39 protein-coding genes and 2 pseudogenes (1 of these 41 cut by a window edge) are annotated in these 57,671 nt (G+C 33.4%); 24 read left to right on the top strand and 17 right to left on the bottom strand.

Going from position 1 to position 57,671, the window contains the following annotated elements; genetic code table 11:
• Positions 1-262: 262 nt before the first annotated feature.
• The 6 genes and pseudogenes from SAMSHR1132_RS14485 to SAMSHR1132_RS13145 form a co-directional block, all read right to left on the bottom strand.
• Positions 263-335 (bottom strand): annotated as a pseudogene (locus SAMSHR1132_RS14485) (hypothetical protein); the annotation flags it as partial.
• On the bottom strand, positions 322-1,266 hold the full coding sequence (locus SAMSHR1132_RS13165) for a hypothetical protein (protein WP_014373921.1): 945 nt from the start codon (positions 1,264-1,266) through the stop codon (positions 322-324). The pseudogene SAMSHR1132_RS14485 and the gene SAMSHR1132_RS13165, both read right to left, overlap by 14 nt.
• A 313-nt stretch (positions 1,267-1,579) precedes the next feature.
• A pseudogene (locus SAMSHR1132_RS14335) lies at positions 1,580-1,670 on the bottom strand (hypothetical protein); the annotation flags it as partial.
• The gene (locus tag SAMSHR1132_RS14170; protein ID WP_001233486.1) at positions 1,657-2,601 is read right to left on the bottom strand and encodes a hypothetical protein; all 945 of its coding nucleotides are present in this window, start codon (positions 2,599-2,601) and stop codon (positions 1,657-1,659) included. The pseudogene SAMSHR1132_RS14335 and the gene SAMSHR1132_RS14170, both read right to left, overlap by 14 nt.
• Before the next feature lie 104 nt (positions 2,602-2,705).
• Positions 2,706-3,635, bottom strand: a complete 930-nt coding sequence (locus SAMSHR1132_RS13150) for a hypothetical protein (RefSeq protein WP_001228864.1) — start codon at positions 3,633-3,635, stop codon at positions 2,706-2,708.
• A 72-nt stretch (positions 3,636-3,707) separates the two neighbouring features.
• Positions 3,708-4,679 carry a hypothetical protein gene (locus SAMSHR1132_RS13145; protein ID WP_001228866.1) on the bottom strand — a complete coding sequence of 324 codons (972 nt, stop codon included), beginning with the start codon at positions 4,677-4,679 and terminating at the stop codon, positions 3,708-3,710.
• 311 nt (positions 4,680-4,990) lie between these two features.
• Between SAMSHR1132_RS13145 and SAMSHR1132_RS13140 the strand changes: the two genes are divergently transcribed.
• The 11 genes from SAMSHR1132_RS13140 (at position 4,991) to SAMSHR1132_RS13090 (ending at position 26,583) form a co-directional block, all read left to right on the top strand.
• Complete coding sequence (locus SAMSHR1132_RS13140) at positions 4,991-5,689, top strand: flavin reductase family protein (protein WP_001109885.1); 699 nt, start codon at positions 4,991-4,993, stop codon at positions 5,687-5,689.
• A gap of 542 nt (positions 5,690-6,231) precedes the next feature.
• Positions 6,232-13,074, top strand: coding sequence for a lectin-like domain-containing protein (locus SAMSHR1132_RS13135; RefSeq protein ID WP_000044557.1), 6,843 nt, complete (start codon positions 6,232-6,234; stop codon positions 13,072-13,074).
• A gap of 128 nt (positions 13,075-13,202) precedes the next feature.
• On the top strand, positions 13,203-14,414 hold the full coding sequence (gene secY2 / locus SAMSHR1132_RS13130) for an accessory Sec system protein translocase subunit SecY2 (protein ID WP_000593780.1): 1,212 nt from the start codon (positions 13,203-13,205) through the stop codon (positions 14,412-14,414).
• A 10-nt stretch (positions 14,415-14,424) separates the two neighbouring features.
• The gene (gene asp1, locus SAMSHR1132_RS13125; protein WP_000873194.1) at positions 14,425-15,978 is read left to right on the top strand and encodes an accessory Sec system protein Asp1; all 1,554 of its coding nucleotides are present in this window, start codon (positions 14,425-14,427) and stop codon (positions 15,976-15,978) included.
• Positions 15,968-17,527: an accessory Sec system protein Asp2 gene (gene asp2, locus SAMSHR1132_RS13120; RefSeq protein WP_001137453.1), complete on the top strand. Its 1,560-nt coding sequence runs from the start codon at positions 15,968-15,970 to the stop codon at positions 17,525-17,527. Before asp1 ends, asp2 begins: the two co-directional genes overlap by 11 nt.
• On the top strand, positions 17,514-18,473 hold the full coding sequence (gene asp3 / locus SAMSHR1132_RS13115) for an accessory Sec system protein Asp3 (protein WP_000916754.1): 960 nt from the start codon (positions 17,514-17,516) through the stop codon (positions 18,471-18,473). The genes asp2 and asp3 overlap by 14 nt, the downstream gene beginning before the upstream one ends.
• Entirely contained in the window at positions 18,463-20,853 is a 2,391-nt protein-coding gene (secA2, locus tag SAMSHR1132_RS13110) for an accessory Sec system translocase SecA2 (protein ID WP_000680931.1), read from the top strand. The genes asp3 and secA2 overlap by 11 nt, the downstream gene beginning before the upstream one ends.
• Before the next feature lie 17 nt (positions 20,854-20,870).
• On the top strand, positions 20,871-22,379 hold the full coding sequence (gene gtfA / locus SAMSHR1132_RS13105) for an accessory Sec system glycosyltransferase GtfA (RefSeq protein ID WP_000158402.1): 1,509 nt from the start codon (positions 20,871-20,873) through the stop codon (positions 22,377-22,379).
• Positions 22,372-23,727 carry an accessory Sec system glycosylation chaperone GtfB gene (gene gtfB, locus SAMSHR1132_RS13100; protein WP_000593142.1) on the top strand — a complete coding sequence of 452 codons (1,356 nt, stop codon included), beginning with the start codon at positions 22,372-22,374 and terminating at the stop codon, positions 23,725-23,727. Before gtfA ends, gtfB begins: the two co-directional genes overlap by 8 nt.
• A 217-nt stretch (positions 23,728-23,944) precedes the next feature.
• Complete coding sequence (locus tag SAMSHR1132_RS13095; RefSeq protein WP_001151914.1) at positions 23,945-25,852, top strand: GA module-containing protein; 1,908 nt, start codon at positions 23,945-23,947, stop codon at positions 25,850-25,852.
• 167 nt (positions 25,853-26,019) lie between these two features.
• The gene (locus SAMSHR1132_RS13090; protein WP_000088196.1) at positions 26,020-26,583 is read left to right on the top strand and encodes an isochorismatase family cysteine hydrolase; all 564 of its coding nucleotides are present in this window, start codon (positions 26,020-26,022) and stop codon (positions 26,581-26,583) included.
• A gap of 217 nt (positions 26,584-26,800) precedes the next feature.
• On the opposite strand, the gene SAMSHR1132_RS13085 is transcribed toward SAMSHR1132_RS13090, so the two are convergent.
• Positions 26,801-28,675 carry an amidase domain-containing protein gene (locus tag SAMSHR1132_RS13085; RefSeq protein ID WP_001125607.1) on the bottom strand — a complete coding sequence of 625 codons (1,875 nt, stop codon included), beginning with the start codon at positions 28,673-28,675 and terminating at the stop codon, positions 26,801-26,803.
• A 210-nt stretch (positions 28,676-28,885) separates the two neighbouring features.
• Between SAMSHR1132_RS13085 and SAMSHR1132_RS13080 the strand changes: the two genes are divergently transcribed.
• The gene (locus SAMSHR1132_RS13080; RefSeq protein ID WP_000786123.1) at positions 28,886-31,855 is read left to right on the top strand and encodes a YhgE/Pip domain-containing protein; all 2,970 of its coding nucleotides are present in this window, start codon (positions 28,886-28,888) and stop codon (positions 31,853-31,855) included.
• Between the two features lie 113 nt (positions 31,856-31,968).
• On the opposite strand, the gene manA is transcribed toward SAMSHR1132_RS13080, so the two are convergent.
• From manA to SAMSHR1132_RS13060, 4 genes are all read right to left on the bottom strand, one after another.
• On the bottom strand, positions 31,969-32,907 hold the full coding sequence (manA, locus tag SAMSHR1132_RS13075; protein ID WP_001173208.1) for a mannose-6-phosphate isomerase, class I: 939 nt from the start codon (positions 32,905-32,907) through the stop codon (positions 31,969-31,971).
• 13 nt (positions 32,908-32,920) lie between these two features.
• Positions 32,921-34,882: a fructose-specific PTS transporter subunit EIIC gene (locus tag SAMSHR1132_RS13070; protein ID WP_000706097.1), complete on the bottom strand. Its 1,962-nt coding sequence runs from the start codon at positions 34,880-34,882 to the stop codon at positions 32,921-32,923.
• Between the two features lie 76 nt (positions 34,883-34,958).
• Entirely contained in the window at positions 34,959-36,833 is a 1,875-nt protein-coding gene (locus tag SAMSHR1132_RS13065) for a BglG family transcription antiterminator (RefSeq protein ID WP_000887074.1), read from the bottom strand.
• Between the two features lie 571 nt (positions 36,834-37,404).
• Positions 37,405-37,854: a hypothetical protein gene (locus SAMSHR1132_RS13060; RefSeq protein ID WP_000713986.1), complete on the bottom strand. Its 450-nt coding sequence runs from the start codon at positions 37,852-37,854 to the stop codon at positions 37,405-37,407.
• Between the two features lie 255 nt (positions 37,855-38,109).
• Between SAMSHR1132_RS13060 and isaB the strand changes: the two genes are divergently transcribed.
• The 12 genes from isaB (at position 38,110) to SAMSHR1132_RS14480 (ending at position 52,315) form a co-directional block, all read left to right on the top strand.
• Entirely contained in the window at positions 38,110-38,637 is a 528-nt protein-coding gene (gene isaB, locus SAMSHR1132_RS13055; RefSeq protein WP_001044641.1) for an immunodominant staphylococcal antigen IsaB family protein, read from the top strand.
• 433 nt (positions 38,638-39,070) lie between these two features.
• Entirely contained in the window at positions 39,071-40,600 is a 1,530-nt protein-coding gene (gene aur / locus SAMSHR1132_RS13050; protein ID WP_001225033.1) for a zinc metalloproteinase aureolysin, read from the top strand.
• 368 nt (positions 40,601-40,968) lie between these two features.
• Positions 40,969-41,418, top strand: coding sequence for an arginine repressor (locus tag SAMSHR1132_RS13045; RefSeq protein WP_000748765.1), 450 nt, complete (start codon positions 40,969-40,971; stop codon positions 41,416-41,418).
• Between the two features lie 347 nt (positions 41,419-41,765).
• A complete protein-coding gene (gene arcA, locus SAMSHR1132_RS13035; protein WP_000181297.1) occupies positions 41,766-43,001 on the top strand; it encodes an arginine deiminase in 1,236 nt (411 codons plus the stop codon).
• 32 nt (positions 43,002-43,033) lie between these two features.
• Positions 43,034-44,044 (top strand): ornithine carbamoyltransferase, encoded by a 1,011-nt coding sequence (argF, locus tag SAMSHR1132_RS13030; protein ID WP_000136177.1) that lies wholly within the window; start codon positions 43,034-43,036, stop codon positions 44,042-44,044.
• Between the two features lie 96 nt (positions 44,045-44,140).
• A complete protein-coding gene (gene arcD / locus SAMSHR1132_RS13025; RefSeq protein WP_001005849.1) occupies positions 44,141-45,571 on the top strand; it encodes an arginine-ornithine antiporter in 1,431 nt (476 codons plus the stop codon).
• 15 nt (positions 45,572-45,586) lie between these two features.
• Positions 45,587-46,528, top strand: a complete 942-nt coding sequence (gene arcC / locus SAMSHR1132_RS13020) for a carbamate kinase (RefSeq protein ID WP_000391492.1) — start codon at positions 45,587-45,589, stop codon at positions 46,526-46,528.
• Between the two features lie 102 nt (positions 46,529-46,630).
• Positions 46,631-47,335, top strand: a complete 705-nt coding sequence (locus SAMSHR1132_RS13015) for a Crp/Fnr family transcriptional regulator (RefSeq protein ID WP_000138211.1) — start codon at positions 46,631-46,633, stop codon at positions 47,333-47,335.
• 349 nt (positions 47,336-47,684) lie between these two features.
• On the top strand, positions 47,685-50,537 hold the full coding sequence (gene clfB, locus SAMSHR1132_RS13010; RefSeq protein ID WP_000745811.1) for an MSCRAMM family adhesin clumping factor ClfB: 2,853 nt from the start codon (positions 47,685-47,687) through the stop codon (positions 50,535-50,537).
• A gap of 115 nt (positions 50,538-50,652) precedes the next feature.
• The gene (locus SAMSHR1132_RS13005) at positions 50,653-51,414 is read left to right on the top strand and encodes an alpha/beta hydrolase (protein WP_000323439.1); all 762 of its coding nucleotides are present in this window, start codon (positions 50,653-50,655) and stop codon (positions 51,412-51,414) included.
• Positions 51,415-51,635: 221 nt separating this feature from the next.
• Positions 51,636-52,091: a MarR family winged helix-turn-helix transcriptional regulator gene (locus tag SAMSHR1132_RS13000; RefSeq protein WP_000106186.1), complete on the top strand. Its 456-nt coding sequence runs from the start codon at positions 51,636-51,638 to the stop codon at positions 52,089-52,091.
• Between the two features lie 122 nt (positions 52,092-52,213).
• The gene (locus SAMSHR1132_RS14480) at positions 52,214-52,315 is read left to right on the top strand and encodes an SE2200 family small protein (protein WP_000731976.1); all 102 of its coding nucleotides are present in this window, start codon (positions 52,214-52,216) and stop codon (positions 52,313-52,315) included.
• Between the two features lie 58 nt (positions 52,316-52,373).
• Here SAMSHR1132_RS14480 and SAMSHR1132_RS12995 read toward each other — a convergent pair whose 3' ends face one another.
• The 6 genes from SAMSHR1132_RS12995 to SAMSHR1132_RS12970 all read right to left on the bottom strand — a co-directional run.
• On the bottom strand, positions 52,374-53,798 hold the full coding sequence (locus SAMSHR1132_RS12995; protein ID WP_000949037.1) for an alkaline phosphatase: 1,425 nt from the start codon (positions 53,796-53,798) through the stop codon (positions 52,374-52,376).
• Positions 53,799-53,988: 190 nt separating this feature from the next.
• Positions 53,989-54,915, bottom strand: coding sequence for an alpha/beta hydrolase (locus tag SAMSHR1132_RS12990; protein ID WP_000216828.1), 927 nt, complete (start codon positions 54,913-54,915; stop codon positions 53,989-53,991).
• A 20-nt stretch (positions 54,916-54,935) separates the two neighbouring features.
• On the bottom strand, positions 54,936-55,688 hold the full coding sequence (locus SAMSHR1132_RS12985; RefSeq protein ID WP_000331957.1) for an SDR family NAD(P)-dependent oxidoreductase: 753 nt from the start codon (positions 55,686-55,688) through the stop codon (positions 54,936-54,938).
• A 14-nt stretch (positions 55,689-55,702) separates the two neighbouring features.
• On the bottom strand, positions 55,703-56,413 hold the full coding sequence (locus tag SAMSHR1132_RS12980; protein WP_000193375.1) for a dihydrofolate reductase family protein: 711 nt from the start codon (positions 56,411-56,413) through the stop codon (positions 55,703-55,705).
• 70 nt (positions 56,414-56,483) lie between these two features.
• Entirely contained in the window at positions 56,484-57,122 is a 639-nt protein-coding gene (locus SAMSHR1132_RS12975) for an SDR family oxidoreductase (protein ID WP_000196907.1), read from the bottom strand.
• 20 nt (positions 57,123-57,142) lie between these two features.
• Positions 57,143-57,671: the 3' portion of an alpha/beta hydrolase gene (locus SAMSHR1132_RS12970; protein ID WP_000814445.1), read on the bottom strand. Its footprint extends 386 nt past the window's final position; only the last 529 of its 915 coding nucleotides appear in the window; its start codon lies beyond the right edge, outside the window — the gene reads right to left on this strand; its stop codon occupies positions 57,143-57,145.

Here is a 57,671-nt window from a genome sequence, read left to right as displayed (position 1 = left end):
TATTTTTGTTTTAAATCAGAATACACTTTTCCTGCTTCCAGTAATTGATTTGGAATTGAGTCTCCAGCGAGTCTTAAATCTGCACTTACATCGTTTGGGTCACTAAAATCAGTACCATCAAAAGATATTATTATCTGTCCAGTACTTTTATTATTGTCATAACGTTCATATAATTTATAGCCGAGTCCAGTGTTAGTTGTTTGTTGCTGTTTTATAACTTTATACATGCTACCATTTACATTAATCTTGTCATTTTTTGAAATATTACTATTGTAATTCCAAGCACTACTTAATTCAATTGCGTCTAAATCGGTTATATGATCATTTTTTTTCATCATTTTCCCCTCCAGAAATGGAAATTTCTTGAGAATCTGATTGTAAACGTTTATGCTCATCTAATTGTGAAGCAGAAACTTTATCTTTGTAAAATATGATGCTTTTATTTCCTGGATAAAGTTTCATTGTGTCATTAGTTGTTTTTTGTAGGTTCCAAACATAGTTAGCAACAGTCTCTCTGTTTTCACCTTTATCGTAATAAGCAATAAATTCTGACTCCATATTTTTTTGTATTTGAGGATATTTATTAATCAAAGATTGTAACTGTTGATTGAATGCATCTCCTTTTAAGTGCATAACAGGCTTAAATTCTTGTTTAAACTTTTTTAAGTCATCGATACTGTCTGTGTTGAAATTCAAAAATTGTTTAGTAACGCCATTGAATTCTTGCTTCTTTTGAAGTTTTTCATTCATGGTGTAATAACCGTTTTTCTCAACTTCTGATTTAAATTTTAACCGAGCTCGTTCGATTTCAGGTTCATAACGTTTATACATCATGGCTGCAACTGCCGCTGATGTTTCATTTACATGACCAGGTGTAAATGTTGTGATAGCCACGCCATTTCCAGACTCAACAAATATCAGTCTAAATTGAAAGGGAACGTCATAATTGACCGTACCGACGACTACTAAGCCATCTGTTTTACTTTTCTTACTAAACCCAGAAGCATTAGTATATGGTTTAATCAAATTAACTTTACAATCATAGCCAAAGGTGTCTTTCACGTAGTCTTTATATTTTTTGATTGCTTCATCTTTATGTTTTTTGAGAAACACTTCATTTCTATCCTTATGTTCACCAATATATTTACCATCATAATCTTTGACGCTAACCGTTTTTGGAATAGATTTTGTTTGATCTTTATGCATTAAAGAACAGCCTCCTAAAATAAGTGATGTACACAATACAAAGCTAGTTACTTTTCTCATTTTTAATATCTCCTCTATATTGAGTGTTTTTATAATGAAAATAAAAATATAAATAATAGTTAAAGTGTTTTAATGCAATATAATTATAACTTAATTATTCTCGTAATAGCTAATAATTTTATATTTAATTGTAAAGTTAATGTGATTATTTGGATAAGGAACTATAGTACACTAAAATGTCTTCAAGTTTTTTATTAGCAATCCATCCCTCTACTTCTATCATTATCATTACGTTCATATAATTTATAGACATGGTCAGTCTTGATAGACTCGAATTTATCTATAATGCGATAAATGTGGTTATTTACATTTACATTTTTGTCAGTCACCAATTTCGAATTGTACTTCCAACTGCTACTTAACTCAATAGCATCTAAATCGGTTATATGATTATTTGTTCTCATTATACTTTCCTCCCTCGATGGAAATTACATTAGCATCCGATTTTAAGCGGCCATTTCCATCTACCATTGACGGGGAAACATCATCTTTATAAAACTGTACAAATTTTGTGCTAGGATATGATTGCATAACGTCATTTATAGATTTTTGAAGATTCCAAGCATAGTTTTTTACTGTTTCTCTATTTTTTTCGTTATCATAATAAGCAATGAACTCTGATTTCATATTTTTTTGTATTTGTGGATATTTGTTAATCAAAAATTGTAACTGTTGATTAAATGCATCACCTTTTAAGTGCATAACAGGCTTAAATTCTTGTTTAAACTTTTTTAAGTCATCGATACTGTCTGTGTTGAAATTCAAAAATTGTTTAGTAACGCCATTAAATTCTTGTTTTAGTTGAAGTTTTTCGCTCATCGCATAATAGCCATCTTTTTCAATTTCATTTTTAAGATTTAATCGAGCTTGTTCGATTTCATGTTCATAACGCTTATACATCATGGCTGAAACTGCCGCTGATGTTTCATTTATATGTCCAGGTGTAAATGTAGTGATGGTTACACCATTATCAGATTCAACAAAAAGTAATTGGAGTTGAAAAGGAACGTCATAATTGACAGTACCAATCACTGATATACCATCTGTTTTACTTTTCTCACTAAATCCAGATTTATTAGTATAGGCATCAACTAAATTAATTTTACAATCATAGCCAAAGGTGTCTTTCACGTAGTCTTTATATTTTTTGATCGCTTCATCTTTATGTTTTTTCAGAAATACTTCATTTCTTTTTTTATGTTCGCCAATATATTTACCATCATAATCTTTGACGCTAACCGTCTTTGGGATATCTTTTGTTTGATCTTTATGCATAAAAGAACAGCCACCTAAAATAAGTGATGTACACAATACAAAGCTAGTTACTTTTCTCATTTTTAATATCTCCTCTATATTGAGTATTTTTATAAGGAACTATAGAACATCAAAATGTCTTTAGGCAATTCGTAATGGTTAAATTAATGTTATCGATTTTTATGCTATTCCCCTCCAAGAGTAGAAACTTCTTCGACTTCAGATTTTAATCTACCATTCTTATCAAGTTGTGATGGGGAAACACTATCCTTATAAAATTTCATAAATTTAATGCCTGGGTAATTTTTCATTACTTTGTTAGTAGGTTTTTGTAGGGTTACTACGTAGTCACCAACGATATCACGAGTTTTGTTTTTACTATAATATGCAATAAAATTAGTTTTAGTTTGATCTTTAATTTCAGGGTGTTTCATTAACAATGCGTCAAATTTCTGATTAAAATCACTATTTGATTTATTCATAAGCGGTTTGAATTCTTTTTTGAATTTATCCATGCCTTCAATTCCAGGAGTTTTAAAATTTAAATATTGCCTTACAACTCCGTTATATTCTTGTTTTACTTGAAGTTTTTCATTCATGGCAAAGTAACCATTTTTTTCAACTTCGGATTTAAATTTTAACCGAGCTTGTTCAATTTCATGTTCATAACGTTTATACATCATGGCTGAAATTGCCGCCGATGTTTCATTTTCATGACCTGGAGTAAATGTAGTGATGGTTACACCATTATCAGATTCAACAAAGAGTAATCGTAATTGAAAAGGAACGTCATAATTGACCGTACCAACAACAACTAAGCCATCTGTTTTGCTTTTTTCACTAAACCCAGATGCATTAGTATATGGCTTAATTAAATTAATTTTACAATCATAACCAAAGGTGTCTTTCACGTAGTCTTTATATTTTTTGATTGCTGCATCTTTATGTTTTTTCAGAAATACTTCATTTCTTTTTTTATGTTCACCAATATATTTACCATCGTAATCTTTGACGCTAACCGCTTTTGGAATAGATTTTGTTTGATCTTTATGCATAAATGAGCAACCGCTTAATATGATTGATGCACATAATATGATTTGCATAAGTTTTCTCATTTTTAATGACTCCTCATGATAAGTAGTATTTTTGGGATATAAATATAAAAAAATTTGTTTTTTGACATTACACTACTTTATTTCTTTTTGAATCTCTTCCCAATTTCCACCATCCATTGATATTTTATTAGTCTTATTTTCTAGTCTGCCATCTTCTCCAATTTGGCTCGGGGATACGCCGTCTTTGTAAAAATACATCATTTTCAATCCAGGTATTTTTTTCATTGTGTCATTTGTTGGTACCTGTAAATCCCATGAATATTTATTAACGACTTTTGTGCTTTTCTTATCGTAATAGGCAATAAAGTCAGAATTCATGTTTTTTTGTATTTGTGGATATTTGTTAATCAAAGATTGTAACTGTTGATTGAATGCATCACCTTTTAAGTGCATGACAGGCTTGAATTCTTTTTTAAACTTATCTAGGTCATCTATACTAACGGTATTGAAATTTAAGTATTGCTTAGTAACACCATTAAATTCTTGTTTAACTTGCAGTTTTTCATTCATGGCATAATAACCATTTTTCTCAACTTCGGATTTAAATTTTAACCGAGCTTGTTCTATATCGTGTTCATAACGCTTATACATCATGGCTGCAACTGCAGCTGACGTTTCGTTTTTATGGCCAGGTGTAAATGTTGTGATAGTTATGCCATTGTCAGACTCAACAAAAATTAGTCTAAATTGAAAAGGAACGTCATAGTTGACCGTACCGACGACTACTAATCCATCTACCTTACTTTTCTCACTAAACCCAGATGTATTAGTATAGGCCTCCACCAAATTAATTTTACAATCATAACCAAAGGTGTCTTTCACGTAGTCTTTATATTTTTTGATCGCTTCATCTTTATGTTTTTTCAGAAATACTTCATTTCTTTTTTTATGTTCACCAATATATTTACCATCGTAATCTTTGACGCTAACCGTCTTTGGAATAGATTTTGTTTGATCTTTATGCATAAATGAGCAACCGCTTAATATGATTGATGCACATAATATAAGTGATGCACATAACATGATTTGCATAAGTTTTCTCATAGATAGACAACCCCTTTGTATTGCACTATTTTTCAGAATCTAGATAAATAATATGAAAATCAAAATATTGTTATTCAATATTATTATAAACTAATCATGATTAGAGTAACTATAATTAATTAAATTAACAAAAAATATCATAAATATTAATTGTATTAACATATTTCTATAAGTCGAGAAGTAAGGACACAAAAGAAAGAAGCCACATCATATATAGTTTCTACTTATAAATAAATTGTTTATTTATATTAGACGCTTCAGTAAAGAGGGCGTAACCTTAAATGTAATTACTAATAAGGGGTGAAGATAGAATGAATTATTCGCCAAAGCAAGGTGTAAGAAGTCATGGTTTACCGCATGATCCATTTAAAAGTAGTACAGTACCACGTCCGATTGGTTGGATTTCTACTGTATCGAAAGATGGAAAGAATAATCTTGCTCCCTATAGTCAGTATCAAAACTTAACGTGGGACCCACCTATGGTTATGTTTGCGGCAAATCAATCCGTTCTTGGTGATCATGAGCGTAAAGATACAGTGAAAAATGCAGAAGAGACAGGTTGGTTTGTATGGAACATGGCAACCTATGACTTGAGAGATGCAGTTAATTTATCGTCGAAAGCACTGCCACCTGAAGAAGATGAATTTGAATTTGCGGGCGTGACAAAGGAAGACTGTATTGAAGCCCCAGGTTATCGTGTAAAAGAATCGCCGGTTCATTTTGAATGTGAGTACGTTCAAACGATTCGTATTCCAACTGGAGACCCAGTATCTACCGTAGACATTGTTATAGGTAGAGTCGCCCAAGTTCATATTGATGATAAAGTTATTCTTGATAACGGTAAATTAGACATTAAGTCGATTAAACCTATTGCCAGATTAGGATATTACGATTACACAGTAGTGAATGAGATATTTGAAATGAAAGCACCTGCAGCTTCTAAAGAAGAGTTAGCAGGTTTAGAAGGAAGAAATTTCGATAATCAATCAAATTCAAATGATAAGACATAAATAAAATTAGGAATACATTTGCATAAAATACATCTTTACTAAATTCTAAATTTAGAGAGGTGTATTTTTTTGTCCAAAACATGTGAAACAGTAAGGCAATATGTAGTGTTATTTATATTTTAAAATAATAAACTTTTGCATTTTCTCATATATCACACTAGGTTTATTGAAAATAAATTGATATTACTTTAATATTAAAGATGTATTTTGTATATAATATTTATCGTTTAGTTGTAAATTAACTATTTATAAATATAAAGGAGGATGATATACATATATTAATATGAAACGTGTTTTAGCATCAAATAAAAAATGAAAATAAAGATTAAATTTAATAGAAGAATTTATGCAAAAAGGATAATACGCCACAGTATAAAAAAGAAATTCCACATTAATGGAAACGATTGCATCACAAAATAACAAATGAAATTTTACAATTTCTAATAAAATAAGTATTTTTATTACGAAAAAGAGTTGTATTAAATTGAATAGTGACATATATTATAGTCTAATGAATATAAGATGATACAAGGAGTTATTACATGAGTAAAAGACAAAAAGCATTTCATGACAGCTTAGTAAACGAAAAAACAAGAGTAAAACTTTATAAGTCCGGAAAAAATTGGGTTAAATCTGGAATTAAAGAATTAGAAATGTTTAAAATTATAGGCTTACCATTTATTAGTCAAAATATAGATAAATACGATAATGATAGTGTAAGTAAGAAAATGACAAGTTATGGTCTCAAAACAACAGCAGTTATTGGTGGGGCATTTACTGTCAATATGCTACATGATCAACAAGCTTTTGCGGCCTCAGATGCACCGTTAACATCTGAATTAAATACGCAAAGTGAGACAGTAGGTAATCAAAACTCAACGACTATTGAAGCGTCAACATCGACAACCAATTCTACAAATGTAACGAAAAATAGTAGCTCAGTACAAACATCAAATAGCGACACTACTTCAAGTGAAAAGTCTGAAAGTGTCACATCGACAGTTAACAGTACAAGTAATCAACAAGACAAAACAGCATCTACATCTGAATCAACATCCTCAAAGAATACTACATCAAATTATGATACTAAGTCGACAGCTTCAACTTCAAGTACGGAACAACAGAGTAATACATTAATAAATCAAAGTACTGCATCAAATAATACTTCGCAAAGCACAACGCCATCTTCAGCCAATTTAAACAAAACTAGCACTACGTCAACCAGCACAACGCCAGTAAAACTTAGAACCTTCAGTCGATTAGCAATGTCAACATTTGCATCAGCTACCACAACGAGTACCATTACAGCCAATACCATTACAGTTAATAAAGACAATTTCAAACAATATATGACGACATCAGGTAATGCTACTTATGATCAAAGTACAGGTATCGTCACATTAACACAAGATTCAACAAGTCAGAAAGGTGCTATTACATTAGGAACACGTATTGACTCTAATAAGAGTTTTCATTTTTCTGGAAAAGTAAATTTAGGTAATAAATATGAAGGATATGGCAACGGCGGCGATGGTATTGGTTTTGCGTTTTCACCAGGGCTATTAGGTGAGACAGGATTAAATGGTGCCGCAGTAGGTATCGGTGGTTTGAGTAATGCGTTTGGCTTCAAATTGGATACGTATCACAATACATCTAAACCAAATACAGCAGCAAAAGCAAATGCTGACCCATCTAGTGTTGCAGGCGGTGGCGCATTTGGTGCTTTTGTAACAACAGATAGTTATGGCGTTGCAACAACCTATACTTCAAGTTCAACAGCTGATAATGCTGCGAAGTTAAAAGTGCAACCTACAAACAATACGTTCCAAAATTTTGACATTAATTATAATGGTGATACAAAAGTTATGACTGTTACATATGCTGGTCAAACATGGACACGTAATATTTCAGATTGGATTGCGAAAAGTGGCACGACCAACTTTTCATTATCAATGACAGCCTCAACAGGTGGCGCGACAAATTTACAACAAGTACAATTTGGAACATTCGAATATACTGAGTCAGCTGTTACGCAAGTGAGATATGTTGATGTAACAACAGGTAAAGATATTATTCCACCAAAAACATATTCAGGGAATGTTGACCAAGTTGTGACAATTGACAATCAACAATCAGCATTGTCTGCTAAAGGATATAACTATACGTCGGTCGATAGTTCATATGCATCAACTTATAACGATACTAATAAAACTGTAAAAATGACGAATGCTGGACAATCTGTAACATATTACTTTACTGATGTGAAAGCACCAACTGTAACTGTAGGCAATCAAACAACTGAAGTTGGTAAATCAATGAATCCGATTGTATTGACTACAACGGATAATGGTACTGGAACCGTTACAAATACAGTGACTGGGCTGCCATCAGGACTAAGTTATGATAGTGCAACAAATTCAATTGTTGGGACGCCGACTAAAGTAGGGCAATCAACAGTAAGCGTTGTATCGACTGATCAAGCAAATAATAAATCGACAACGAACTTTACAATAAATGTTGTAGATACAACAGCACCAACAGTAACGCCAATAGGAGATCAATCATCAGAAGTTTTTTCTCCAATATCACCGATTAAAATTGCTACTCAAGACAATAGCGGTAATACTGTTACAAATACAGTGACAGGATTGCCATCTGGATTAACATTCGATAGTACGACAAATACGATTAGTGGTACACCAACAAATATTGGTACAAGTACTATTACAATCGTTTCTACAGACACTAGTGGAAACAAAACGACAACAACTTTTAAATATGAAGTAACAAGAAATAGTATGAGCGATTCAGTATCGACATCGAGCAGTACCTTACAATCACAAAGCGTGTCATCTAGCACAGTAAATTCTCAAAGTGCATCAACAAGTACGTCGGAATCTATTGCGACGTCAACTTCAGCAAGTACATCAAAATCAACAAGTGTTAGCTTATCTGATTCTGCCAGTGTATCTAAATCTTTGAGTACTTCAGAAAGTAATAGTGCATCTAGTTCAACGAGTGCAAGTTTGGCAAATTCACAAAGTGTATCGTCAAGTATGTCAGATTCAGCCAGTAAATCAACATCATTAAGTGATTCTATTTCAAACTCTAGCAGTACTGAAAAATCCGAAAGTCTATCAACAAGTACATCTGATTCGTTGCGTACATCAATGTCACTTAGTGACTCGCTAAGTATGAGCACATCGGGAAGTTTGTCTAAGTCACAAAGTCTATCAACAAGTACATCAGGATCGACTAGTACGTCACAATCATTAAGTGAAAGCACATCGAATGCAATCAGTACGTCCACATCATTGAGTGAATCAGTCAGCACATCAGAATCTATAAGTATTTCAAATAGCATTGCAGACTCGCAAAGTGCATCAACAAGCAAATCGGAATCACAAAGTACATCAATATCATTAAGTACAAGCGATTCTAAATCGATGAGTACCTCAGAATCATTAAGCGATTCAACAAGTACAAGTGGCTCTGTATCTGGATCGTTAAGTCTTTCAGGATCTCAAAGCATGTCAACGAGTACATCGGAGTCATTAAGCACATCGAAAGTGTCGAGTGAATCAGTGAGTACGAGTGATTCTTTAGCAGCATCAACAAGTAAATCTACGTCAGTAAGTGAATCGTTAAGTACATCTCAATCAAGCAGTGCATCAGAATCATTAAGTGATTCGATAAGTACATCAGACTCAACAAGCAAATCCCAATCATTAAGCACTAGCCAATCAGACTCATCTAGCAAGTCTATGTCATTAAGTAATTCATTACGCATGTCAGAGTCATTGAGTACCTCAACTTCTACGAGTACAAGTATGTCTGGTTCAACAAGTTTATCAACATCATTAAGCGATTCAAAGAGTGCGAGTATGTCTGCATCAACTGCATCGAGTGAATCAGTATCGCAAAGCATTATGACAAGCACATCTAATTCGGCAAGTACATCAACATCAGAAAGTACAAGTGTATCAGAGCATACTTCAGCATCATTGAGTACGTCAAAAAGCCTTAGCACGTCAGAGTCTGATTCAATAAGCGACTCAGCGTCAGTAAGCGGATCTGCAAGTAAACTTACATCAGAGTCGTTAAGTACATCGATATCTGCTAGTGAATCTAACAGTACGAGTGATTCGAAATCACAAAGTTTATCAGCATTTTTAAGTGAATCAGTGAGTGAAAGCACATCAGAATCGACATCAGAGTCATTGAGTGGATCAACAAGTACGAGTATGTCCTTATCAGACAGTACATCAGAATCTGGCAGCACCTCAACATCATTGAGCACATCAACCAGTGGAAGTGAATCCATTTCTGCATCAACTAGTGACAGTATATCAGCGTCAACTGCTAAGAGTGCAAGTGCATCGACATCACTAAGTCAGTCGATGAGTACGAGTATGTCCGGTTCAACAAGTGTATCAACATCGTTAAGTGATTCGACAAGTACAAGTAAGTCTAATTCGATAAGTACATCAGAATCGACAAGCGATTCAATCAGTACAAGCAAATCTGATTCATTAAGTACATCAACATCGCTAAGTGAGTCAACAAGCACAAGTGAGTCAGGTTCAACGTCAATGAGTGAAAGCAAATCCGATTCAACATCAACAAGTACAAGCACGAGTGAATCCGATTCAGAAAGTACAAGCACATCGACATCAACAAGTTTGTCAGACTCAATCAGCACATCATTGTCACTAAGCGCATCAATGAATCAAAGCGGTATAGACTCAAACTCAGCAAGTCAAAGTGCCTCAACATCAACAAGTACAAGCACGAGCGAATCCGATTCACTAAGCACCTCAACATACACAAGTCATTCAACAAGTGCAAGTGAATCCACATCAACATCAACGTCACTAAGTGATTCATCAAGTATATCTAAAAGTACAAGTCAATCAGGATCAACAAGCACATCAACATCGTTAAGCGATTCAGAAAGCGTATCCGATTCAGAAAGCAAATCAGAAAGTACAAGTGAATCAAACTCAACAAGTACATCAACATCACTTAGTGATTCATCAAGCATAAGCGACTCGGCATCAGAAAGTAAATCAGAGTCAGCAAGTACATCAACATCAACAAGTGAATCCGATTCGTCGTCAACATCATTAAGCGATTCAACATCAGCGTCAATGCAAAGCAGTGAATCCGATTCACAAAGCACATCAACGTCATTAAGTAATTCACAAAGCACATCAACATCAAACCGAATGTCGACTATTGCAAGTGAGTCAGTATCGGAAAGTACATCAGAATCTGGCTCAACATCAGAAAGTACAAGTGAATCCGATTCAACATCAACATCATTAAGCGATTCACAAAGCACATCAAGAAGTACAAGTGCATCTGGATCAGCAAGTACATCAACATCAACAAGTGACTCTCGAAGTACATCAGCTTCAACTAGTACTTCGATGAGTACAAGTACGCTTGATTCACAAAGTATGTCGCTTTCAACAAGTACATCAACAAGTGTGAGTGACTCAACGTCATTATCTGATAGTGTGAGTGATTCAACATCAGACTCAACAAGTACGAGTACATCAGGTTCTATGAGTGTGTCTATATCGTTAAGTGATTCTACAAGCACATCAACATCGGCTAGTGAAGTAATGAGCGCAAGCATATCTGATTCACAAAGTATGTCAGAATCTGTAAATGATTCAGAAAGTGTAAGTGAATCTAATTCTGAAAGTGACTCAAAATCGACGAGTGGCTCAACAAGCGTAAGTGATTCTGGCTCATTAAGCGACTCAACGTCATTAAGAAAATCGGAAAGTGTGAGCGAGTCTAGTTCATTGAGTGGCTCTCAATCGATGAGTGATTCAGTAAGCACAAGCGATTCGTCATCATTAAGTGTATCGACGTCACTAAGAAGTTCAGAAAGCGTGAGTGATTCTGATTCATTAAGCGATTCAACATCAACAAGTGGTTCGACTTCAACAAGTACATCTGGTTCATTGAGCATATCAATATCATTAAGTGGTTCAGAAAGTGTAAGCGAGTCTACCTCGCTAAGTGATTCAATATCAATGAGTGATTCTACTAGCACAAGTGAATCCGACTCATTAAGTGGATCAATATCTTTAAGTGATTCCACAAGTCTCAGCACTTCTGATTCATTAAGTGATTCCAAATCATTAAGTAGCTCGCAAAGTATGAGTGGATCAGAATCAACGTCAACAAGTGTGAGCGATTCGCAGTCAAGCTCAACAAGTAATAGTGAATTTGACTCTATGAGCATCAGTGCATCAGAAAGTGACTCAATCTCTACAAGCGATTCGACTAGCATCAGTGGATCAAATTCAACGAGTACATCACTTTCGACATCGGATTCAATGAGCGGAAGCGTATCAGTTTCAACATCGACAAGTTTAAGTGACTCAATATCAGGTTCAATAAGCGTAAGTGACTCGAGCTCATTAAGCACATCAGAATCGTTAAGTAATTCAATGTCACAAAGTCAGTCAACAAGTACAAGTGGCTCAAGTTCATTGAGTTCATCGATATCATCATCAATGTCAACAAGTGCAAGTACATCGACATCACAAAGCACGTCGGTGTCGACGTCACTATCAACATCAGACAGTATCAGCGAGTCCACTTCAATAAGTATTAGTGGTTCACAAAGTATAGTAGAATCAGAATCTACAAGTGATTCAACGTCGATTAGTGTATCAGAATCAGTAAGTGGTTCTACATTGATGAGTGAATCCGAATCAAACAGCATGTCTCAATCACAGAGCTTATCAGACTCAACAAGTAGTTCTGAGTCAATAAGTGATTCCATTTCAATCAGTACATCCGAATCACTAAGTATGTCTAGTTCGATACTCAATTCGGCTTCGATTAGCAACTCTAATTCAATGAGTATGTCTGGTTCAAATTCAACAAGCACATCAGTATCGATGAGCATGTCCGATTCAGACTCAACAAGTACGTCAGAGTCATTGAGTGTATCCGTTTCAACAAGTATGTCAGAATCAACATCAATTAGTGAGTCTAGCTCTATATCTGACTCGATTTCAACAAGCACATCAGAATCTGACTCTATGCATCCATCAGATTCAACGAGCACAAGTCATACACAAATCGCGAGCGCGTCTAGTTCAACAAGTGAGTCAATGGCACCAAATACAAATGTTTCGCAGTCAGCAACACATTCTCAGTCAACATTAAGTGAAACATCTGAAGCAATGAAGCAAGATGCCACATCAACACATAGTAATAAGAAATTACCAGAAACAGGTGACTCAATTAAACAGGGCGGATTATTAGGTGGTGTCATGACACTATTAATTGGTCTAGGACTAATGAAAAGAAAGAAAAAGAATGACGAGGATAAAGAAGACGATACGCAAGCATAATTAGAGCGTATAGATAATAAAATTAAAAAGACTGAGGCAACAATCACTAGAAAAATCGACATAGGATTTTCAATGATTAGTGATGAACCCTTAGTCTTTTTAATGCTTTGAAATCGAAGAGGTGTAACATGATAAAACTTTTACAACAATATGAATATAAAATTGTATACAAACGTATGCTTTACACATGTTTTATCTTGTTTATATATATATTAGGTACAAATATTTCGATTGTTTCATATGGCGATACGCAGGTAAAACATGAGTCGTTTTTTAAGATAGCAATTTCTAATATGGGCGGGGATGTTAATACATTGAATGTTTTCACGCTCGGTTTAGGACCATGGCTAACATCAATGATTATATTGATGCTTATTTCCTATAGAAACATGGATAAGTATATGAAACAAACGCGTTTAGAGAAACATTATAAGGAACGTATTTTAACTTTAATTCTAAGTGTGATACAAAGTTATTTTGTAATTCATGAATACGTTATGAAAGATCGTGTACATTATGAAAACATTTATTTGATGATATTAATTTTAATTACCGGAACGATGTTACTAGTTTGGCTAGCTGATAAAAATAGTCGCTATGGTATTGCTGGTCCGATGCCTATTGTGATGGTTAGTATTATTAAATCAATGATGCATCAAAGGTTTGAACATATCGATGCAGGTCATATAATCATCACATTATTATTAATACTCGTGATCATCACATTAATTATTTTATTATTTATTGAATTGGTTGAAGTTAGATTACCTTACATTGATTTAATGAATGTGTCAGCAACAAATATGAAATCGTACTTGTCTTGGAAGGTAAATCCTGCAGGGAGTATTACTTTAATGATGAGTATTTCAGTATTTGTGTTCTTAAAAAGTGGTATACATTTTATCTTATCTATATTTAATGATGATATATCTGATGATTTACAGATGCTGACATTTGATAGCGCCATCGGTATTTCGATTTATTTAATCATTCAGTTAGTGTTAGGGTATTTCTTATCAAGATTTTTAATAAATACTAAACAAAAGACAAAAGATTTTTTGAAAAGTGGAAATTATTTCTTAACAGTAAAGCCTGGTAAAGATACTGAATGCTATTTAAACCGTAACGCTCGGCGCATGTGTTGGTTTGGTTCTACATTAGTTACAGTTATTATTGGGATACCACTTTACTGTACGTTACTTGTACCACATTTATCTACTGAAATTTATTTTGCAGTTCAACTGATTGTATTAATTTATATCAGCATTAATATTGCAGAAACAATTCGTACCTATTTATATTTTGATAAATATAAGTCGTTTTTGAATCAATATTGGTAAGGAGGTAATTATGAAATATTTTATCCCAGCTTGGTATGATGACCAACAATGGTGGCAAGATACAACAGTACCGTATTATCAAATGCAAAAAAAGACAGAGTTTGATGACATGATTAGTTTGATGGGCATGCATCTGGAAAATGAATTAGACTATCAACTTATCGTTTTAAATCATGCACCGAATTTAAGAACATTTTTACATCGGTATGATCTATATGAGACAAAGTATTGGTCAGTATTCGATGAAATTCAAGGGTTTAGTCATCATGCACCACAAGCGATTAATTATCATCACTTAAAATGGCCCGATGATGTAGAGTTTGTTTACACCCCATATTTATTAAAATGTGTGACGAGTAGTCAAACGTTTACGAATATTTATTTTAGTCAGGAAGGGTATTCGATTTGGTTTGAGGAATTTGAAAATAATCAATTACAGCGACGTTATATATTTGATGATAGAGGTTATTTATCGGCTATACGTTATTTTGATGATCAGGGAGAGGCTTCTTATCAAGAATATTTAACAATCAACGGCGATTGTGTACTTTGCGAAGATTTAAAAGATGGGCGAGTCTCTGTTTTAGAAAGGTATCATCATGATTATCACCAGACACAATATAACAGTATGGCTGAAATAATTGAAGAGAAATTTCAAGAGATGATTACAAGAACAATACACGCAGAAGATCATGTGATTGTAGCTTCAGATACTAGACATAATCAGTTTATTGCTAAAAATATTCCAGCACAAGCACTAAGTTATTCATTTTTTAAAAACAGAAATGAAACGGTGTCTTTCGAAGAATATCAGTCTATCGTGAAAGGTGCGCATTTTATTGTTGATAGCTTGCAACTAGAACAATCATTATTCCAACATCAACAAAGTCTTGCTCGACAGGATGACATGATTCGAATTACTCCTTTTGAAACAAGGCAGTCGCCTAACATTAGCAGTCAATTAATGGAAACATTTATTGGAGTTTGGATAGATGGTATGACTGAGGATAACTTAAAACAATTAATGGAATGTCTTGTTGATTATATTGAGCGTGAAGATCAATACCGTTTAATCTTGCTCACACGGCATCAAAATAATATACCACAATGGTTACGTACATGTATGACATCAGTGAATGAGGCACATCAAGCTAAAAAAGAAGAAGATGTGAATGTTTCTGCGTTAATGACAACTGAAGATCAGGACGATGTCATTACTCTTAAGACGATATTTGCTGAACATGATGTTGTTGAAGCGATGCGCACATTACGAATAATTATCGATATGTCTGAGGAACCAGATTTATATTTACAAATCAGTGCGATTAGTGCTGCAATTCCACAAATTAATAGTCAATCAACAGATTATGTTTCTGACTATGATAACGGGCGTATCATTGAAACGCCTCACCAACTAAGTGAAGCGTTAAATTATTATTTAGGTTACTTGAAAAATTGGAACTATGCTTATGCCTATTCTTTAAAATTAATAGATGCATATGCATCTAACAATATTATTCGACAGCTCGATGAATTAATAGAAGGTGAAAAAGATGCCACGTAAATTTAAAGTGTTACAAATTGGTGGAGATGATTTAGAGTCTATTTTCCAAAATAAAAAAGGTGTAAGTTGGGACTACTTTGATGTAGGTCTGTTTGAGTTTAATAGTGGTTATATAGAAGCGATTGAGGCGATTGTTGAAGCTGAAGGGCATTTTGATTTTATTTATATTCAAGCACCATACTCGAAGGCATTAATGCAGATGTTACAAATGATAAGTGAACCATACAACACATATGTTGACGAGGCATTTTGGACACATAAATTTGAACAAGATCAAATAGTTAAAAAGTTCTTCATACGACCATTACATTATCACGATATTCAAGAACGTAATAATAAATTAGAGGCAGTTAGCTTCTCAGGGCAGTATGGAGATAAGATTTCGCCTAAGCTAGCACTTGTGCACCCGAACTTTAAAGGCGATATTGTCTATCAGGGCAATTCTGCACTCACATTATCGGGAGAATTTGGAAAAGAATTTAAACCTATCGCTTCTTGGCAAAATAATCTCGTTTACGATAAAGATAAAGTAATTCAAATATGGCCGGAATTTGATATTGATGGTGTGGTTGAGTTGCAATATACATTTAGATTGATTCAGACAGGCGCTGATGGCGCATTAGTTGAACAAATTGTATTGAATAATGATGAGTTAGAGGTTCCTTTAGAGATATCGTCGAGACCTTTTGATGCGTATATTAGTGTGACCGTTAAAGCTCGTGGAAATGGAACGGTGAATTTAGGACCTATACATAAACGTTGGTCTAGGTTAGATATGGGCCAGTTTTTATTAGGTGGAGAACGCTTTGTAGATGATCAAAGGCAAGAATTTATATATTATTTTCATCCTGGAGATATGAAACCACCACTAAATGTATATTTTAGTGGTTATCGAACAGCGGAAGGTTTCGAAGGGTACTACATGATGAAACGTATGAACGCACCGTTTTTACTTATCGGTGATCCTAGAATTGAAGGAGGTAGTTTTTATATTGGGTCGTCTAAATATGAAAAAGGTATTGTAAATGTCATTGAACAAACCTTAGAACAACTTAACTTTAATTCACATGAACTAATATTATCAGGATTGTCTATGGGTTCGTTTGGTGCCTTGTACTATGGGGCACAGTTAGATCCTCAAGCAATTATTGTCGGGAAACCACTAGTCAATATCGGAACAATTGCTGAACATATGCGATTACTTAGACCAGAAGAGTTTGGTACAGCATTAGACGTCCTGGTGTCTAATGAAGGTGATACATCTCAAGCATCGATACAAGCTTTAAATCAAAAATTTTGGCAAACATTTCAAAAGAAATCATTGTCACAAACTGTATTTGCCATAGCATATATGCAACATGATGACTATGATCCGCATGCTTTTCAAGATTTATTACCTATATTAACAGAACACCAAGCACGAGTGATGAGTCGTAGTATTCCTGGGCGACATAATGATGATTCACCTACCATTGCAAGTTGGTTTGTTAATTTTTATAACATTATTTTGGAAGATAAGTTTGGGAGAGTTCAACATGCTGAAAAATAAAACATTTAAAGTTACTTGGAATTATATTTCACAAACTACATTTATGTATGGCTCAAAAGTATCATTTTCAAATGGTGAAGTGACTTTTGTTAATCCTTTAATGCCTTCAGGGCTACCGATTCATGAGTGGTTGATGTTAAAGCAATTTTCGAAATATAAAAGTGCACCAAGCTTGCCAATATTACGTAGAGGACAACGTTATCACATGCATTTCGACTTTGATGCAACACCTAGTAACTCTGTATATTTTATTATCATTTTCTATAATAAGAATGGAACGAAATTAAGTACTGAAATTGTAAAATCAAGAAATATTACGATGCAATATCCTGAAGAAGCCTATGCTTATAAAATTAAACTGATGAATGCGGCGTCTACAGCACTTACTTTTAGAAGTTTAACAATCACGGAAATCACGCATCAAGCTGATTTGGAATATAAAGGTATGCAGGTAACGAAGATAGGCGATGACCAAGATGAAAATGAAGTATTGAATGTCATTATTACAGAACCTTCGGATACGTATCCAACTATTTCGAATGATTTTTTGAAATCGTTTGGTCATGTTTGGCTCGTTGAACGTTGGATGGATGACAATATCGATGAAAATATTAAGCAACTAAAGGATGATTTGCAAAGTCGAGGTACCCTAACGGCTATTAATATTATTAGTCATGGATCAAGGTCGAATGTTTTTGCGACTTATGTCGCTCAGCATTTAGATTGCAAAGTGCATCGGACGAGTCATGAAGATGATGATTTAAAAGAATGGCTTAAAGAACATGTCCCAGGAAATCATGAACAAAAAGATACAAATATCGAGATTTATTTTAAAGAAGAGCAAGACAACCATCTAAATTATATGTCACGTTTAATGAATCCAGTGCGATTTTTAGATTACTTAGATGTATCGAAACTGAATGGTGGGAAAGTAAATGAAACATAAACTAGATGTTACGATAAATGCATTAAGACTAAAGTCGATTAGAAAAATAGTGAAACGCATCAATTCATGGAGCGAAGAAGTTAAATCATATTCTGATGATGCGTTAAAACAAAAGACAATAGAATTTAAAGAACGTTTAGCATCAGGAGTTGATACATTAGACACATTGTTACCTGAAGCTTACGCGGTGGCTCGTGAAGCTAGTCGAAGAGTGTTAGGTATGTATCCAAAGGAAGTGCAGTTGATAGGCGCAATTGTTTTGCATGAAGGTAACATTGCAGAGATGCAAACAGGAGAAGGTAAAACGCTAACGGCCACAATGCCTTTGTATTTAAATGCTCTTTCCGGAAAAGGTACATATTTAATTACTACAAATGATTATTTAGCGAAGCGTGATTTTGAGGAAATGAAGCCGCTATATGAATGGTTAGGTTTAACAGCTTCGTTAGGTTTCGTTGATATTGTGGATTATGAGTATCAAAAAGGGGAAAAACGTAATATATATGAACATGACATTATATATACAACAAACGGGCGTCTTGGATTCGACTATTTAATCGACAATTTAGCAGATAGTACTGAAGGGAAATTTTTACCACAATTAAATTACGGTATTATTGATGAAGTGGATTCAATTATATTAGATGCCGCTCAAACGCCACTAGTTATTTCTGGTGCACCAAGAGTTCAATCGAATTTATTTCATATTGTTAAAGAATTTGTAGATACATTAGTTGAAGATTTACATTTTAAAATGAAGAAAACTAAAAAAGAAATTTGGCTCTTAGACCTTGGGATTGAAGCGGCTCAGGCGTATTTTAATGTTGAGGATTTATATAGTGAAAGGGCTATGGCTTTAGTACGCAATATTAATCTTGCTTTACGTGCACAATATTTATTTGAGTCTAATGTCGATTATTTTGTTTATAATGGTGACATTATTTTGATTGACCGTATTACAGGGCGCATGTTGCCAGGCACTAAATTACAAGCTGGACTTCATCAAGCGATAGAAGCAAAAGAGGGTATGGCAACTTCTACCGATAAAAGTGTCATGGCAACGATTACTTTTCAAAATTTATTTAAACTTTTTGAGTCATTTTCAGGTATGACAGCAACAGGTAAATTAGGGGAATCAGAATTTTTTGATTTATATTCTAAAATTGTTGTACAAGTGCCGACTGACAAACCTATCCGACGCATCGATGAACCAGATAAGGTATTTCGTTCTGCTGATGAAAAAAATATTGCCATGATCAGACATATTGTTGAATTACATGAAACGGGGAGACCTGTTTTACTTATAACGAGAACTGCAGAAGCTGCAGAATATTTTTCAACAGTATTTTTCCAAATGGATATTCCGAATAACTTATTAATTGCTCAAAATGTAGCAAAAGAAGCGCAAATGATTGCTGAAGCAGGACAAATTGGTGCTGTGACTGTGGCAACAAGTATGGCCGGAAGAGGTACAGACATTAAACTTGGCGAAGGTGTAGAAGCTTTAGGTGGACTAGCTGTTATCATTCATGAACATATGGAAAATAGCCGTGTAGATAGACAGTTGCGAGGTCGCTCTGGCAGACAAGGGGATCCGGGATCGTCATGCATTTATATTTCCTTAGATGATTATTTGGTTAAACGATGGAGTGATAATCAATTAGCAGAAAATAGTAAATTATATACATTGGAAGCACAGCAGTTATCGCAAAGTCGCTTATTTAATCGCAAAGTGAAGAAAATTGTAGTTAAAGCACAGCGTGTTTCAGAAGAACAAGGTGTTAAAGCACGAGAGATGGCAAATGAATTTGAAAAAAGTATAAGCATTCAACGAGATATTGTATATGAAGAACGTAATCGGATTTTAGCTATTAATGATGCGGAAAACAGAAGTTTCACAATGCTAGCTAAAGAAGTCTTTGACATGTTTGTATACGAAGAGAAGACTTTAACTAAAGAAAAAGTGGTCGATTATATTTATCAAAATTTAAGTTTCCAATTTAACAAAGATATGTCTTATGTTAATTTTAAAGATAAGGAAGCAGTTGTAACGTTTTTATTGGAACAATTTCAGACGCAGGTGGCTTTGAATCGTAACAATATGCAAAGTACATATTATTATAATATTTTCGTACAAAAGGTATTTTTAAAAGCAATTGATTCGTGTTGGTTGGAGCAAGTTGATTATTTACAACAATTAAAAGCAAGTGTTAATCAGCGACAAAATGGTCAACGTAATGCGATATTTGAGTATCATCGTGTAGCGTTAGATTCATTTGAAGTAATGACGCGAAATATAAAGAAACGAATGGTAAAAAATATTTGTCAAAGTATGATTACATTTGATAAAGAAGGTATGCCGGTTATACATTTTCCATAAATGAAAAGGGGATGCGCATGACGATATATAATATAAACTTTGGAATAGGATGGGCAAGTAGTGGTGTTGAATATGCACAAGCTTATCGTGCAAAATTATTGAGGCATACAAATGAGCAAACGAAATTCATATTTTTAGATTTTATACAATCTGAAAATATACAGACATTAACACATAACATCGGTTTCAAAGATCATGAAGTGATATGGTTGTATCAATTTTTTAGTGATATTCCAATTGCACCTACGACGTATACAATAGACGATATTGAACACGACCTTGGACATGAGGTTAGTCGCAGAGAACGCAAGGGCAAAATAGTACGTTTGTATTTTAATGAAAATGCATCATTTGTTACATGTTATTTGCAGAATGAACAAAAAGATATTGTTGATCGTGCTGAATTTGTTATTAATAGTATGCTGGTACGTAAAGATTTTTATAATTATACGCGAGTTTTTTCTGAGTATTATGCTCCTGCTGAAAATAAAGCGAAACTATATATGCGTCAATTTTATAATGAAGATGAATCAATTGCTTATAACGAATACATTGATGGCGACAATCACGTATATGTTTTTGAAGATGCTATTTTATATAATAAAGAAGAATTTATCGCTTACTTCTTACACCGTTTGAATTTAACACGCAAAGATATCGTTATACTCGATAGAGCCTCAAATATCGGTCAAGCAGTCATGCAACATAAAGGAGAGAGTAAGGTTGGTGTTGTAATTCATGCGGATCATTATAGTAATAATATGATAAGTGAGCAGCATATACTTTGGAATAATTATTATGAGTATCAATTTTCAAAGGCCAAGTATATCGACTTTTTTATTACAGCTACAGATATTCAAAATCACTTGTTGTGTCGTCAATTTGATCAATATGAAGGCTATCATCCTCGTGTGTATACCATTCCTGTGGGAAGTATCGATAACTTATCCTATCCTAATGTAGCAAGAAAACCATATGCGATGATTAGTGCGTCTCGTTTAGCAAGTGAAAAACATATTGATTGGCTTGTTAAAGCGGTTATTGTAGCAAAGCGAGAAGTGCCGGAATTGACATTTGATATTTATGGGGAAGGTAGTGAGAAAACACGCCTTCGTCAAATAATTAATGAACATCATGCAGAAAGTTACATTCGAATATTAGGTCATGTGAACTTAGAAAAAATTTATGCGAATTATGAACTATTTCTTTCAGCTTCAACAAGTGAAGGATTTGGCCTTACTTTAATGGAGGCAGTAGGATCTGGTCTAGGAATGATTGGATTGAATGTTAATTATGGTAACCCCACATTTATTAGAGATGGAGAAAATGGTTACTTAGTACCGTATAATTCCAATGATGACAGTGTGGATAATGTGGTATCAAAACTGGCGGATGCCATTGTAAAGTATTTTAAAAATGGTCCTAACAAGCCGCATGAAATATCTTATGATGTGGCACAGCAATTTATGACTCAAGATATTATTTTAAAATGGGAAAGATTAATTCGAGAGGTGCTACATGATTAAATTATTCGATCATTTTAATGATAATTCACGTAAACTTTATCAGTCTTTTAAAGCGAGCACATTGGAAGATGATTTAACAATTGTATTGAATGACAATGGCTTTTTACCAGATGAGATTATTACACCGTATCGATTTTTTGCGGGGACTCAAAATTTTGAAAATATGTCGCCACGATTTTTTAATCAGATAAATGTGCCTACGTTTTGGGAAATTAAAGGTAATAATAATTCAGCTGTGATTACAGATATGGGGCGTGTTAGAGGTAAAATATTTTATCAAAGCGCTGAAAATCCTAGAATTGTTAATCGTGTAGAATGGTACGATGAACAACAGCGTGTAAGATTTATTGACCATTACTCTAAGCAAGGCATTAAATTTGCCCAAACAATTTTTGATATAAACCATAAGGCTATTTTGAAGAAATATATGACAGCTAATGGTAAAGAAGTGATTTATGAAAACTTTGTTACGTCTGATGTCATATTAGACTGGCAAGGAAAGTCTTACTTTTTCCCATCAAAGCTCTCATTTGTATTATTTTTTATAAAACAGTTAAATATTTCGGGACATCATTTTGTTATTAATTCATTAGCATTACCATTTACAGTAATATATAATTTGCCGAATTATGGTCGTGATGTTTTAGTGTGGCAAGAACAGTGTCGAGGTAATATCCCAGGAAATATGCAATTGATGTGTAGAGGGGATATGAAGCGGGATTGTAACATTGTTGTTCCAGATAAAGAAGAATATGAAACAATTATGAATGTAGCAGATAATAAGGTTAAATCGCGTGTTTTTAAAGGTGGTTATTTATATAATTACCAAAGTCGTACTCGTTATGCTAAAGAAATATTAATATTAACTAATTCAGATCAACTTCGTAATATCAAGTCATTAGTTGAAACATTGCCAGAGTTTAACTTTCATATTGCTGCTATTACTGAGATGTCTCCAAAGTTAATGCATTATGATCAATATGCAAATGTTTATCTATATCCTTCAATTAACATGGCAATGGTTAATGAACTTTATCAATTATGTGATATATACCTAGATATTAATGAAAGTAATGAAATATTGAATGCAGTTCAACGCGCATTTGACCATGAGTTGTTGATTATAGGCTATCAACAAACAGCACACAATGCTAAGATAACACCAACAGAGCATTTATTCGAACATATCGGTGAAGGTGAAACAGCCAATGATCAGTTAATTAAAATGTTAGAAAAGTTGAAACATCATCAAGATTTTCACAATGCATTGATGACTCAAAAAGCGCAAGCACACGAAGTGACACTTGATCAATTTGAGAGCATTTTTAAACAAGCACTGGATAAATAGAACGAAAAGACGTTACTTAAGATTATGCCATGGAATGGGCGCATAAATAACCTGATGTAGCCCATTTTATATTGTATTTAATGCATAGGCATTTTAAATAATAGAACTAACATCACCTACACCTTAATAGCTGTATAGATATGTGTAAATTTCTTATAAATTGGTATATAATGGTATGTAATTCTTTTAAGGGAATATGTGAGAAAGGAGTAAGTTGATGGCTAAATATCGAGGAAAACCATTTCGATTTTATGTAAAGTTGTCTTGCTCAGCGATAATGGTAAGTAGCGTTATGCTAACAAATACCATGCCCTATTTTGCAGAAGCTGCAACGGAAAATGATACAGTTTCTACAAATGACAGATTAGCTAAACAAGATTTATTAGATAAACTTGAAAAAGCGAAACATCAGATTCAACAGTTAACTCAGTTGTCGGCTGAGACGAAAGAAAATTATAAAGAACAATTAAATCAGGCAAAATCTGCATCACAAATAGACGATATTTTAAAGCGTGCTAAAGATATAGAAGGTAAGTCGCAAAAAGGTGTAAGCGTTGAAACAGATAAACAAAAAGAATTAGATAAAAACTTGGATCAATTGTTAACAGATTTGAATGAATTGTCTTCAAAGGTTGATAAGGGTCAACTAAATACCGAATCAAAACATGATGTATTAAGGAATGATGCATCAACAGTCATTTCAAATAAGAATGAAAAATCTAACCATACTGATGATGAAGTTATGGTAGATCAAGCGTTGGCAGATTTGAATCATTTTAATCAGCAAATTCATAAAACGGATAACAGTGAATCAGACAAATCAAAAGACGCATCAACAACTGCAACGACTAATCATTCTGAGTTCAGTAAAGAGGCAAATAAAGGTAACACTGGTCATGGGATTTTAAATGAAGTAATATCTAGTGGAGAAAATCAAAGTAATGATAATCGGCTCACGGATAAATTGCAAGGAAGTGACAAAATAAATCATGCCATGATTGAACGTTTGGCTAAAAGTGACAACCAAACAAAGCACTATACATTTAATAAATTGAATACTTTAAAATCTTTAGATAAACGTATTGCAGATACTTCACTTTCTAAAAGTCAAAAATCCGATTTACTGAACGAAGTAGATAAGACAAAGGAACGTATTAAAAATCAGCGCAGTATAATTTTAGATCAACTTGCACATACAAAGGATAAAAAAGCTGCGACGAAAACAATTTTAGAAAATGTATTTAATAAAGATGAAGCTGACAAAATATTGAAAAATATACAATTGAAAGGTCAAACGGACCAGCAAATTGCAGATCAAATTACCCGTAATATTGATCGACTATCATTGACAACAAGTGATGACATATTAACAACCATGTTTGAACAATCTAAAGATAAGAAGGCATTGATAACTCAAATATTGCAAACTAAATTAGGTAAGACAGAAGCCGATAAGTTGGCAAAGGAATGGACAAATAAAGGATTATCTAGTCAGCAAATTGTTGAACAATTGAAAAAGCATTTTGCATCAACTGGAGACACGTCTTCTGATGATATTCTAAAAGCGATATTGAATAATGCTAAAGATAAGAAACGTGCTATTGAAACAATTTTAGCAACACGTATCGAACAACAAAAGGCAAAATTATTGGCTGATTTAATAACTAAAATGGAAACAGATCAAAATAAAATATTGAAATTGGTTAAATCAGCATTAGCGGGTAAAGCTGATGACTTATTGAATTTACAAAAACGACTTAATCAAACTAAAAAAGACTTAGATTATATTTTTTCACCAATTTTGAATCGTCCGAGTCTATTAGATCGATTGAACAAAAGTGGGAAATCATCAGACTTGGATAAATTATCAAGACTTTTGAATCAAGGGTCAAATTTATTAGATAGTATTCCAGACATACCGACACCTAAACCGGAAAAAACTTTAACGCTAGGTAAAGGGAATGGTTTATTGAGTGGTTTATTAAATGATGATGGGAATGTATCATTACCCAAAGCAGGAGAAACATTAAAACAGCATTGGGTACAGTTAGCTGTAGTTGTTGGAGGATTCGGTGTGTTAATGATTTGGATGTCACGACGTAAGAAAGTGAAAAGTAAAGCTTAATCATATTGGGGGAAACAACATGCACATAACTATTTGAGTTGTGGGTGTCTTGATTCCCTCTTAATTTATTATTAAAAATATGCAAGTTGCAAAGATTAGATTGTCCGTCATTTTAAAGTTATAATGAAATTATCGCCTTGGAATTACATAAGTAAAGGAGAATGAAGATGTCTCGAAAAACCGCGTTATTAGTTTTGGATATGCAAGAAGGTATAGCAAGCAGTGTACCTAGAATTAATAATATTATCAAAGCGAATCAACGAGCAATTGAAGCAGCCCGACAACACCGAATCCCTGTTATTTTCATACGTTTAGTATTAGATAAAAATTTTAATGACGTCTCATCAAGTAATAAAGTATTTTCAACGATTAAAGCACAAGGTTATGCAATTACTGAAACAGATGCGTCAACACGAATACTTGAAGCATTGAAACCATTAGAAGATGAACCTATTATTTCAAAAAGACGTTTCAGTGCCTTTACAGGTAGTTATCTAGAAGTCTTTTTGCGTGCAAACGACATTAATCATCTAGTATTAACAGGCGTATCTACGAGTGGCGCAGTATTAAGTACGGCATTGGAAAGTGTAGATAAAGATTACTACATTACTATTTTAGAAGATGCTGTTGGTGATAGATCAGATGACAAACATGATTTTATTATAGAGCAAATTTTAACGCGCTCATGCGATATTGAATCTGTAGAATCATGGAAAAGTAGCTTGTCATAATTACACAATATTTATTTAAAATATAATGGTAGTATGTTAGAAGTATCTAATATTTCTATGATATTTAGGATGGATACGCTATTAAGTGTGTGATTGCAAATATACATTTGAATAAAAATTTTCATAAAAATAACCCGAGAACATTTCAAAAGAATGTCTCGGGTTAAATTATTTGTGTTCAGTTTGAACGGTAGAAAATCTATTATTATAAAGATAATTATTTACCAGTAATATATGATAATTCTTCAGCAGCTTCTGCGTTAATTGTTCGGTAAGATATAATGCCTAAGCCTTTAACATTTGATTCTGAAATAACGATAGAACCATCACGATTAACTTTTTCAACAAATGCAACATGACCATATTGTTGGTCTGCACCAAATTGTCCTGCTTCGAATACTACAGCTGAATGACGTTTAGGTGTATGGCTAACGTGATAATCACGATATTCGGCGCGGTTATTCCAATTATGTGCATCTCCTAAATCACCTGAGATAGATGAACCGAATTGCTTCATACGGTTATAAACATACCATGTACATTGACCATGTGGATATGGCATGTTGTCAGACACTTCGCGGAATGGTTTGAATCCATCTGATGAACTATCATCATCATTAATAGAACGTTCATACTTATCTAAATCAGGCATACGTTCGTCGTCAAATTGAGATAATTGATAATGTTTAATAATGCTGTTTAATTTTTTAGCATAATTTGGATCTGTTGCATATGTTTTAGACAAGTGTGCTGTGGCATCTTTATATGAATCAGCTTCTGATTTCCAAGTTGGTTTATAGATATCTGCATTTCCATCAATACCTTTTTTAATAAGGTTAGAGTAATCTTTTAACGATTCTTTAGTACTTGGATATTTTCTAAATCCAGCATTAATACTATACAATTGGTTTCCATCAGCTTCTAATGTATTAAATGAAACTGAGTTACCTTCAAATGCACCTTTAATACCAAATAAGTTATGGTTTGGTGATTTAGCTAAAGCACTGCGACCTGAATCAGATTCTAAGATTGCTTGGGCAATCATCACAGATGCATAGATATCATTATCTTGACCTATACGGTGTGCGTCTTTGGCAATCGATTTTATAAATTGACGTGTGTCTTTAGAGTCAACAACATTAAATTGGCCTGTGTCACTATTATTAGATGCGCTAGGGTCCGTTTCAAATAAAGACGTTGCACGTGTATCATTTTTGTTAACGTCATTGTTAAATGATTGTGCTGGTTTAGATTTATGTTTCAATTCATCTTTCGATGGTAACTGTGGATTAGATGTTTTAGATTTTGCATCTTTATCTTTTTTTGATTGTGATGCATAATCTTTTTGAGTTTTTTTAGCATCCTCACTGTACTGATCTAAAATAGAGTCTAACGCTGAATCTGACATCGATTGATCATTTTTGGATGAAGACTTATGATTTGCGTTGTTGTCATTTGTAGGTTTGTCATTAGATTGATTTGGCTTTTGTGAATCAGCTTGCTTATTTGATGTACTTGGTTTTCCATCAGTCGTTGTTGGTGCTTTTTGGTTATCTACTTTATCTTGTTTTGAAGATTTAGAAGCAGGTTCATTTTGAGTTGACTTATCACTGTTTTTATTTGAATCATCAGATGTGTTTTTATCGTTACGAGGTTGTTCATAGTCAGAAATATCCGAGTTCAAATTGAATAAATTTTGGATTAAAGTTGTTAATGAAAAATTGTCATCATATTTGTTTTTATTAAATAGTTGATTAAAGTCCGATTGAGGCAAATTTTTATAAATAAAATCTAGGATATTATCCGAATTTGAACGACGATCGTCTAATGTTTTATTTTTTGAATCGTTAGTGTCGTGTTTGCTTGTGTTATCATTGTCTGCTTGTTTTGCTTCTGCTTTATCAGCATCAGTATTTTTACTTGTAGAATCCTTTGAAGTTTCAACATCATTAGATTTTTTTGAATCATGAGTTGTAGTTGTCTTAGCTGTAGTATCATTTTTTGGTGTGTCAGCATAAGCATTAGGGGAAACTAAAGTAGGTAATACGAGCGTAGTTGATAGCAAATATATTAAAATTTTATTTTTAGGCATATTACGCATTCTCCCTTGAAAAATATGATAATTAAGTGTGATAATAAATTATGATTTGTTATAATTTATCGTATGCTGAAAGTAGTTGATAGGTATCAATCAACAATATATCTCCCAATAAACTGATTATACTAATTCACAACGCAAAAATAAATTAATTTACAAAAAATATATAAAAAATATGAATAATTCCTATTTAGGAGTGTGACAATGAAGAACGCATTTAAATTATTTAGAATGGATCTAAAAAAAGTAGCTAAGACACCAGCAGTATGGATTATCTTAGCAGGATTAGCTATTTTGCCTTCATTTTACGCGTGGTTTAACTTATGGGCAATGTGGGATCCATATGGTAACACTGGACACATAAAGGTCGCGGTTGTTAATGAAGATAAAGGCGACACAATTAGAGGGAAGAAAATCAATGTTGGTAACACAATGGTTAAGTCCCTTAAGAAAAATAAAAGTTTTGATTGGCAGTTTGTTAGTAGAGAAAAAGCTGACCATGAAATAAAAATGGGGAAATATTTTGCAGGTATCTATATCCCATCTAAATTCACACATGAAATTACGGGAACCTTACGAAAGCAACCTCAAAAAGCAGACGTTGAATTTAAAGTGAATCAGAAGATTAATGCGGTTGCATCAAAGTTAACAGACACCGGATCGTCAGTTGTTGTTGAAAAAGCAAACGAGCAATTTAATAAAACGGTAACACGTGCATTATTAGAAGAGGCGAATAAAGCAGGATTAACTATTGAAGAAAATGTACCGACAATTAATAAAATTAAAAATGCTGTCTATTCTGCAGATAAAGCATTACCTAAAATTAATGATTTCGCGAGTAAGATCGTTTATTTAAATAATCATCAAGCTGACTTAGATAAATATGCCAATGATTTTAGAGATTTAGGAAAATATAAAGGCGACATTTTAGACGCTCAGAAAAAATTAAACGAAGTCAATGGAGCAATTCCACAGCTTAATGAAAAAGCTAAATTAATTTTAGCGTTAAATAGCTACATGCCGAAAATTGAAAAAGCATTAAACTTTGCTGCTAACGATGTACCAGCTCAATTCCCTAAAATTAATCAAGGATTGGATATTGCAAGTCAAGGTATTGATCAAGCAAATGGACAGTTGAATGATGCGAAAGGCTTTGTCACACAAGTTAGAGGTAGAGTTGGTGATTACCAAGAAGCGCTTCGACGTGCACAAGATATAAATCGCAGAAATCAACAGCAGTTACCTCAAAACAATGCAGCAAATAATGCGACATTAAATGGTGCGCCTGCAACTAATAATGAAGCAGCAACAACACCTAATACCAATAATGCATCGAGTAACAATGCTACACCAAATACGTCACCAAATGGCAATAATGCACCTGTTGCGCCTGCGCCACAAAGTACAAGCTTGAAAAAAGATGGGCAAAGTGTAGCAGATATCAAAACAACACAAGTGAGTACAGCTAGCGAGAACTCACCCAATATTAATGATAAAGACATTAAATCGATGGATGCGGCATTAACAGAGTCGCTATTATCATTATCAAATAACTTAGATACACAAGCCAAAGCAGCTCAAAAAGATACTCAATCATTGCGAAATATTGCATATGGTATTTTGGCTTCTAACAATCCAGCTGAGTTTAAAGAGACACTTGATAATGTGAAGTCTCGTTTAGAGTATACTACGCAATATAATCAACAATTTATCGATATATTAAAAGAATTAGAGAAGAATGAAAATGTTGATCTTTCAAAAGAAATTGAAAAGGTAAATAAAACCAATAATCAAGTTAATGCAGAGCTAAGATTAGTAAATCAGTTAAGTAATGCACTGAAAAATGGTAGTTCAGGTACAGCAGAAGCGACAAAAGTATTAGATAATTTATCAAAATTAGACTCATCGTTGTCGTCATTAAGAGACTATATTAAAAAAGATCTTAATAATTCTTTAGTTTCATTATCAAAACGTATCATGGACGAATTGAATAAAGGACAAACTGCTTTATCAAATGTACAAGCTAAATTAAATACAATTGATCAAGTCATTACTAGTGGTCAGTCTATTTTAAAAAGCGGTAAAAAGCGTGTTGATCAGTTACAATCGGTATTGCCGAGTATTGAACAACAATATACCAATGCGATTAAAGCAGCACAAGCGAATTTCCCAACTGTGAAAAGTGATGTAGCAAAAGCAGCTAATTTTGTACGTAATGATTTACCACAGTTGGAACAACGATTAACAAACGCAACTGCAAGTGTAAATAAGAATTTGCCAACATTATTGAATGGCTATGACCAAGCTGTGGGATTATTAAATAAAAATCAACCTCAAGCAAAAAAAGCATTATCAGACTTAGCCGATTTTTCACAAAATAAATTACCTGATGTTGAAAAAGATTTGAAAAAAGCGAATAAAATTTTCAAAAAATTAGACAAAGAAGATGCGGTTGATAAGTTAATTGACACACTTAAAAATGATTTGAAAAAGCAAGCGGGTATTATTGCGAACCCTATTAATAAGAAAACTGTTGATGTTTTCCCTGTTAAAGACTATGGTTCAGGTATGACGCCGTTTTACACTGCCTTGTCAGTATGGGTTGGTGCACTCTTAATGGTAAGTTTATTAACGGTTGATAATAAACATAAAAGTTTAGAGCCAGTCTTAACAACACGCCAAATATTTTTAGGTAAAGCAGGCTTCTTCATCATGCTTGGTATGATTCAAGCACTAATTGTTTCAGTTGGAGATTTATTTATTCTAAAAGCAGGGGTTGAATCACCTGTATTGTTCGTGCTTATAACGATTTTCTGTTCGATTATTTTCAACTCAATCGTATATACGTGCGTATCATTATTAGGTAACCCAGGTAAGGCTATTGCAATCGTATTACTCGTATTACAAATTGCAGGTGGTGGTGGAACATTCCCAATTCAAACAACACCACAATTTTTCCAAAATATTTCACCATATCTACCATTTACGTATGCCATTGATTCTTTACGTGAGACGGTAGGGGGGATTGTTCCGGAAATATTAATTACAAAATTAATTATTTTAACGTTATTTGGTATAGGTTTCTTCGTTGTAGGTTTAATTTTAAAACCTGTAACAGATCCAATGATGAAACGCGTATCAGAAAAAGTCGATCAAAGTAACGTAACAGAATAAAATATAAAATCCACACGTTAGGGTTATTTCACCTTAATGTGTGGATTTTTTTATAAAACAAAATAGACAATGTTTGACTCTTCGTAAACATAGTAAATCTAATAATAACAACTTTAGCTTGGATGGCTAATAATGGCACTCATTTCACCGTTCAAGTGAACATTTGTATCTTCAGTCGTTAAAATAAAGCTGGTACCTTTTTGAATATCAAAATGAGATTCGTCAATAGTTAATGTTCCAGTGCCTTCAATAATTGTAACTAAACAATACGGATATGGTTTAGTGAAGTTTAATAGACCATGAATATTCCATTTATAAACTGCAAAAAAGTTGTTATCTACAAAACGTGTTACGCTATGTGTCTCAAATTTAGTTGTTATCGGTGTAGTATTTGGATTATGATTGTCTAATTGAATGACATTTTTACTTTGTTCCAAATGTAAATCACGTAACTGGCCATTTTGATCACGTCGGTCATAGTCGTAAATGCGATACGTTGTATCAGATGACTGTTGTGTTTCTAATATTAAAATACCTGATCCGATAGCATGAACAGTACCTGCAGGAACATAATAAAAGTCACCGGGTTTGACAGGAATTCGTTTGAAAAGACGATCAAATTCATGGTTATCAATCATCTCAATCAGCTCATCTTTAGTTTGTGCATGAACACCGTATATAATCTCAGCGTCAGGAACTGCATCTAAAATGTACCAACATTCTGTTTTACCGAGTTCACCTTCATGTTTTAAAGCATAATCATCATCTGGATGAACTTGTACCGATAATTTATCATTAGCATCTAACACTTTAGTTAATAATGGAAAGCTTTCTCGTGAATCATTGTTGAACAACTCACGATGTTGCATCCAAAGTTGATCAAGCGTCATACCTTGATAAGGACCATTCATTATTGTGTTAGGCCCATTTGGATGAGCAGAGATTGCCCAGCATTCACCAGTAGTATTATTAGGAATATCATAGTTAAAAGATTTTAACGCATGACCACCCCAAATTCTGTCTTTAAAAACGGGTTGTAAAAATAAAGCCATAGCTATAACTCCTCTATATTTTCATTAATAAATTATATATTTCAGTAGTGCTGTTTGCTTCAATGAGTGATTGGCGTGTCGCATCATTCATCAGCGCTCTAGATAATCGTTGAAGAATTTTTAGATGTGTATCTTGACTGTTATTTGGCACTGCTATTAAAAATATTAACTCTGGTAGACTGCCATCTAGACTTTCCCATTGAACACCATGATTATTTTTCATTACAGCTACAATAGGTTGTTTGACAACATCAGATTTTGCATGAGGAATTGCTACATTCATGCCAATAGCTGTCGTGGATTCCATTTCACGTTCTAAAACCGCATTTTTTAAATGTGAAGTATGCTCAACATAACGACACACTTTAAGTTGATGGATTAACATATCGATTGCGTCGTCTCTAGACATTTCTTGGTCAGTCATAACGATTGTATGCTGATCAAATAGATGTGCTGTGGCATCATGATGTAAATGAGATGTCGTGTTTTCAGAAGAACCTTGATGATTTTCATTTGAAAGTACATCAGTATCATGCAGTTGTGTATGCTGTGCCGGTTCATCAACTGCTAAAACAGGGGTATTACGTTTTAATAATAACACAGTAAACATTGTAACAAGACTACCTATGATAACTGCTAAGACAAACCACAGTATATGATCAATGCCACCTAATACAGCAACGATTGGACCACCATGTGCAACTCTATCTCCTACGCCGCCAAGTGCAGCAATAACTGATGCAATCATAGCGCCAATCATATTGGCAGGTATAATACGCAGTGGGTCTTGCGCCGCAAAAGGAATGGCTCCTTCAGTAATACCAAAAAGCCCCATTGTGAAAGATGCTTTACCCATTTCTCTTTCAGAATGATTAAATTTATATTTTTGCACGAATGTTGCTAATCCAAGACCGATAGGAGGTGTACAAACAGAAACCGCAACCATACCCATAACGGCATAATTACCTTCTGCAATGAGTGCTGAGCCAAATAAGAATGCCACCTTATTCACCGGTCCACCCATATCAAAAGCAATCATCGCACCTATTATTAAGGCAAGTATAATAATATTAGCGCCTTGCATACCTTTTAACCAAGTTGTTAGTGCTTCGAAAATATTCGAAATTGGGGCGCCAATTAAAAAGATAAAAATTAATCCTACGATGACAGAAGAAATAATTGGAATTATGATAATGGGCATAATCGGTGCCATCGCTTTTGGGACCTTAATATTTTTGATCCATTTTGCAATATACCCTGCTAAGAAACCAGCCACAATACCACCTAAAAAACCAGCACCTGCATCACTGCCATAAAAGCTACCATCTGCAGCAATAGCGCCACCGATCATACCAGGTACAAGACCAGGTTTATCAGCAATACTTACAGCGATATATCCAGCTAGTATTGGTACCATAAATTTAAATGCTAAACTACCGATATTTTCAATAGATTTCCAAAATGAATCATCAGGAATAACTAACCCTTTTGAAGTTGTTTGACCGCCAAGTGTAAGTGCGATGGCTATTAAGAGACCACCTACAACGATAAACGGAACCATAAATGAGACGCCGTTCATTAAATGCTGGTAGAACATTTGCATACCGTTTTTAGACTTACCACTGTAGGTTGGTCTACCATTATCATCATTGGTATCTGATTGATAAATAGTGGCATCTTGATTAATGATACGTTGAATCAATTTTTGAGGATTATGAATTCCTTCGCGAACATTTTCATTAATTAAACGTTTACCAACAAATCTAGATAAGTCAACTTGTTTATCAGCCGCAATAATGACACCGTCTGCTTCTTCAATATCTTTAGTGGTTAAAATATTTTCAGCACCAACACCACCTTGTGTTTCGACTTTAATATCCACGCCCAATTCTTTAGCAGCTTGCTCAAGTTTTTCTTGAGCCATATATGTATGTGCAATGCCATTTGGACATGAGGTAATAGCTACAATTTTCATAAAATCATCTCCTTGTTTTTATTGTAAGCACATTCTTTTCATTTAAAAAAAGAATAATTGCCGTTACTAGTGGCAACTATTCTTGCATGTATTGTAATAGTTGCTGCTTTAACTTGAAATCATCTAAACTACATAAATGGTTAACAATATCTTCATCAAAGCTAGCAATTAATTGCATCATTTGTTTGGTAAAGTCATTATCTTTTGGTGAAATAGCTAAGAAAAAGATAAGTTTAACGTCGTGTTGTCGCCAAGGGAAGACATCTTTTGTACGAAAAATAAGGACATGTGATTGTAATACTTTTTCAGGGTCTCCATGAGGTATTGCCATATAATTACCAATATAAGTCGATGATGATTTTTCACGTTCTAAGGCGGTCTCGATATAACCATCTGTAATGGCATGGTGTGCTTGTAATATTTTGTGCGCTTCCTCGAAAATCTGTACTGTATGTTGCAACGATTGAGTCGTATTCACTACAAGGAAATTGACAGCAGACATATGATGTTGTGATTGAATCGGATTTTGTTTTTGCTTAACCAAATGCATAATTTTGTGATGATCATCTTCAGAAAATAATGGAGACACCTTAATAGTTATAATATGTGTTGGAAGCATATTTAATATATGTCTCGGTATATCATGAGTTGTAATTAACAAGTCTACATTTTCAAAATGATGATTTGATATGTTTTCTAATCTAATCGTATTAATTACAGTTAGTTCATCTGTTAATTTATTAATTTTAGTTTCTAAAAAATTCGATACGCCTAAACCATAGTAACAAACAATTACAGCATTCAATTGGGCTTTAGTGCGACGTTCAATGGCCGCTTGAAAATGGATTGTTAAAAAGGCAATTTCGTCTTCATTCATTTCAATATCGGTGTTACTGTTTAATTTATTTATTGCTTCAAAAAGCGTATTGAATACATATGGATAAAGCTTCTTAATTTCAGTAACTAAAGGATTATTTAAATAAATGTTTTGTGTAATGCGTAAGTATGCTTTGCTAAAGTGGTCGTATAAATTTTGTTGTAATATCGTATCATCGCTAAAGGGTACATGAATCCTTTTTTGCATAAGCTCGATTAAACGATCGATATAACTTTGTATAAAAATACGTTCGATACCTAAATCAAGTTTATTAAAATGGTAACCAATAAAGAAGGAAAACATATTTGTTATTTGCGAACTTAAGTTATAACCTAATCGATTATTGATTTGTTTAATACAAGATTGCGCGATTAATGTTGATTCATGATTTAGACTGTCTATTTCATTTAATTGTTGTTGACGCTTAATAATTAAAATGAGATGAATCAACAGTTGTCTTATCTGAATTTCTGAGGTTTCAATGCCAAATTGTTCAAGTGTTTCTTGTATGATATGTGCAATCATACGTTGATGGGCTTCAGGTAATTCACCTAAAATTAAATCTTCAACGTGTCCATGCCCAGTTGATAATTGATTTAAATGGATAATGGCATTTGTTATATCGTTGTTGCTTCCATTGACAATAATACCTTGTTTTTTCTTAATGGCTAAATCTATATTAAATTTTTGACACCATTGCTGTATTCTTACGAAATAGTCATTAAGTACAGTTTTAGACAGAAGGTAGTCTTGTTCAAGTTGCTGTATCGTATGTGTTCTATTGTGCATAAGTAATTGATACGCCATAGACAGCATAATTTTTTCTTTATAAGATTGAATGTGGTTGTAGCGTTCATTAATGGCGTCTAAAGTATAATGGGTTGTGTTTAGTAAATAACCTTTAGATTTAACACTTATGATGATATTATCCATGAAATTACTGTTGATTACATGGATGTCATTTCGAACTGTTCTATTTGAGACATTAATAAACTCAGAAATTTCATCAGAGCTCAAAGTTTTCATCGAATTTTTAATGAAAAGATGAATTATTTGCATTTGTCTATCTAACATTTTTCTCGTGGCACCTCTTTTCTAGAATGAATTATGTAAGCGCTTATAAAAAGGCATTAATTTTATTAAACATGAGACAACACATGTCCGTCAATGACATTAATCTGAACTTTTTAAATAATATTTTAGAAGGAATGAAAGGTTGCGGGTTTGGATTTATATTAAAAAATCAATGCGTTTTTCATATCATTGAAATATTAGAAGTCATACTCAAAAACCTATTTAATTAGACGCATAAATTTAAAATGTGCATTTTGGCATAAATAAAACTCCCTTCAAAGATTTTATTTTTACAATAACTACTTTGAAAAGAGCATTTCAGTTCAAAAAGTTCTAAGAACTACAATGTTATATTGGAAGAAATTGCGGGGCCCCGACATAAAGAAATACTTTTTCTATAGAAATTAGTATTTCTTATGCATGAGTTTTACTCATGTATTCCTATTTTTAAGTACACATTAGCTGTGGCTAATGTGTAAGAACCACTACATAATAAATCATTAGTGGCTCTTTATCATTTCTCCCTTTATCATTTCCATCCCACTGCCTTGAAGAATTGTTATGCAAGTATTTAATTTTTGGAAGACTGCGTTTGAGGTGCTTGTTTGTTAGATTGATTGGTATTGTTTGACTCATTAGGTGTACTTTGTTGTTTGTTATTTTGCCCATTCGTTGTTGATTGATTACTACCACTGTGTGAGTCATTGCTATTTGATGATGACTTGTTAGGTTGGACAGGTGCAATATTTGATGGTACTGTTGCTTGATTATTTTGTCCATTTGATTGTGGAGACTGTTGATTACCAGTATTGCTATTACTATCATTTTGATTTGTGTTTGATTTTTCTGTATTTGCATTATTTTGATCTGTTGATTCAGAGTCTTTCTTTTGATGTGTTGTTTTATTATCTTGCGCGTCATTTTTATGAGATGAAGTAGAATGATTTACTGCTGTATAAATGGCGAATCCTAATGCTGCAATTAATATGATAATTACGATTGATATAAGAAACTTTTTCAAATATAACGCCTCCGTTTTAATGTAAATTGTTAATTCAAGAAATTTAAAAAACATGTTAATGATAATTTGTTATCGTTGTACACTTTAAAGTTACAATGCAAACGACATTAATATTTTTGGCAATTTTGATATGCTTCAAATAAGTATAACAAAACTGTTATGTATTTATAAATATAATTAATAGTATTTTATTTAACAAGCAAGTTATAATTAAGGTAAGAGAAATGAAAAATTTTCATGGAAAAGAGAGATAATATGAATAAAACAACTAAAATTTGTCTTGCAACAACATTAGCTTTTAGTACATTGATTGGAGCAACTGTCGTAGGAAATGAAACAGTAGTAAATCATGAGGCACAGGCAGCAACAACACCATACTATACGTATAATGGTTATATTGGACATAATGCGAATTTTATTATGGATAAACATTTTATTAATGCAATTAAACATGATAACGTGAAGTTTAATGGTATTAAATTAGCTAAGACTAATGCGACAAAGAAAATAGAGAAATATGATCAAACTTTTAAAGAGGTCTCAGCAAATGGTAATGAAGCAGGACAGTTACAATTCATCGTCAAAAATGATGTATCTTTAAAAGATATTCAAAAAGCTTATGGTAAATCATTGCAAAAAGAAAATAATAACAAACAAGATTCTAATAGTGGTATTTTTTACTACCAACCAAATAAAAAGTCATTAGGCATATGGTTTGTCGTTGATCACAACAGAGTGGTGGAAGTAACAGTTGGACATACACCTTATAAAACAAGTAAATAATATATAAATCTATCATAAAGATTGGGATGTTACCTCAGCAGTACATTCTAGTCTTTTTAATTTGAAGAGAAAGCGTGAGAAATATTGTATCGTGTTTAATCGCTTAATATAAGAAAAAATGTTTATCCGATACAATATATTTAAAGTGGTTACATAAGTTATTGTGAACACTTATTAAGTATGCGTTGCACCATTTTGTAATTGTTAATAATTTCACAAAAATAAAGTCTTAATAAATTTTAAAATATAATTAAGTATAACTTTTAAAAATTAATTTAATTAGAGAAAACAGTTTTAAAAAAGAAAAGAATCAATAAATAAAATCACCAAACAAAAAGTGTAGAAATAAATTGAAATAATTGTTTACTTTTCTGAAAAATTAAATTAATATTTTATTTATAAGCTGTTTTTAAAAAATCAGGAGGAATGAAATGTGAGGAAATTTTCAAGATATGCATTTACAAGTATGGCAGCAGTAACGTTATTGAGCACTTTAGTACCTACAGCAGTTGCAGCAGACAAGGATAACAAACCGGCTAATTCTGATATTAATTTTGAAGTGACACAAAAAAGTGACGCGGTTAAAGCTTTAAAAGAATTACCTAAATCTGAAAATGTAAAAAATCATTATCAAGATTACTCTGTTACTGATGTAAAAAAAGATAATAAAGGTTTCACGCATTACACATTACAACCTAGTGTTGACGGGGTTCATGCACCTGACAAAGAAGTTAAAGTACATGCAGATAAATCAGGAAAAGTTGTTTTAATCAATGGTGATACAGATGCGAAAAAAGTAAAACCAACAAATAAAGTAACAATAACTAAAGATGAAGCTGTTGATAAAGCATTCAAAGCAGTCAAAATTGATAAAAATAAGGCTAAAAACCTTAAAGATGACGTTATCAAAGAAAATAAAGTTGAAATTGATGGCGACAGTAATAAATATATTTACAATCTTGAATTGATTACAGTTAGTCCGGAAATTTCACACTGGAAAGTTAAGATTGATGCTCAAACAGGTGAAGTTGTTGAAAAAACAAATTTAGTTAAAGAAGCAGCAGCTACTGGTAAAGGTAAAGGTGTACTTGGAGACACTAAAGATATCAATATTAATAGCATTGAAGGTGGATTTAGCTTAGAAGATTTAACGCATCAAGGTAAATTATCTGCATACAGTTTTAATGATCAAACTGGTCAAGCGACATTAATTACAAATGAAGATGAAAACTTTGTAAAAGATGATCAACGTGCCGGTGTAGATGCAAACTATTATGCTAAACAAACATATGATTATTATAAAAATACATTTGGTCGTGAATCATATGATAACCACGGTAGTCCAATTGTTTCACTAACACATGTTAATAATTATGGTGGTCAAGATAATAGAAATAACGCAGCATGGATTGGCGATAAAATGATTTATGGTGATGGCGATGGCCGTACTTTCACAAATTTATCAGGCGCAAATGATGTAGTTGCACATGAGTTAACGCATGGTGTTACACAAGAGACTGCGAACTTAGAATACAAAGATCAATCAGGAGCGTTAAACGAAAGTTTTTCAGATGTCTTTGGATACTTTGTAGATGATGAAGATTTCTTAATGGGTGAAGATGTTTATACACCAGGAAAAGATGGAGATGCATTACGTAGCATGTCAGATCCTGAACAATTTGGACAACCATCTCATATGAAAGATTATGTATACACTGAAAAAGATAATGGCGGTGTACACACTAACTCTGGAATTCCAAATAAAGCAGCTTATAACGTAATTCAATCAATAGGGAAATCAAAATCAGAACAAATTTATTATCGCGCTTTAACTGAATACTTAACAAGTAATTCAAACTTCAAAGATTGTAAAGATGCTCTATATCAAGCAGCTAAAGATTTATATGACGAGCAAACAGCTGAAAAAGTATATGAAGCATGGAATGAAGTAGGCGTCGAGTAAAAGTATAGAAACAAGAAGAAGTAATGTTAAACACTTATAAATAATTTAATTTTAAAATACAGCTTATATAAGAGGATGGTATTAACAAAAAAGCAATTTCTTTGTTGATACACATCCTCTTTTGTATTTATAGGGTAAGTGTGAGGTTTGTCTGCTGTAAGACATCCTGACAGTCTAATAATATCAATAATCAAGCAATTTCAATAAAGAACATGTTATCTAAAATACAAATGCTGTTTTAAAAGTTGTCACAAAAATTTACATACATTTTTATTATCTTTTGCAAAATAAAGTGTTAAATTATAAATGAAACATACATAAATTTATTTAATAATACAAGAAACTTAACTACAAAAGGAGTTTACAAAATGAAGAAAAGTAAACGATTAGAATTAGTTTCTACAATAGTTAAAAAGCATAACATTTATAAAAAAGAACAAATTATATCATATATTGAAGCGTATTTTGGTGTGAGATACAGCGCTACAACAATTGCTAAAGACTTAAAGGAACTAAATATATATCGCATACCGATTGATTGTGAAACGTGGGTTTATAAAGCAATTAATAATCAAACCGAGCGTGAGATGAAAGAAAAGTTTAAACACTATTGTGAACATGAGGTTCTAAGCTCAATCATCAATGGTTCATACATTATTGTCAAAACATCCCCAGGTTTTGCACAAGGCATTAACTATTTTATCGATCAATTAAATATTGAAGAGATATTAGGGACAGTTAGTGGGAATGATACAACATTGATATTAACGTCATCAAATGAGATGGCCAAGTATGTATATGCAAAGTTATTTGGATAAACATTTTCAATTAAAACAAAATATATTCACATCATATTGTGCGTACACAAGTTGATTACTAAATTTTAACTTGTGTACGCATGTTTTTTATAAAGAGAAAAAATTCATAGACATTCATTTGACTGTATAAAAAACTTTATATAACATACTTTTTAGGCTTGTTTTGAATAAAAAATGCATATTTAACGCTAAAATAACTTTATTTATGCATAAAAATCCATTATTATGTATTGTATAACAAAAAGACATGGAATTTTCGACTTTCTTTATGTGAATATAATCACATGAAAGCGTTTGAAAATTGTCTATACTCTAGTTGAATTCAAAGTCAAAAGGAGGAAATAGACATGACAAATGGACCAATTAAAGTGAATAGCGAAATTGGAACTTTAAAGACTGTGTTGCTTAAGCGTCCTGGCAAAGAATTAGAAAATCTTGTACCTGATTATTTAGATGGATTATTATTCGATGATATTCCTTATTTAGAGGTTGCTCAAAAAGAGCATGATCATTTTGCACAGGTACTTAGAGATGAGGGCGTAGAAGTACTTTATCTTGAAAAGTTAGCTGCTGAAAGTATTGAAGATGCTCAAGTTAGAAGTCAGTTTATTGAGGATGTTTTAGCAGAGTCTAAAAAAACAATTTTAGGTCACGAAGAAGAAATTAAAGCATTGTTTGCGACACTCTCAAATCAAGAACTCGTAGATAAAATTATGTCTGGTGTTCGTAAAGAAGAAATAGATCCTAAGTGTACACATCTTGTTGAATATATGGATGATAAATATCCATTTTATTTAGATCCAATGCCGAATCTATATTTTACACGAGATCCACAAGCGTCAATAGGACATGGTATTACAATCAACCGGATGTTTTGGAGAGCACGACGACGAGAATCTATTTTTATTCAATATATTGTGAAACACCATCCTAGATTTAAAGATGCAAACATCCCGGTTTGGTTAGATAGAGATTGCCCATTCAACATTGAAGGTGGCGATGAGCTTGTGTTATCTAAAGATGTTTTAGCAATTGGTGTCTCAGAACGTACATCTGCACAAGCAATTGAAAAGTTAGCGCGTCGTATTTTCAAAAATCCAGAGGCGTCCTTTAAAAAAGTAGTAGCAATTGAAATTCCGACAAGTCGAACATTTATGCATTTAGATACAGTATTCACGATGATAGATTATGACAAATTTACAATGCACTCAGCCATTTTAAAGGCAGAAGGCAATATGAATATATTTATTATTGAATATGATGAAGATAATCAAGACATTATTATCAAACAATCTAGCCACTTAAAAGATACATTAGAAGAAGTTTTAGGCATAAATAATATTCAATTTATTCCAACTGGAAATGGTGATGTCATTGATGGCGCAAGAGAACAGTGGAATGACGGATCAAACACTTTATGTATTAGACCAGGCGTTGTAGTGACTTATGATAGAAATTATGTATCAAATGATTTATTAAGACAAAAAGGTATAAAAGTTATTGAAATATCTGGTAGTGAATTGGTACGTGGACGAGGTGGCCCAAGATGTATGAGTCAACCACTATACCGAGAAGATATTTAACATAGTAAATGATAGAAGTGAGGGTGAAATTTATGACAGAAATTCAAAAACCATATGATTTAAAAGGTAGATCATTATTAAAAGAAAGTGATTATACGAAAGCTGAATTTGAAGGCTTGATTGATTTTGCGATTACATTAAAGGATTATAAGAAAAAAGGTATTAAGCACCATTATCTTGCTGGTAAAAATATTGCATTATTATTTGAAAAAAATTCTACTCGTACACGTGCTGCATTTACAGTAGCATCGATTGATTTAGGCGCACATCCAGAATTTTTAGGGAAAAATGATATTCAGTTAGGTAAAAAAGAATCTGTAGAAGACACTGCGAAAGTATTAGGAAGAATGTTCGATGGTATTGAATTCCGTGGTTTTTCACAACAAGCAGTGGAAGATTTAGCAAAATTTTCAGGCGTACCAGTATGGAATGGTTTAACAGATGATTGGCATCCAACACAAATGCTAGCTGATTTTATGACAGTTAAAGAAAACTTCGGCTACTTAGAAGGTATTAACTTAACATATGTTGGTGACGGTCGTAATAATATTGCGCATTCTTTAATGGTAGCAGGTGCAATGTTAGGTGTTAATGTGAGAATTTGTACACCTCAATCGTTAAATCCTAAAGAAGCATATGTTGAAATTGCAGAAGAAAAAGCGAAACAATATGGTGGATCTATTAAGATTACGGATAATATTGCAGAAGCGGTTAAAGATACAGATGTTATTTATACGGATGTATGGGTATCAATGGGTGAAGAAAATGAATTTGAACAACGTATTAATTTATTAAAAGATTATCAAGTGAATCAAGAAATGTTTGATTTAACAGGCAAAGATTCAACGATATTCTTACACTGTTTACCAGCATTTCACGATACAAATACATTATATGGACAAGAAATTTATGAAAAATATGGCTTGACTGAAATGGAAGTTACAGACCAAATCTTTAGAAGTGAACATTCAAAAGTTTTCGATCAAGCTGAAAATAGAATGCATACAATTAAAGCAGTTATGGCAGCAACATTAGGGAGTTAGTTACTTAATGGAAGTATATTGATATGATGTGTCTGTTGATTTAGATATTGTTGATATGAACAGGCGCTTCATATTGATATTAAAGGAGAAATGAATATGAACGAATCAGGAGATAACAAACTTAGTAAGTCTTCTTTGATTGGACTAGTTATAGGATCCATGATTGGTGGCGGTGCTTTTAATATCATGTCTGATATGGGCGGTAAAGCCGGTGGATTAGCTATTATTATTGGTTGGCTCATTACAGCTATCGGTATGATTTCATTAGCGTTCGTATTTCAGAATTTAACAAATGAACGGCCGGAACTGGATGGTGGTATATACAGCTACGCTCAGGCAGGATTTGGCGATTTTGTTGGGTTTATAAGTGCTTGGGGCTATTGGTTTTCTGCATTTTTAGGAAACGTAGCTTATGCCACACTATTGATGTCATCAGTAGGAAATTTTTTCCCTATATTTAAAGGTGGTAATACGCTACCAAGTATTATCGTGGCATCATTATTACTTTGGGGAGTACATTTCTTAATTTTAAAAGGTGTTGAAACGGCGGCATTTATCAATAGTATTGTTACCGTTGCAAAATTAATACCTATCTTACTTGTAATTATATGTATGATTATTGCATTTAATTTTGACACTTTTAAGACAGGATTTTTCGGTATGACATCAGATGGTATATTACCGTTTAGTTGGGCAAGCACGATGTCCCAAGTTAAAAGTACTATGCTAGTAACAGTTTGGGTATTTATCGGTATCGAAGGCGCAGTCATTTTTTCTAGTAGAGCTAAAAATAAAAAAGATGTAGGTAGTGCCACAGTTATAGGACTAATCTCGGTTTTAATTATCTATTTCTTATTAACAGTATTAGCACAAGGAGTTATTTTACAAAATCATATTTCGCAATTAGATTCACCAAGTATGGCACAAGTACTTGCACATATTGTTGGTGGTTGGGGATCTACCCTTGTAAATATAGGATTAATTATTTCTGTGCTCGGCGCATGGTTAGGTTGGACATTACTTGCAGGAGAATTACCTTTTATTGTTGCGAAGGATGGCTTATTCCCAAAATGGTTTGCTAAGGAAAATAAAAATGGTGCCCCAGTAAACGCATTACTTATCACTAATATATTAGTTCAATTGTTTTTAATAAGTATGTTATTTACACAGAGTGCATATCAATTTGCATTTTCATTGGCATCAAGTGCCATTTTATATCCGTATATGTTCAGCGCATTTTATCAAGTTAAATACACACTAGAACATCGACAACAAGCAACTACAAAACAGTGGACGATAGGAATTATAGCTTCACTTTATGCTATATGGCTTATCTATGCAGCAGGTATTAATTATTTATTATTAACAATGTTGCTTTATATTCCAGCACTTTTAGTCTATTCAATCGTTCAAAAGAATAATCATACACGTTTAATCAAATCAGATTATATCTTTTTTGTAGTTATTATCGTACTGGCAGTTGTCGGATTGATTAAATTAATGATGGGAATGATTAATGTTTTCTAAAAGGAGAGACATAGTATGGAAGAAAAAATTGTCATTGCATTGGGTGGTAATGCGATTCAAACAAAAGAAGCAACAGCGGAAGCACAACAAACTGCAATTAGGCAGGCAATGCATAATCTTAAGCCTTTATTCGATTCACCAGCACGTATTGTCATTTCACATGGTAATGGCCCACAAATTGGTAGTTTATTAATACAACAAGCTAATTCTAACAGTGACACAACACCAGCAATGCCCCTTGATACTTGTGGTGCTATGTCGCAGGGTATGATAGGCTATTGGTTGGAAACTGAAATCAATCGCATTTTAACTGAAATGAATAGTGATAGGACGGTTGGGACGATTGTTACTCGTGTAGAAGTAGATAAAGATGATCCGCGATTTGATAATCCAACAAAGCCAATTGGCCCATTTTATACTAAGGATGAAGTTGAAGTATTACAAAAAGAACAACCTGAGTCAGTCTTTAAAGAAGATGCAGGTCGCGGTTATAGAAAAGTGGTCGCATCACCATTACCTCAATCTATACTAGAACACCAGTTAATTCGAACTTTAGCAGACGGTAAAGATATCGTCATTGCATGCGGTGGTGGCGGTATTCCAGTTATAAAAAAAGAAAATACCTATGAAGGTGTTGAAGCGGTAATAGATAAAGATTTTGCTAGTGAAAAATTAGCAACGCTGATTGAAGCAGATACTTTAATGATACTTACAAATGTAGAAAATGTGTTTATTAACTTTAATGAGCCAAACCAACAACAAATCGACGATATTGATATAGCAACTTTGAAAAATTACGCGGCACAAGGCAAGTTTGCAGAAGGCTCAATGTTACCAAAAATTGAAGCGGCAATCCGATTTGTTGAAGGTGGAACTAATAAAAAAGTTATTATTACAAATTTAGAACAAGCATATAATGCTTTAATAGGTAATAAAGGTACACACATTCACATGTAGTCCTTTAATAATCACACGATAAAACAATAAATGTGTTTCTCCAGTGATTCAAATGAAAAAGTGGTCTGCTGACACTTTGCAAGGTTTGAAGGAGTTTAACTTATGACAGAAAACTTTATTTTGGATAGGAATAATAAATTAGAACGCGAACTAAAGACATTAGCAGATTATATTAATATCCCTTATAGTATATTACAACCATATCAAAGTGAATGTTTTGTCAGACATTATTCAAAAGGTCAAGTTATTTATTTTTCACCACAAGAAAGTAGCAATATTTACTTTTTAATTGAAGGTAACATAATTAGAGAACACTATAATCAAAATGGAGATGTATATCGCTACTTTAATAAGGAACAAGTATTATTTCCGATTAGCAATTTATTTCATCCGAAAGATGTTAATGAACTGTGTACAGCGCTAACAGATTGCACGGTTCTTGGTTTGCCGCGAGATTTAATGGCCTTTTTATGTAAATCTAATGATGATATATTTTTGACTCTTTTTGCATTAATGACAGATAATGAGCAACAACATATGAATTATAATATGGCTGTAACCAGTAAATTTGCAAAAGATAGAATTATTAAATTGCTATGCCATATATGTCAAACAGTCGGTTATGATCAAGATGAATTTTATGAAATCAAACAATTTTTAACAATTCAATTAATGAGTGATATGGCTGGTATTTCTCGGGAAACAGCTGGTCATATTATTCACGAGTTGAAAGATGAAAAGCTTGTGGTAAAAGATCATAAAAATTGGCTAATTAGCAAACATTTATTTAATGACGTATGTGTTTAATATACATTGTGAAATGAATAAGTTGAACAAGAGGTCTAACGTGAAACGATACGTTAGGCCTTATTGATTTTGTAAGAAATAATTTAATATGATTTCTAAGTATCTAATGATGTAAATAAAGCTATGTTTAAGATTATAAAATTTTTAGAATGCCTAAGTTTTTAAAAGTTAAATCATTTGTAAAGGTGTAAAAGTAGTATATTGGTATTTGCTAGTTAACAGAAAATTTTAAGTTATATAAATAGGAAGAAAACAAATTTTACATAATTTTTTTCAAAAAGCAATTGATAAAATTGTTAATCCATTATACAATTTAGTCTAATCTAGAAATTGAAATGGAGTAATGTTTTTGAAAAAGAGAATTGATTATTTGTCGAATAAGCAGAATAAGTATTCGATTAGACGTTTTACAGTAGGTACAACATCAGTAATAGTAGGTGCAACCATACTATTTGGGATAGGCAATCATCAAGCACACGCATCAGAGAAATCGAATGATACAACACAATCATCGACAAATAATGCAAGTGCAGATTCCGAAAAAAACAAAATGATAGAAACACCTCAATCAAACACAACGGCTAATGATACAGCTGATATTAGTACAAATACAGACAGTGCCTTAGTAGATAGCACAACACAATCGACATCTACACAAACAAGTAATACAACTACAACAGAGCAATCTTCAACGAATAACACGACGCCATCAAGTGATAATCAAACTTCATCAGTAAAAAGTGAGTCACCTCAAACAACGGCTATTCAAGATCAAGCGACAGCTGCAAAACCGCAAGATCAAACGGTTCCTCAAGAAGTAAATTCTAAAGTAGATAAATCAACGAGTGATGCAAATAGTGCATCAACAAACAGCGAACTTAAAAGTCCTCAAATACTCGATTTACCACAATCATCACCACAAACTAGTGCTAGTAATAATCAATCGATTTCCAATACACAAGCGGTTAACAAACCAAGTGTTAGAACAAGAGCATTGCGTAGTTTAGCTGCTGCTGAACCGGTAGTAAATGCTGCAGATAATAAAGGTACAAATGTGAATGATAAAGTTACGGCAAGTGATTTTAAATTAGAAAAGACTACATTTGATCCTAACCAAAGTGGTAACACATTTATGGCGGCAAACTTTAAAGTGACAGGGCAAGTGAAATCAGGGGATTACTTTACAGCGAAGTTACCAGATAGTTTAACTGGGAATGGTGATGTGGATTATTCTAACTCAAATAATACGATGCCAATTGCAGATATTAAAAGTACGAATGGTGATGTTGTAGCTAAAGCAACGTATGATATTTTGACTAAGACATATACATTTGTCTTTACAGATTATGTAAATGGAAAAGAAAATATTAACGGACAATTTTCATTGCCTCTTTTTACAGATAGAGCAAAGGCACCTAAATCAGGGACATATGATGCAAATATTAATATTGCAGATGAAATGTTTAACAATAAAATTACTTATAACTATAGTTCACCAATTGCAGGTATTGATAAGCCAAATGGCGCAAATATTTCTTCTCAAATTATTGGCGTAGACACAGCTTCAGGACAAAACACATATAAGCAAACTGTATTTGTTAACCCTAAGCAACGAGTTTTAGGTAATACGTGGGTGTATATTAAAGGTTACCAAGATAAAATTGAAGAAAGTAGCGGTAAAGTAAGTGCTACAGATACGAAACTGAGAATATTTGAAGTTAAAGACACATCAAAATTATCAGATAGCTACTATGCAGATCCAAATGATTCTAATCTTACAGAAGTAACTGATCAATTTAATAGTAGAGTCTATTATGAGCATCCAAATGTAGCTAGTATTAAATTTGGTGATATTACTAAAACATATGTAATATTAGTAGAAGGTCATTACGACAATACAGGTAAAAACTTAAAAACTCAGGTTATTCAAGAAAATGTTGATCCTGTGACAGGTAGAGACTACAGTATTTTCGGTTGGAATAATGAGAATGTTGTACGTTATGGTGGCGGAAGTGCAGATGGTGATTCAGCAGTAAATCCAGTTGATCCAACACCGGGACCACCAGTTGATCCAGAGCCAAGTCCAGATCCAGAACCGGAACCAACACCGGATCCAGAGCCAAGCCCAGACCCAGAACCGGAACCAACACCGGATCCAGAGCCAAGCCCAGATCCAGAGCCAAGCCCAGATCCAGAACCGGAACCAACACCGGATCCAGAGCCAAGCCCAGACCCAGAACCGGAACCAACACCAGATCCAGAGCCAAGCCCAGATCCAGGAAGCGATAGTGATTCTGATACGGACAGCGACTCAGATAGTGACTCAGGTTCAGATAGTGACTCAGATTCAGAAAGTGACTCAGACTCAGACAGCGATTCGGATTCAGATAGCGACTTAGATTCAGACAGTGATTCGGATTCAGATAGCGATTCAGACTCAGATAGCGACTCAGATTCAGACAGCGATTCGGACTCAGACAGCGACTCAGATTCAGACAACGATTCCGACTCAGATAGCGACTCAGATTCCGACAGCGATTCAGACTCAGACAGCGATTCAGATTCCGACAGCGATTTCGACTCAGATAGCGACTCGGATTCAGATAGCGATTCCGACTCAGATAACGACTCGGATCCAGATAGCGATTCAGACTCAGACAGCGACTCAGATTCAGATAGTGACTCAGACTCAGATAGCGACTCCGATTCAGATAGTGATTCAGATTCAGACAGCGACTCCGACTCAGATAGCGACTCAGATTCAGATAGTGATTCAGATTCAGACAGTGACTCAGATTCAGATAGCGATTCGGACTCAGACAGCGACTCCGACTCTGATAGTGACTCAGATTCAGACAGTGACTCAGACTCAGATAGCGACTCCGATTCAGATAATGACTCAGATTCAGATAGTGACTCCGATTCAGATAGCGATTCAGACTCCGACAGTGACTCAGACTCAGATAGCGACTCCGATTCAGAAGTTGCACCACCAAATAATGAACAGAAAGCACCTACGAATCCTAAAGGGGAATCAAAGCTTTCTAATCAAGTATCGAAACAGGATATATCTGATGCTTTACCAGAAACAGGAGATAAGAGTGAAAATACAAATGTAACTTTATTTGGTGCAATGATGACATTATTAGGATCTTTACTATTATTTAGAAGACGTAAAAAAGACAATAATGATAATGCATAACCAATATTTCAAGCCGGGCACAGTGTGTGCCTGGTTTTTTGTATGGAAATATTTTAAAGTGAATAATTTAAGCGTAAAATATTGATAAAGTAGAATTAGAAAGGGGTAATGATATATGGCTTATATTTCATTAAACTATCATTCACCGACAATAGGTATGCATCAAAATTTAACAGTCATTTTACCGGAGGATCAAAGTTTCTTCAAAAACGATGTAACAGCACAACCATTAAAAACGTTAATGTTATTACATGGATTATCAAGTGATGAAACAACATACATGAGATATACAAGTATAGAAAGATATGCGAACGAACATAAATTAGCAGTCATTATGCCAAATGTCGACCATAGTGCATACGCAAATATGGCATATGGTCATAGTTACTATGATTATATTTTAGAAATATATGATTATGTGCATCAAATTTTCCCGCTTTCAAAAAAGCGTGAAGATAATTTCATAGCAGGACATTCAATGGGAGGATATGGCACGATTAAATTTGCATTAACACAAGGGGATAAATTCTCCAAAGCTGTTCCATTATCTGCTGTATTTGAAGCACAACATTTAATGGATTTAGAATGGAATGATTTTTCAAAAGAAGCAATTATAGGAGAGCTTACTAGTGTAAAAGGGACCGAACACGACCCTTATTACTTATTAGATCAAGCAATTGCTGAAGAAAAGCCAATCCCTGAATTGCTCATTATGTGTGGTAAAGACGATTTTCTTTATAAAGATAATTTGGACTTTATCAATTATTTATCAGCTAAAAATGTACCATATCAATTTGAAGATGGTCCTGGAGAACATGATTATGCATATTGGGATCAAGCTATTCAGTTTGCTATAAAATGGTTAGTTAATACATAAATATTTCCTAGAAAATATGCTGATTCTATCAAAGTATAATTAAAAATGATTTATGATGAAGTTATCTTATTGTTATGGAAGCAATTGTAGTACAAAAAACAAATGTATTAAGATGTTTCTCGTGAAACTTAAATCTCACATTTAGAATTTATCGTCATTTGTATGACTTACATTATAAATTTTATTATAATGAGGTTAACGCTTTGAAAGGAGTAATCATCATGTCGACCAATAAAAACGATTATGAGCATATGTTGTTTTATTTTGCGTATAAGACTTTTATCACTACCGCTGATGAAATCATAGAGAAATATGGTATGAGCCGTCAGCATCATCGTTTTTTGTTTTTTATAAATAAATTACCTGGTATTACTATTAAATCATTACTAGAAATATTAGAGATTTCTAAACAAGGATCACATGCAACACTTCAAAAATTAAAAGAGCAAGGTCTTATTGTTGAAAAAGTTTTAGAGACAGATCGACGTGTCAAAAAATTATATTCGACAAGTAAAGGCAATCAACTTATTGCTGAATTAAACAAGGCGCAAGATGAATTATTGCAAAATATATATCAACAAGTCGGTTCGGATTGGTATGATGTGATGGAAGCATTGGCTAAAGGAAGACCAGGCTTTGATTTTATTAAGCATTTAAAAGATGAAAAAGACAGCTAGCATCAGAAAATGTTGAAAATCTTCGCATTCTTAAATTTAAAAAATATGTCAAAAAGTGTATAATAAAAGCATATAATTTAATTGAACTCAGTTTTAACACATCTCAGAAAGGAGTTTGAATGATGAAAAAATTAGCAGTTATCTTAACATTAGTTGGCGGTTTATACTATGCATTTAAAAAATACCAAGAACGTGTTAACCAAGCACCTAACATTGAGTACTAAAATTAACCATAAAAAATTCCCGATCACTATATAGTTCTGATCGGGAATTTTTTACTCTTTATTTGAAGGTATCAAATATTATTTTAGCGCTTTCTGTATTTTCGATATTACCACTAAAAGCATCTGACTTAGGTCCATAAGCATAAGTATTTACATCTTCACCAGTATGCCCATCGGAAGTCCATCCTGTGTAAGACTTGTCATTGATTTCTTTCTGAATGGCGTGTTGTAGTGTTTTTGTTTGTTTTTCAACTTCTTCAGATTTTTCATCTTTTCCTTTTTTAAGCAATTTTTGTAGTTTTTTATTCTCTTTTTTTATTTGCTTCATGTCATCATTTGAAAGAGTAGATCCATAACCATCGTTTATTACTTTCTCAGGGTCTTCACCTTTAACCATTTGTTCGGTCATATATGAACCTGAGTGTTTCATTGACTTAATTGCTTGAGGATTCCATTCATAACCTTTGTCTTTACCTATTGTTAAGCCGCCAGTTGAATGATCTGCTGTAGCAACGACAAGTGTATCTTTATGTTTTTTAGCATATTGGATGGCATCATCAAAAGTTTTTTCAAAACCTTCCATTTCAGACATAACGCCGGTAATATCGTTGACATGTGCTGATTTATCTATAGAAGCACCTTCGACCATTAAAAAGAATCCTTTTTTATTATGTTCTAATTTACTAAGTGCACTTTGTTGCATATCAGCTAGTGAAGGCTCTTTTTTAGACGCATCTATTGCAAGTGGCATATTTTTATCGGCAAATAATCCAAGAACTTTTTTACTTTTAGATTTCGATAATTCCTTGCTGTTTCTGACAAGGTCGTAGCCATCTTTTTTAAATTTTTTATCTAAGTTGCCATTAGATTTACCAAAGTATTTAGCACCGCCACCTAATAACACATCAACTTTATGCTTTCCATTGATTTTATCTTTATAAAATTGTTGGGCAATTTCATTTTTATCATCTCTAGAAGTAACATGTGCAGCATACGCAGCTGGTGTTGCATCCGTAATTTCAGCAGTTGAGACTAGTCCAGTTGATTTACCTTTTTCTTTCGCACGTTCAAGTACTGTCTCAACTTTTTGTTTGTTACTGTCAACACCAATAGCGCCATTATATGTTTTATGTCCGGAACTAAAAGCAGTTGCACCGGCTGCAGAATCCGTAATATTTTGTTTAGGGTCATTTGAATATGTACGATTTGTACCTTTTAAATATGCATCAAAGGCAGTAGTATTCATCTCTTTTGCATGTGGATCGTTTTTATAATATCGATAAGCAGTGTTAAATGACGGTCCCATACCATCTCCAACTAAAAAGATTACATTTTTAGGATTTTTTGTATTACCAACTGCAAAACTATCATCTTTTGATTCTTTTTCGGATTGTGCAATTGCAGGTGTGATAGTACTAAAAACGGTTGAAACAATCATAAGGTTAGCAATTGCAAATTTTGCGAATTTATTAATAGATAACATAAAACATCCTCCTGAGTATAAGTCTATATCATCAGTTTAAAAGAGGAATTTTGAGTACTTATGTTTTTTAAGTAAAAAATTTGTAAATAGAGAGCTACAGAACACTTTACTTACTATATGAGAATGGATTTATTAGATAAATGAGAACTCCCACCGGGGCTAGCGGTGGGAGTTCGTATATAATTTATTTTTACAAATATTGATTATAAAATGGTACTAATTTACTTAACGCTTCATTAACTTGTTCCGGTTGGTCATATAAATCATAATGTGTCGCGCCTTTAACGATATGCAGGTCTTTTTCTGTGGAACGTGCACGATTATATAAATCATAAGCATCACGATAAGAGCCAAATGCACCAGGCACATCACCAGCAATAATTTGAACTGGTTGTGTTAATAATTTTTCTGCAGGAAAGAATGCATCAAATGTATATAATGCTGCTGAACCTGAGTAACGCCATTTATTTGGTGAGTTTTCACTTTGGCCTCTTGGCGTACGGTAATAGTCTACAGCTTCTTTGACATCAATTTCATCAATACCTGTTTGTGCTAATTCTTCTGGAGAATTCGGAATATATTGCGTTACATATGGTTCTGAACCATTTGCTTCAGCTGTTCGTAATTCTGCAATTTTTTCTAAGTCTCGAATGGCTGCATCAGGTGTGACATCACTTTCTCTACTAAATCTACCAAAGTTAACGCCGACTACTGTACCTAAGGCTTTAATACGACGATCAGATAACGTCGCACTTGTGGCATAGCCACCACCTTCACAGATACCAAGTGCACCAATGCGCTCATTATCGACAATATCTAATGTTGTTAGATAATCCACAGCTGCACGTACATCCTCTACTCTATAGTAAGGATTTTCTACATATTCTGGCGCAGACACACTTTCACCTTGGTGAGAAGCATCATAAGCTAATGTTACAAAGCCTTCATTCGCTAATTTTTCCGCGTATAGGCCCGCAGTTTGTTCTTTTGAACCACTGACTGGATGCACAGATACAATTGCAGGTAAATTTGATTGATTACTTTCTGGTATTCTTAGTATACCTACGACTGTTGTATTATTAGACGTAAATGTTACTTTTTCTGTTTTAACTGTCATTATTATTCTCTCCTTTGTAATTATCCTAGACTTTGAGATGGATAGTGAGGATCGCGTAATTCAAATTCAAATGTATCAAAGTTAACGATTCCTAATACCTTGCTACTATCATATAATTGCGTCATAAATTCTGCCATTTCATCTGCAGTATGATATTTCTCAATCTGACTCATGTCAAAATCATTAGCATCTAACGCTACTTGAGCAAATTTAGATTCTGTATTAGCTGGTGCCAAAATCTTAGCTTGAAGTTTAGCATCACGTTGTTTTAATTGATGTGCTAATCCTTCTGTAAAGGCACTTACATAGAATTTTGTAGCAACATAAGTTGTGTTTTCTGGGACAATTAGATAGCCCCCTACGGAAGAAACATTGATAATTTGCGTACCTTCTGTATATTCATAATCTTTAACAAATAACATTGATAAAATAGTTAATGCTTCAACATTAAGGTGTAACATTTGTTGTGTTTTTGGTAGTTCCAGTTCGGAGACTGGTCCATAGTCACCAAAGCCAGCATTATTGACTAATGTCGATAAGTCATATTTTTCACGAATCGTTTGGTAAAATGCTTCAATCATATCAACTTGTGACAAATCAAATGGTTTTACTACAACATCAACGTTATATTGCGCTTTAATTTTTTCTTTCAAATCATTTAATTTATCTTCATTACGCGCTACTAATATTAAGTCATGCTGTTTCTCAGCAAATTTCAATGCTGCCGCATAACCAATACCTGAACTTGCTCCTGTAATTAATGTGTATGCCATCATTAAAAACTCCTTTATCTAGTGTAATGAATCCAGATGACATCGTCCTCTAACTGCTCAAGCTGTTTAATTGTAAAAGCTTCAGGAACATGAGAACGATTAGGGTTATTATTATCAAACATATTGGGTCTATTATAGTGATCATCGACAACTGGTGCTATAACAACACTCACTTCATCAACAAGGTCTTGTTGAAAGAATGACCAGTTAATACCACCACCACCTGACAATGTCATCGTTTCAAGATTAAATAAGCTGTTCAATTTAGATACAACTAACTTCAAATCTAATTCAGAATTTTCGCCACCAAAGACATATGAAATACCTAAATTTCTTAAATGTTCTAAATATGCATCTGAAACTTGTTCTGATATCACTTCAATCACATGCATTTCAGGTCGGTCATTATATTGAATATAGTTCTGTGTCCATGCTGCCTTCCCAGAAGGATCAATCGAGATAACAAAATGTGTTAACTCTGTATCAGCCACAAAATCTTCTTTACGTGAATATTTTTCTGGATTTGCAGGTAATGTTGGCATTTCATTATTGGCAAATGCTTCTTCAATCGTTTTACGACCTAATATCAAAGCGTTTGACTCAAATTGCTGATTTGTTGACTCGTAAGCTTTTAATAAGCCATTGCCAGCAGCTTCATGATATGGGCCAGTAATGTTACCATTGATAGATTGGGTCATATGCACAATAATTTTAGGTTGGGTCATTTTCAAATACTCCTCACCTTTCGCTTTTTCTTACAATAAAACTTCATTTTGAAAGCATTAAAGCCTTTAATTACATCCAGCTCGGTTTATCGCCGTCTGTATTAGGTTTGTTTAATCCAATATTTTCTTTTGAATGAAGTTTAGGATCTTGAGAAATTTTAACTGCTAAATCTGCCACACTTTTACGAGACACTTCAGTCCCTTTAAAAGGTTCATCTCGTTGTGTTACTTCATAATCAATCTCGTCATAATTCGTTAACCAAGCCGGTCTGAATATTGTATAGTCTAAGTCTGAACTTTCGATTGCTTCAGTAGCTTCTCTAAACGGTGCGAGATAAGGACCGATATTTTCATCATTCCATTCCCCGAATTTACATGGAACTTCATGGAGTGTATTTAGGGAAGTGACGAAAATTAAGCGTTTCGTACCGTTGTCATCCATTGACTCTATAACAGTCTTAGCTTGGGCTCCTAAAGTTTCTCCAGTAGAACTAACAAACACAGTATCTACATTATCTAAAGCATTAGCAACGGTATTTTTATCTGTCGCATCACCTTCAATGATTGTCACTCTATTTGAATCATATTCAGGTAATTTTGCTTTATTTCTAGCTAATAGCGTTAAATCAAAATCTGTGTTCTGTAAATATAAGTCAATGGCCTCTTGTGAAATTTGACCACTTGCACCAATAATTAAAATACGAGTCATTTTAATACCACCTTTTCCTTTTATAGTGTTTCTTTATAGAATGATTCAAGTTTTGGTAATACTTGGTTTACATATTTTGGAATATCATATAAATCTACGTGTGATGCTCCTTCTATTTTATATAGTTCGTTATTGTCGCCTGCTGCTTTTTCAACAGCATCAATGCTATATTCAATCGTGTCTGCTTCAGTACCTGCGATTGCTAAAAATGGTTGTGTCAACAATTCATCAATATATGTGAAAGGCGCAAATGTTAATACTTCTGAAAAACTTCTTAATAACAGTTTGTTTGGTGCGTTTTTATGTTGACCACGTTCAGTTAAATAATAATCATGCCCTTGTACCATTGTTGAATTTTCAGGCATAGAATCATCAATTTCTTCAGGTACATAGCCAGTGATGCCATAATCTGCGCCATTTGCTTCAGCTGTACGTTGATCTGCAACTTGTGTCATAAATGCCAGTTGATCATCTATTGATACTACATCTCCAGGACCTTTACGGAATAAAGCGCCAATATCTACCATACTTACTGTTGCAAGTGATTTA

Origin of the sequence: Staphylococcus argenteus (assembly GCF_000236925.1) — a bacterium.
Lineage (GTDB): Bacteria > Bacillota > Bacilli > Staphylococcales > Staphylococcaceae > Staphylococcus > Staphylococcus argenteus.
Note: the sequence above shows the minus strand (reverse complement) of the source record. Positions and strands in the feature narration are given on the sequence as shown.

Coding starts and splice junctions, on each gene's coding strand:
- SAMSHR1132_RS13165 (WP_014373921.1), bottom strand. CDS start 1,266: ATGAGAAAAGTAACTAGCTTTGTATTGTGTACATCACTTATTTTAGGA.
- SAMSHR1132_RS14170 (WP_001233486.1), bottom strand. CDS start 2,601: ATGAGAAAAGTAACTAGCTTTGTATTGTGTACATCACTTATTTTAGGT.
- SAMSHR1132_RS13150 (WP_001228864.1), bottom strand. CDS start 3,635: ATGAGAAAACTTATGCAAATCATATTATGTGCATCAATCATATTAAGC.
- SAMSHR1132_RS13145 (WP_001228866.1), bottom strand. CDS start 4,679: ATGAGAAAACTTATGCAAATCATGTTATGTGCATCACTTATATTATGT.
- SAMSHR1132_RS13140 (WP_001109885.1), top strand. CDS start 4,991: ATGAATTATTCGCCAAAGCAAGGTGTAAGAAGTCATGGTTTACCGCAT.
- SAMSHR1132_RS13135 (WP_000044557.1), top strand. CDS start 6,232: ATGAGTAAAAGACAAAAAGCATTTCATGACAGCTTAGTAAACGAAAAA.
- secY2 (WP_000593780.1), top strand. CDS start 13,203: ATGATAAAACTTTTACAACAATATGAATATAAAATTGTATACAAACGT.
- asp1 (WP_000873194.1), top strand. CDS start 14,425: ATGAAATATTTTATCCCAGCTTGGTATGATGACCAACAATGGTGGCAA.
- asp2 (WP_001137453.1), top strand. CDS start 15,968: ATGCCACGTAAATTTAAAGTGTTACAAATTGGTGGAGATGATTTAGAG.
- asp3 (WP_000916754.1), top strand. CDS start 17,514: ATGCTGAAAAATAAAACATTTAAAGTTACTTGGAATTATATTTCACAA.
- secA2 (WP_000680931.1), top strand. CDS start 18,463: ATGAAACATAAACTAGATGTTACGATAAATGCATTAAGACTAAAGTCG.
- gtfA (WP_000158402.1), top strand. CDS start 20,871: ATGACGATATATAATATAAACTTTGGAATAGGATGGGCAAGTAGTGGT.
- gtfB (WP_000593142.1), top strand. CDS start 22,372: ATGATTAAATTATTCGATCATTTTAATGATAATTCACGTAAACTTTAT.
- SAMSHR1132_RS13095 (WP_001151914.1), top strand. CDS start 23,945: ATGGCTAAATATCGAGGAAAACCATTTCGATTTTATGTAAAGTTGTCT.
- SAMSHR1132_RS13090 (WP_000088196.1), top strand. CDS start 26,020: ATGTCTCGAAAAACCGCGTTATTAGTTTTGGATATGCAAGAAGGTATA.
- SAMSHR1132_RS13085 (WP_001125607.1), bottom strand. CDS start 28,675: ATGCCTAAAAATAAAATTTTAATATATTTGCTATCAACTACGCTCGTA.
- SAMSHR1132_RS13080 (WP_000786123.1), top strand. CDS start 28,886: ATGAAGAACGCATTTAAATTATTTAGAATGGATCTAAAAAAAGTAGCT.
- manA (WP_001173208.1), bottom strand. CDS start 32,907: ATGGCTTTATTTTTACAACCCGTTTTTAAAGACAGAATTTGGGGTGGT.
- SAMSHR1132_RS13070 (WP_000706097.1), bottom strand. CDS start 34,882: ATGAAAATTGTAGCTATTACCTCATGTCCAAATGGCATTGCACATACA.
- SAMSHR1132_RS13065 (WP_000887074.1), bottom strand. CDS start 36,833: ATGTTAGATAGACAAATGCAAATAATTCATCTTTTCATTAAAAATTCG.
- isaB (WP_001044641.1), top strand. CDS start 38,110: ATGAATAAAACAACTAAAATTTGTCTTGCAACAACATTAGCTTTTAGT.
- SAMSHR1132_RS13045 (WP_000748765.1), top strand. CDS start 40,969: ATGAAGAAAAGTAAACGATTAGAATTAGTTTCTACAATAGTTAAAAAG.
- arcA (WP_000181297.1), top strand. CDS start 41,766: ATGACAAATGGACCAATTAAAGTGAATAGCGAAATTGGAACTTTAAAG.
- argF (WP_000136177.1), top strand. CDS start 43,034: ATGACAGAAATTCAAAAACCATATGATTTAAAAGGTAGATCATTATTA.
- arcD (WP_001005849.1), top strand. CDS start 44,141: ATGAACGAATCAGGAGATAACAAACTTAGTAAGTCTTCTTTGATTGGA.
- arcC (WP_000391492.1), top strand. CDS start 45,587: ATGGAAGAAAAAATTGTCATTGCATTGGGTGGTAATGCGATTCAAACA.
- SAMSHR1132_RS13015 (WP_000138211.1), top strand. CDS start 46,631: ATGACAGAAAACTTTATTTTGGATAGGAATAATAAATTAGAACGCGAA.
- SAMSHR1132_RS13005 (WP_000323439.1), top strand. CDS start 50,653: ATGGCTTATATTTCATTAAACTATCATTCACCGACAATAGGTATGCAT.
- SAMSHR1132_RS13000 (WP_000106186.1), top strand. CDS start 51,636: ATGTCGACCAATAAAAACGATTATGAGCATATGTTGTTTTATTTTGCG.
- SAMSHR1132_RS14480 (WP_000731976.1), top strand. CDS start 52,214: ATGAAAAAATTAGCAGTTATCTTAACATTAGTTGGCGGTTTATACTAT.
- SAMSHR1132_RS12995 (WP_000949037.1), bottom strand. CDS start 53,798: ATGTTATCTATTAATAAATTCGCAAAATTTGCAATTGCTAACCTTATG.
- SAMSHR1132_RS12990 (WP_000216828.1), bottom strand. CDS start 54,915: ATGACAGTTAAAACAGAAAAAGTAACATTTACGTCTAATAATACAACA.
- SAMSHR1132_RS12985 (WP_000331957.1), bottom strand. CDS start 55,688: ATGGCATACACATTAATTACAGGAGCAAGTTCAGGTATTGGTTATGCG.
- SAMSHR1132_RS12980 (WP_000193375.1), bottom strand. CDS start 56,413: ATGACCCAACCTAAAATTATTGTGCATATGACCCAATCTATCAATGGT.
- SAMSHR1132_RS12975 (WP_000196907.1), bottom strand. CDS start 57,122: ATGACTCGTATTTTAATTATTGGTGCAAGTGGTCAAATTTCACAAGAG.